The organism is Bacillus sp. FSL E2-0195 (assembly GCF_038003645.1).
GTDB classification, from domain to species: Bacteria; Bacillota; Bacilli; order Bacillales; family Bacillaceae_G; genus Bacillus_A; species Bacillus_A mycoides.
On sequence record NZ_JBBOPN010000002.1, the window covers coordinates 288,357 to 346,027 of the forward strand.

The following is a 57,671-nucleotide window of genomic DNA, read 5'->3' on the forward strand; positions in this document are numbered from 1 at the left end:
GGCCGAAAATGTTGGCATTTATTGGCTTAGCTATCGTGATTGTTACGACATTCTTATTTAGTCAGCTAACAGGTTCAACAGGGTATACGCATTTAGTCGTCTTATATGCAGCACGTATGCTTGGTATTTCAATGGTTATGATGCCGATTATGACGAACGGTTTAAATCAATTACCACCAAAATTCACACCACATGGTACAGCAATGAATAGTACGATTCAACAAGTATCTGGAGCAATTGGTGGTAGCCTACTTGTTACAATTATGTCTAATCGGACGGCGATACATGTAGAAGAAATGATGACGGATACTATGGGCAAGCTAACAAGTACACCTACAGGTGATGCTTTATTAAAAATACAGCAGCATATTTCCATGGAAGCGACTATTTCAGGGATCAATGATGCATTTCTAGTCTCAGCTGTTATTGCTGGTTTTGCATTTATTCTCTCATTTTTCCTTAAGCGGACAACAGTTCCAATTTCAGATCAATATGATGTGCTAAATGAAAAAATAAATTAGTCGATTCAAAGATGATTCTCTTTTTAACAAAAAGAATGTAAACCAGAAAGGATAGAGAAATTCTCTGGTTTACATTCTTCTATACCTATGTGAAAGTTTGTAAAACCTGTTTCTTTCGTTAATAAATTAAAGTTCTAAAGATAAGGGGGTATAAAATGGAAGGAATTCTTATTACCTTATAAGATTGCTTTGGATGAAATGCAAACAAAATTTGAGATAGCTGATATCAATTCTATGGATGCTGGTAAACAAATCATTTTAGCACGAACAAGGAATTAAGAAAATGGAAATGAAACTGAAAAAGCTTGGGAAAGAAGATGCGTAGTAGTTTGCAGAGCTTTCAAAGCGTTTGTTCTTATAATCATATATAAAATCCCTTATAGGCTTCGAAAAAATGAGCAGTTTTCATGAGGATTGTTAAGCTTATAGTTCAGCACTGGATTGCATAATAATTTTTCGAATATCTTACACTATAAGGTAAAAGGGGAATCGATATGTTGAAAATATTTAAGTATTTAAAAAAGAATGAATGGATACTTGTTCTATTAAGTATAGCATTCATTACAGTACAGGTTTGGCTTGATTTAAAGCTACCGGACTATATGGCTGAAATCACGACATTAATCCAAATGGAGGGTACGAACTTTTCTCAAATTATTGGACCTGGAGCATATATGCTACTCTGTGCAGTAGGAAGTATGGTTACTGCTGTTATTGTAGGATACTTTGCTGCTAAGGTCGCGGCGGGATTATCCAAACGTCTACGTGGATTAGTTTTTGATAAAACTTTATCTTTTTCACTTGAAGAAATTAATCGTTTTTCAATAGCAAGCTTGATTACTCGTTCAACTAATGATGTTACTCAAATCCAATTTATTGTGGCAATGGGATTACAGGTAATTGTAAAAGCACCAATTTTAGCTGTTTGGGCAATCATGAAAATTTCAGGGAAGAGCTGGCAATTGACAACAGCTACAGGTATAGCAGTTGTAGTTTTATGTATGATGTTAGCTGTGATTATTCTATTTGCGCTACCAAAGTTCAAAATCATCCAAACGCTTACTGATAATTTAAACCGTGTAACTCGTGAAAACTTAACTGGGATGCGAGTTGTACGTGCTTATAACGCTAAGAGTTATGAAGAAAATAAATTCGAAAAGGCTAATATTGAATTAACCAAAACAAATCTTTTTGCTAATCGTTTAATGGCAATTATTGGACCAGGGATGACGCTAATTATGTCTGGTTTAAGTGTTGCGATTTATTGGATTGGTGCTTATTTAATTAACGAAGCACAGATGATAGATCGAATTACAGTTTTCTCGGATATAGTTGTTTTCTCATCGTATGCCATGCAAGTTGTAATGGCTTTTATGATGGTAAGTATGATTTTCATTATGTTACCTCGTGCTACGGTATCGGCAAAACGTATTATGGAAGTACTTGAAACAGAAACGAAAATTAAAGATGGCACAGTTACAGAAGGAAAACCAGGTATTGTGGGAGAGATTGAGTTCCGCAATGTTGGCTTTAAATATCCAGATTCAGAGAACCATATTCTTCGTAACATTAACTTTACTGCAAAAAAAGGGGAAACGGTAGCTTTTATTGGATCCACGGGCAGTGGAAAAACAAGTTTGGTAAATTTAATTCCTCGTTTCAATGATGTTTCTGAAGGTGAAGTATTGGTTGATGGCATAAATGTAAAGAATTACAGACAAGAAACTCTACACGATAAAATTGGCTACGTTTCACAATCGTCTGTGTTATTCAGTGGTACTGTAACTTCGAACGTTTCCTATGGAGAATCTGGACATATGGATTCGTCACTAAATGCTGTCAAAGAAGCATTAGAAATTGCACAAGGGAAAGAATTCGTAGAAAAGCTTGAAGGACAATATGAGGGGCAGATATCACAAGGTGGTACAAACGTATCTGGGGGACAAAAACAGCGTATATCTATTGCTCGTGCAATTTATCGGAAACCAGAAATTTATATCTTCGATGACTCATTTTCAGCATTAGACTACAAAACAGACAGGGTTCTACGTTCTGCTTTAAGAAAAGAAACGAAGGATGCCACTACCTTAATTGTTGCACAGCGCATCGGAACAATTAAAGACGCAGACCGCATTATTGTGCTTGAAGAGGGAGAAGTAGTTGGGAATGGAACACATGAACAATTAATGCATAGCTGCGAGACGTATCAAGAGATTGCATATTCTCAGCTTTCGAAGGAGGAATTGACTGATGGCCAAAAATGATTATACCATTGGAGATCATGAAAAAAACTCAAAAAACGGGAGACAGATGGGCGGAGGGCTTAGTCCAATGGGTGGCAGGGCCCAAGGACAAAAAGTAAACAATTTTAAAAAAACGATTCAACAGCTGATTTCCTACTGTAAGTCTTATATACCCATTGTCATTTTTGCCTTAATATTAGCTTTTGTGGGTTCTGCATTTAACGTATATGGCCCAGATAAATTAAGTGAAATGACCGATGTTATCCAAGAAGGGATTATGGGTGAAATTGATTTAGATGCGATCAAGAGTATCGGAATCATTCTAGTGGTTCTCTACGGATTAGGCCTGGTATTTAATTATATACAAGGTTTTATAATGGCAACAGTAACACAAAAAATCACAAGAAAAATGCGTACAGAATTATCGCAAAAAATGAATCGAATCCCTTTAAGTTACTTTGATAAAACGAGTTATGGAAATATATTGAGCCGTGTAACAAATGATGTTGATACAATTGGTCAAACGTTAAATAACAGCCTAGGACAATTAGTAACGGCAATCGCAACTTTTGTTGGTGCATTGATAATGATGTTCTATACAAACTGGATTATGGCTATAACAGGAATTGTTGCAACCTTAATTGGATTTATTTTAATGACATTGATTATGAAGCGTTCTCAAAAATACTTCGTACAGCAACAGGCTGAGCTCGGGAAAATCAATGGCCATATTGAAGAAATGTATGCAGGTCACCATATCGTAAAAGCATATAACGGTGAAAAGGAAGCAAAAGAAGTATTCCATACAATCAATGATCGTCTGTTTGATAATGCTTGGAAATCACAGTTTATGTCTGGGATTATGATGCCTATCATGCAATTTATCGGGAACTTTGGCTATGTAGCAGTTTGTATTGTTGGTGCATTACTTGTGACAAATGGTGTAATTACAATTGGAACAATCGTTGCCTTTATGGTCTATATTCGTTTGTTCACACAGCCTTTATCACAATTAGCACAAGCTGCAACGAATCTGCAATCTACAGCGGCAGCAAGTGAACGTGTATTTGAATTTTTAGCAGAAGAAGAATTGTCAGATGAAAGTGAAAAAACAATGAGATTAGACAATGTCAAAGGGGATGTGGAATTTAATCATGTTAAATTTGGCTATGATAAAGATCGTCTAATCATTAAAGACTTCTCTGCTAAAGTAAATGCAGGACAAAAAGTAGCTATCGTAGGTCCAACGGGTGCTGGAAAAACGACATTAGTAAATTTATTAATGCGATTCTATGAACTGAACAGTGGAGAAATTACTATTGATGGGGTTCCTATAAATCAATTAACTCGTGAACATGTGCATGATCTATTCTGTATGGTACTTCAGGACACATGGTTATTCGAAGGGACGATTCGCGACAATATTGTCTATTCTAAGGCAAATGTTTCAGATGAAGAAATCATAGCAACATGTAAAGCAGTTGGGCTGCATAATACGATTAAAAACTTATCTAAAGGTTATGATACCGTATTAAATGATAAAGCGAATTTATCAGCTGGACAAAAACAATTAATTACGATTGCCCGTGCGATGATTGAAAATGCCCCATTATTAATTCTAGATGAGGCTACGAGCTCAGTTGATACACGTACGGAATTATTAATTCAAAAAGCAATGGATCGTTTAACAGTTGGGAAAACATCTTTTGTCATTGCACACCGTCTTTCGACGATAAAAAATGCTGACTTGATCTTAGTGATGAAAGAGGGAGACATTTTAGAAACTGGAAACCATGAGGAGTTACTAGCCAAAGGTGGATTCTATGCGGATCTGTATAATAGTCAATTTGAATCAGTCTCTTAAGTATTAATTACTAACTTCTTTCTCAGGATCCTTGTGGCTAAAAGCTGGTGAATGAAGTACGAAGGTATAGTAGGTAGGGCTAGAAATAGATATAGACTCTTTCCAGACCATAAAATTAATTTACTGGATGAGGTTGGTTGAACAAAGACAAGTTTTGAGATTATAGCTGATGTAATTTAAATACCTTATGTTTGGCATACTATTCGGTTGTGTCATAGGTCAAAAAATTTAGCAAATAAAAGTAAGCTCCATTAAATTAAAAATGGAGCTTACTTTTATTTATACATTAAATCTTAAAAGTGTCAGGTGCCACATTTTTCGGATGGATATCATCTTCATTCAGTACTCCATGCATCTAGAAGTCCAAAAATTGATTCAATTCCTAATAAATTTTGGTTAAATTATTATGACAACGTGTCATATTTTCCCTTTGACGTATGACACGTTGTCATGTAATATGGATTTATACCCAGTTGTGACACGTTGTCATATGTTGGTTGGATTGGAGGGGAATAGTATTCTTAAACAAGGATTTGTTGATTTATCAGTATTTTGATTACAGATATTTTTCTCATTTTATTAGAAGAATATCTCAAGCGGAAAAAAAGAGTTTTTCTAAATTATAAAAAAATCAACTTTATTAGGAGGAGCATAAATGAAATTATTAGAAGTAAAAAATATTAATAAATCATATACCATATATAAAAAAGAAAAGTCAACGATCCTCCATGATATAAATTTAACCTTTAATAAGGGGGAGTTCGTGTCTATACTTGGTGAATCAGGATGTGGAAAATCAACATTAATGAATATCATTGGCGGTATGGACTCTGACTTTAATGGAGAGGTCCTTGTAGAAGGAAAGAACCTAAAGACTATGAAGGAATATGAACTTGATGATTATAGAAAAAATAAAATTGGATTTGTTTTTCAAAGCTTCAATTTAATTCCTCACTTAAGTGTGTTAGAGAACGTAACGATTGCGATGCAAATGGCAAGTAAAAGCGAAAAAGAACGAAATGAAAGGGCGGAAGAACTTTTAGCTGAAGTTGGCTTAAAAGAACATATGATGAAAAAGCCAAATCAACTTTCTGGGGGGCAAAAACAACGTGTAGCAATCGCACGCGCATTAGCAAACGAACCAGACATTCTCTTGGCTGATGAGCCAACAGGCGCTTTGGATAAAGAAACAAGTCAACAAATACTAGAACTATTAGATAACATTGCAAAGAAAGGAAGGCTTGTAATTACTGTAACTCACTCTCAAAAGGTTGCCGATTCTGGTAGTAGGATTGTGAAAATCGATGACGGTAGAATTATTGAAGATATACATTTGAAGGAAAGTTATCCATCTAACAAAAAAACGAAACAAGTGAAATCCAAAAGTCTGAGCCTAACTTCTTCACTCAAACTTGCGTTAAAAAATATGAAGTTGAATGCAAAAAGAAATATACTAGTTGCTTTAGGTGGTTCCATCGGTATATTAAGTGTTATTTTGATGTTGTCTTTAGGTAGCGGTGTTACAAAGTATATGAATGATGAAATCAACTCCAGCATGAACCCTTTAATGGTTGAAATTACAAAAGGGAAAGAAGATAAGGCCGACAATTCCATGTCCATGCTAGCGGCAAAAGATCCTTTAAAGGAAGAAGATATTGAAAAAATTAAAAATATTGAACACGTTAAGAGTATAGAAAAAGTAACATCTTTTGACATGAAAAGTAGTGCATTATATGGAGATAAGCGTTCAGATATTATGAAATTTTCAACAATGACCGATTCTGTAAAGAAAGAAAATTTAGAAAAAGGAAATCTTCCTAGCAAAAATGAAGTTCTTTTAACACCGGCACTAGCTAAATCATTAAGCAATGGAGAAGACTACAATTCATTAATTGGCAAAGAAATAAGTGTCTATGTGAACGAAATAGGACAGGGCAATAAACCTGTTACTATCGAGAATAAATTAAAAGTATCCGGTGTATATAAAGCTGAAAATATGGGGCCGCAAGGGATAACTATGGCATATGTACAATATGAAACATTAGAGAAAACATATGCAGAGCAGGGGTTGACTTTAAGCCCTACTCAAATCAATGCTTTTGCTGAAAAACAACAACAGGTAGAAGGAATTAAAACCGAATTAGACAAATATGGATTTGAAAGTTCCCAAATGGCTGAAATGCTTAAACAAGTTACATCTTATTTAGATATGGCAACTGCACTTCTAGCAGGAATTTCGGGAATCTCTCTAATTGTTTCAGGTATTATGATTTTAGTCGTTTTATATATCAGTGTAGTTGAAAGAACAAAAGAAATCGGAATATTGCGTGCTGTAGGAGCGAGAAAGAAAGATATAAAACGAATTTTCTTCTCAGAATCCGCTTTGCTTGGTTTATTTAGTGGTTTAATAGCTGTAACAGGTGCCAGTGTAATTAGTTTAATTGGGAATAGCCTGTTATCAAATAGCTTTGGTGCAGAGCTGATCAATCTAACAGCTCAAAATATGTTTTTAGGTATAGCGGTAAGTATAATTGTAAGTGTAATAGCTGGAATTATGCCAGCATCCAAAGCTGCAAAGTTGGATCCAATGGAATCACTGAGGTTTGAATAGAATAGTGATTTGTATCTAAGGTTAACACAAATCTAATTTGTGTTAACCTTAGGATAATGAAGAGTATTCATTAACAGGACTTAAATGAAATTTTTCGCTTTATAGAATATTAATAATGAAAAAGACCCATATTTATAAACGGGGATGACATATTGTCATTCGTATGATCGGAGGAAAAAATGCCCAAACAAACATTTTTTAATTTAGCAGGTGAAAAGAAAGAAGCATTAATTCAGGCAGCAATGAAAGAATTTTCAAGAGTTTCTTTATTTGAAGCATCAATTTCCAACATCATCAAAGATGCTGGAATACCTAGGGGAAGTTTTTATCAATACTTTGAGAATAAAGAAGATGTTTTCTTCTTTTTATTAGATGAATATTCCAAAAAGAACAATGAAAAATTTATTTCGATATTAAAAGAAAAGGATGGTGATTTATTTGACGCTCATATTGAATTATACCAATATATGCTAACAAAATTTCAGAACCTAGAAAATCGAAAATTTTTTAGAAATGCCTTTTTGAATATGAATTATAAAGTTGAAAATACATTGATCCGAAATGTGAACGAGGAAAACAATAAAAGTCGATTATCAGAAATCATGGTGTTAATAAATAAAGAAAAATTGAACATTGTAGAAGAACGAGAAATATTTCATATCATGAAGATTGTCATGGCGGTGACATTTCAAAATCTTATTCAAAATTTCGCAAAGGAAATACCTTTCGATGAATCAGTGAAAAACTATGCTTTAGAACTTTCTTTGCTTAAAAAAGGGCTTTATAAAGGTTCGAATAAATGAAAGTTTTAGAAGTCAAAGAAATGAGGAAGCTCCAAATGGAAGATATGAAAAAATGGGGTCAGTTCTTATTACCTTATAAGTTTGCCTTGGACGAAATGAAAACAAAAATCAATATTATAGCTGAGGAAGCAAAATATTTAAATAATCACAATCAAATTGAACATATTAAGATACGACTCAAGTCTTTAGAAAGTATTCAATCAAAACTTGATCGAAAGAAAATTAGTCCTTCCCTGTTAAATACGAAAGAACATTTGTATGATATTGCTGGGATGAGAATTATTTGTTCTTTTGTAAGCGATATCTATGATATCTATTCACAATTATCTAACCGAAATGATATCAAAATTGTACAAGTGAAAGATTATATTACAAACCCAAAATCAAATGGATATCAAAGTTTACATGTAGTTGTTCAAATTCCTGTGACACTATCCAAAAATGTAGAGAAGGTTTATGTTGAAATTCAGCTTCGCACCTTAGCGATGGATTTTTGGGCTAGCCTAGAACATAAAATTTATTATAAGTATGATAAAAAAATCCCTTTCTATCTTGAAAAAGAACTTAAAGAGGCAGCAGAAACGGTAAAATCTTTGGATGAAAAAATGAAGGATATCCATAAAAAAGTAAATGATTTAAATTGTTAAACAATAATATGAGAGCAAGGAAAAAGAAAATTTATTAAGGGGGATGCATACGTTTGGCTGACACTGCACAAATAAAAGTAAAACATCACAGATTACCCATGCTTCAAATTATTAAGCGAACTATAGCTATAATCATTGGAGCGCTATTAATGGCCACAGGACTTGAGATTTTCTTAATTCCTAATCAAGTTATTGATGGAGGCATTACCGGAATTTCGATTATGCTTTCTCACCTCACAGGATTAAATTTAGGTGTGTTCCTATTTTTATTAAACCTTCCTTTTGTTTTTATGGGGCATAAACAAATTGGAAAAACATTTGCGTTTTCTACTATTTTTGGGATATTAACTTTATCAATTTTGACTACACTTTTTCACCCAATTCCAGCATTTACAGATGATATTCTTCTTGCTACTATTTTTGGTGGTATGGCACTTGGTGTTGGGGTTGGTCTAGTCATTAGATATGGAGGGGCATTAGATGGTACAGAAATTCTCGCAATTCTCGTTAATAAGAAAATCCCTTTTTCTGTAGGAGAAATTGTTATGTTTTTTAATGTTTTTATTTTAGGAGCCGCAGGATTTGTATTCAGTTGGGATCGAGCAATGTATTCCATTTTAGCTTATGTCATTGCATCGAAGGCAATTGATACCGTAGTTAATGGTTTTGAACAATCGAAATCTGTATGGATTATCAGTGAACAGCAAGAAGAACTTGGCGAAGCAATTAATTCACAATTAGGTCGTGGAGTCACATATCTTCACGGCGAAGGTGCTTATACGGGGGATAATAAAAAGGTTATTTTTTGCATTATTAACCGACTTGAAGAGGCTAAATTAAAATCTTTAATTGAAGAACTAGACCCAGCTGCTTTCTTAGCTGTAGCAGATATTACAGAAGTACGTGGAGGCCGATTTAAAAAACGAGATATACACTAGTGGTAAAAATATTACAGAATATGGAGGTTGCTATCTAAATTGGTTTAGGTGTTCCTCAATTGTTTGTAGCTAATATATAAAGATATGTTTCAGCGGTAAAATAAAAAATATCCCTTACCATACATCTCTAGATGACTCATTTATAATATATTTAATAATTTTCTCCCTGAAAATAATAATTACGCTTTAATATTTAATTAAGATAATTATAAATTAAGATATACAAATGAGGAGTGTTTATTATGTCAAAAGTACTTTTTATTAATTTCCCCGGAGAAGGTCATGTGAATCCGACAATTGGAATTGTAAGTGAGTTGATACAACGAGGCGAAAAAGTTGTTTATTATTGTATTGAAGATTATAGAGATAAAATTGAAAAGACAGGTGCCGAATTTCGAACATATGAAAACTTTCGGCCAAAAACAGATATCAATAAGGATGTTAAACAAAAAGTTAATCAGTTAGATATGTTATCTAACATGATCTCTGTCATGGATAGACTAGTAAAAGATATTTTATCCGAAATCGAAGGTGAACAATTTGATTATGTAATTTATGACCATCATTTTGCGGCGGGATATATTATAGCATCCGCTTTACAATTACCAAAGATTTCTTCATGTACAACATTTGCTTTTAATGATTCGATTTCGTTATTCGGAATCGATAATTCTAAATATTTAGGTGAAAAATCTCCTTTAAATAAAAACTGTATAGACATTATTAACAAATGGAAAGAACAATACGGAGTCACGTACGATAGCTTCCGTGACGTAATAAACCATCCGGGAGATATTACAATTGTATATACTTCGAAGGAGTATCAACCGTATGCAAATGAATTTGATGATTCTTTTATATTTGTTGGGCCTTCTATCACACCGCGTCATGATGTGGAAGATTTTCCTATAGAAGATTTAAAAGGTAAAAAAGTGATTTTCATTTCCATGGGAACTATTCTCAATCAACAAACAACTTTATATGAAAAATGCTTTGAAGCCTTTAAAGACACACCTGCAACAATTGTATTGGCAATTGGTAAAAAAACAGATATAGAACAATTTAAAAATGTTCCTCCTAATTTTATTCTATATAAATATGTTCCACAATTAGAAGTATTACAGCATACAGGTGTATTCATTACACATGGAGGAATGAATAGTTCGAGTGAAGCATTATATTACGGGGTACCATTAGTTGTAATACCTATTTCAGCGGATCAACCCTTAGTTGCTAAAAGAGTAACTGAATTAGGAGCGGGTGTTCATTTAGACAAAACGAGCTTAACTCCAGAAATATTACGAGAAGAGACAGAAGCAGTACTATATAGAAAAGAATTCAAAGAAAATAGTTGTAAAATTAGGGATTCTTTCCAAGCGGCAGGTGGATATAAAAAAGCAGTGGATGAAATTCTGCACGTGCTTTCAAAATCAAACTATAATAATGAATAATGAAACAAATCTAATGAATTGTATAAACTATAAGAGGTCCAGCCACATCGCCATCAACTTAAGAATTTTATAAAACCCCATCGCTATCAAGCTAAGATTTTGAAGTACCCCCAAAATGAAAATTTTCTTTCTCTACATTAGTTACTTTGAGAAGTCAGCTCTTTTTTCGTTTTGGGGTGATTAGTTACAACTGTTTAGAAGTTTTTATACCAAAGTATAATGTGTTAATATTTCGACATTTTAAAGAGTTTAATACGTTTTTTATAATAAACGTATTAAACTCTTTCTTTTTCTCATACGTTCATTTGAATATTCTTCTTATCAAGTGAATTAAAGTATATCCATTTTCTTATATAAATGAGTATATTTATGTTAAATTGTGTAAAATGTGTCAATAGACAATATAAATATATAAGTAATATCTATTACTTATATATTTATATTGTAAGTATCTAGAAATTCAACAGAGGGATATTATGAAAAGGGGGTAGAAACAAAAAATTTAGTAATGATAACTGCCACATTATCTATGTTTGCTACTGGAATAACGCCTAAATTTGAAGTCTTTGCGGAAGAACAAGCACAGCAAAAGAAAGTATCTACAATGTTACAGTATGAAAATTCTGTTAATGTGGAAAATCGAGTATTTGCAGTTTTAGGAAAAGGAGATGTCTACCAACTTCAAAATATTGAAAGAAGGGAATGAAATTTTAGTGTATACGAGTCAACAGGGTTATATGCTAAGCCAAATGAACAAATAACAATTCAGGTACAAGGAACGACGTTTACTGATAAAAACTTAACAGCTAACAAGGAATATAAATATGCAGTGAAGGCTGTAGATGCAGCTGGAAATACATCAAATCAAAGTATGGTTACTCTTTTTTATACGAAATATGACATACCGTAATGGATTATATAATAACAATTTCAGACATAAAGATAATTGAGAAGCATACACTTATATAGAACGGTTGCAAATATAATTACCGATATTCTTTGCGAGAGAGCACTTAAGGAGAGTGCTCTTTTTCATTTTCACACTTTAAAAGAGACAAGCATATAGTATAAAACAAGTTATATTTCATCTAATCCCTTTTTTACCAAAGTACTCGTGGAAACGGGTGCTGTTATTATGTCACCTTTTGATAAGGACAAGTATAGGTACAACCCTGCGTTGTTCCTTATTCACTCATATCTAACTCCTTATCACATTAAGAGCATCCTTGTGTAGGGTGCTTTTTATCATGTAATAAAACACTTTTTACACCAAAAAAGAAAGGTTTGATACATATGATGGATACAATTAAAGGATTTGTATCGAAGAAAACAGGAAAAATGTTTGGTGCGAAATTAACATATGACTCCGAACAGAAGAGGATTACTTTTGTATATGAGAAAAAGAAATAATATCATAAAATCTTAAATTCTGTATATAAAATTAATAAGAATTATGATATGATGAAAGTAACAAAATACTTCTAAATCTACCTGCAAAAGGACACACCTACGCATACATATGCCATAGGTGTGTCCTTTTTTCGTTGTCTATAAATCCCTAAAAAAATAGAGAGGGGGAAGATATATTGCGTACGAGTGAAATACCATCTACAGATGTATCTTTTGAGAGTGTGGAGAGTCATAAGCGTAATAAGGGGAATGAAATATCAGCATGTCCCAAGTGTAAAAAGCAATCATTCAGGGCTACGTTTAACGAATATCCAAAGTGGGTTCGATTTTGCTTATGTTGTGATTATAAAGAAGTTAATCCAGCATATAGTCCATTTGTATATTGATACTAATAGGAAAGGATACTACGGTATGAAACCATGGATTAAGATTGTTTGTATAACATCATTAGTCTTTCAAATTACAGCATGTAGCAGTTCAACACAAACAAATGATTCGAGACCTGCACAAACGGCCCAGAAAGCAATCCAGCAAAATGTAGAAGGAAAGAGTAATGTTGATATTCCGGAAGTATACAGGGAGAAATTAAAAGGCTTAGAAACGGGTAAAGGAAAAGTAATACATGTAAAAGACGGAGATACAGTAGATGTGAAAGTAAACGGGAAGAAGCAGACGGTAAGGTTACTATTATTAGACACCCCTGAATCTGTTTCTCGAAAGATTCCGCCACAAAAGATGGGTAAAGAAGCATCTTCTTTTCTAAAGAAACAAATAGAAGGAAAAGATGTAACCCTGGTATATGATCATGGACAAAAAGAAGACAAGTATGGCAGAAAATTAGCGTATTTATTTTGCGAGGGAATACATGTAAATGAATTAATGGTCAAATCAGGATACGGAATTGTAGCTTATATTACTAAACCGAACACTACGCTGCTTCCACAAATGTTAGATGCAGAAAAGAAAGCAAAATCATCTAAAAGTGGAGTGTGGAGTATCAAAGGTTTTGTGGATGAAAAGAAACATCATTATAACCGAAATGATGCCGCTTAACGCATATCACTCAAGCATAGTAAGAATACTAATGCTTTGAGATTAAAATAAGGAGGTTTTTAAGTGTGAAAGAGAATAAAAGAAACATGATCTTATCGTTTGTTATTTCGATTGTCTTTATATTTTCGAGCATGATGCCTTTCAGTAGTAACGAATACATCTATGTTATTTCAAAAATTGGAGCTGCAGCTGGTGTAATAAACATTGTGATGATGAGTGTTTTTTTATATTTTCAAAGCAAAAAAATGAGATATTCATTGAATTAAACTGTAAGAGAGAAAGTTTTCCTTACTCACACTAAAAAGAGAGTGGTAAGGAAAACCGCGAAGGAGATGGAAGAGATGAGTCAGGTAGCGGGATTCTTGAAATTCGTTTTAGCGAAAGAAAAACGATACGTATATTTGGCTGTATCAGAAAAGAGAAACAAACGTGTAAACACGCACATTTTTTATAAATTTGGTCAAATGGAAAAAGCATTGGAAAGTATGTACGAAATGCGGGATGATTTCGAGAATAAGTTCCCGATAGAACTAAAAGAAAAAGGATATGACTGGGAAGATATCAACGATTGGATACTTTCCATTGAGACAGGATTCTCAAAGCATGGAAATAAGCTAATCACATACGGACGCTAAGTAGAGCAGAACATTAAATGAGGTGAATGAAGAATGACATTAATTCGAAAGTATCACATTGCAATTGCTTGGACGATAGCTACTAGTGCAATGCTTATAAGCTTGGTTTTTAGTGAATGGATGAAACTTCCCCCATGTGATTTGTGCTGGTATCAAAGGATGGCCATGTATCCCTTAGTGTTGATATTAGGTGTTGGTATGTATAGAAAAGACCCATTGGTAAGTACATATGCATTCCCATTTGCACTTTGTGGTTTATTGCTAGCTGTTTATCAAATAACGATTCAAACCTTCCCTGCGAGTGAGATGAAAATATGTTCTGTAGGAGTTTCTTGTACGGAAGATCGCTTAAATTTATTTGGTTTCATCTCAATACCTATGCTATCTTTTGTTGGATTTTTAGCCATTATAATACTTCTATATATTAAACCTGACAGAGAGACAAAAGACCAAATAAAACACTGATTATTATCTAAATACACTTGTACAAATATAAAATGCTCATAAATTGATATTAAAAATAAAAAAGGAATTTAGAAAAGGAGAAATTAAAAATGACAACAATGCAAGTAAGTAATGAAATGTACAAAATCCCAGAGGCGGATGTAGAATTATTAAAGATTATGGCTCATCCAGTTAGATTACAAATTGTGAAGGAACTAGAACGTCACAAAATCTGTAATGTAACACAGTTAACAGAGTTATTAGATGTGCCTCAATCTACCGTATCTCAGCATTTATCTAAAATGCGAGGGAAGATTTTGCGTTCAGAAAGAAGGGGATTAGAGATGTACTATCATATTGTAAATTCCAAAGCATGCCAGATTGTTAGTGTACTAGGTTTATAGGGTGAGAGAATAAATAATAATAGTATATAAAAGATAAAACAATCTAAAAAAGGGAAGAAATTTTTCTTCCCTTTTTATAATGCATTAACCATTCTAAATTCATTAAATCTAAATTTTAACCACCATGATTTCCGTGTGCGTATTGAACAACATCAATAGCTTTTTGCGTTTCCATAGGGGATTGGGCACCAAACATTAAAGTTAAAGCAGTAATTACACCAACTAAACCAAAAAATGTTTTTTTCATTTTAATGCCTCCTTCTCAAAAGCTTTTTTTCCTGCCTGAGAACTTGAATAAAAATATTGACTTGCTTTAACATGATTATCTTCTTTATAGAGTGCAATAGCAAGATTTTCTTCATATTCTTTGATGTATTCAAAAAGTTCTTGCTCTTTAAAATATGATACGCCTTCTAGCACTGTTCTTTCAAGCGCTTCGGCAGGAAAATCTGCATTCATTGCGTCTAAGATTTTAAAATGGTGAAGATATTCTATATTATCAACCTCTTCACAAATAGAATATCCTTTTGCTATGAGATCTTTTGCAACGGAATGATCCCCATTCTTCATATGCTCTCTTGCCTCAATAAAAAGTGCCTTATAATTGTTAGGCATTTTTTGATTTACTTCTGAGAGATATCTAATAGCTAATGGTGAAAGGTTTTGAGTAGCATACATTAACCCTAAATTTTGACGCACCATTAAAATGAATTGCTCTTCATCTGTTTTTTGGAACATATCCATTGCTTTCGTGAAATATTCTTCGGCTAGTTCCCATTCTCTCAAATGAGTACAAGCTAAGCCTATAAGATTATCACAAAACGCTACATTAATCTCATACCCAGCATGTTGAGCAAAGATTTCTCGTGCCTCTGTTACCTTTTTGTAAGACAGGAGCCCTTGATATATATCATAATGAAAAGCTCCAACTTTATAATAAAATTCAGCTTTTTCTAATTCATCAGGAACGCAGTCTAAAAGTGTTTCCGCTTTTTCATAACTCTCTTTTGCGATTTGATATTCGCCAATAGTAGAGGCATGAATCCCTTTGAAAAAGTGATAATAATAAGCTAAGAAATTATCTGTAGGCATATCAAAAGCCTCAACTTTGTCAAAACTTCTTTTTGAAACGCTTAAATTATCAATGACAAATTGATATCTAAAATCTAGTAGTGAGTAGTAGAGCAATAAATTCTGATCTTCTTCGATGCTATGAATCTTAGAATCAATTAATTCTTTCAATCGATGAGCATTTCCTATACGTCTTGAGCGGATTTCAATATACCACTCATTTAAAAGTTTTGTAATTTCATTATTCCCCTTTGTAGAAACAATCATTATATATTCCCCCATCCTATAGAAGTATCTTAATACTATTTATTACCATCATAGCAAACTAGCAACATTATTTGAGTGATTTCAATTTATTTTTCAACAAAATTCAGAAAAAATAGTTATTTTATATTTTTTCTTATATTAATATTTTGACCTATACCAATTCACGTTTGCTTGAAAAGAGAGTGTTTAAAAAATTATTAGAGATTTCAAAACAAAGTCCTAAAATATGAACTCCCCCTAATTGTTAGACACAATCTGATAATTAGGGGGAGTTTTGTATGACTAGAATAAAATAAAGACAGTTATACGAACATCTTTAGCTCTAAAGTTATTATTTAACTATCTAACAAGCAACATTGAAGATAATAATGGAAAGTGTTACTTTTATAGAAATGTTAAGGCCAAAATGGAAATTCATAAAGAAAAAATTGACGCTGCAGCGAGAGCAAAAGAAATTTCATAAGTTATTTTCCGCAATATTGGTGACATTAAATTTATGCGCTTTTTTTCTAATTAATATGAGCAAATGCTGCAAGAAAACGCTTCTGGTAAGTTAAGAATCTTCAAACGCGATAGAGAACTTGGCGGTACCTTAATTATTGTTAGAATTATAAAAATAACTATTTATATATAAATGGTTTAAAATATACAAGTCTTATATACGGGATATAAAAAGTAAAGGTTGAATTTATTAGGTGTTATTAAGATCTTGTGCTCGTAATAGTAATAGTAGTAGTAGTAGTAGCAGTAGAAAATATTTCTCAATAGTAAAATGAAGAGAAATATATGAAGGAATAGAATAGATTGGTTTATAATAGATATTGATTAACATAATTAATTATTAATTTAACTATATTAAATGAAAGAGAGAGAGTGTAATGGCGAATGTACTCGTAATAAATTTTCCCGGAGAAGGTCATATTAATCCGACATTAGCAATTGTTAGTGAGTTAATTCAGCGTGGAGAAACAGTTGTTGCATATTGTATTGAGGATTATAGAAAGAAGATTGAAGCAACAGGTGCGGAATTTCGAGCATTTGAGAATTTTCTTTCACAAATCAATATTATGGAACGAGTGAATGAAGGCGGTAGTCCTTTAACGATGCTATCTCATATGATAGAAGCATCAGAACGTATTGTTACTCAAATTGTAGATGAAACAGAAGGAGAAAAGTACAATTATTTGATATATGATAATCATTTTCCAGTAGGACGTATTATAGCGAATATCTTACAATTACCAAGCGTTTCTTCCTGTACGACTTTTGCTTTTAATCAATACATTACATTTAATGATGAACAAGAATCGAGACAAATAGATGAAAATGATCCACTATACCAATCGTGTTTAGCTGGAATGGAACAATGGAAAGAGCGATATGGAATGGACTGTAATAGTCTATATGATATTATGAATCATCCTGGAGATATTACAATTGTATATACTTCTAAAGAGTATCAGCCGTATTCGGATGTATTTGATGAATCGTATAAATTTATCGGTCCATCAATTGCCACTCGTAAAGAGATAGGAAGTTTTCCTATTGAAGATTTAAAGAACAAAAAAGTTGTTTTCATTTCTATGGGAACAGTTTTTAATGAGCAGCCAGAGTTTTATGAGAAATGTTTTGAAGCTTTTAAAGGTATCGATGCGACTGTTATATTAGTTGTTGGGAAAAAAATAAATATAAACCAATTTAAGGATATTCCCTATAACTTTAAAGTGTATAATTATGTCCCGCAATTAGAAGTATTGAAACATACTGATGTATTTGTTACACATGGCGGTATGAATAGCTCAAGTGAAGCATTATATTATGGTGTTCCGTTAGTTGTAGTTCCAGTGACAGGAGATCAACCATTAGTTGCAAAACGAATAGCCGAGGTAGGGGCTGGAATAAGACTGGATCGTAAAGAATTAACGCCGGAGTTGTTACGTGAAGCTGTAAAGAAAGTAATGGATGATGCAACATTTAAGGAGAAGAGTCGTAAAGTCGGAGAGACGCTTCGAGATGCTGGAGGATACAAAAAAGCTATTGAAGAAATTGAGAAATTTGTTTCTAATTACCAAATTTCGAAATAATATAAATTTCAATCTAAGATGACAACTAGAAATCTACTCTAACTAAAATATATAGAAATGGAGAGATTTTTTATGTCAAAAGCGATAGTTATAAATTTTCCAGCTGAAGGAACTAAGTATGTGTACTTCTTTATAGCAGTTATTTCGCTCATTGGACTTGTGTTGTCATTATTTGTAAAACGCGTGCGTATAGAAAAAATTGATTAGTAAAAGGGAATAAATAAGAATTTTAAACTGCTAATTAACTAACGCACCCTTTAGTTTAGTAAGAGACAGCGATTGCTGTCTCTTTTTTATGTTCTATGTATCAAAGTTTACTTCCATAACTTTATTATAAAATTTTCATATAATTTACTAGTTCTGTACTTACTGTTTTGCGTAATTTTTTGTTTTCATCTTCCAACTCTTCAATTCTTTCTTTAAATTTCTTAATTTTCCGTCTAAAAGAAGCGATCATAGCGTTTTGGTGAACAATTAATTACTTAAGTTGATGGCGATGGGGTATCGCCACATCGCTATCAAGCTAACAAAACAAGAGTCACTTTTGTTATAAGATATTTTTGACTTATGTTTCATTTATTATATCTTTAAAATATAGTTTCATATCCTTAGCTTCGAATTCATTTATTTCAAGGGGGGAGCGCAATCATCACATTTAGTATTTATACTTTGCATTGAATGCTTTTATTTTGCATCAACAACATCCATAAATTTAAGAGTAATCCTGTTATAAAAAGCATCTGTACATAGTATAGAACAATTCAATGGATCAATATCAGTCACGGTCATGTAGTTAGTAAGCAGATAGCCATCTTCGTAATATGTAATCAACACCTCTTCTTCAGATAGTAATGAGCATAATAACATGTTCTCGATAAGTTCTATTTCTTCAGAAGTTAAGATTGGACGTGCTACTTTATTCTTTTCCTTAATAATCTCACGTATACCGTCAAATTGTTCTGTCATTGCAGCGAACGGCGTCCATTTCACCATTCCTCGTCCCTTTGGCATATTAGTGTTGTTCATGATTTGTGTCCTCCTAACAATGTGTTTCTGTATCTTGCTGTAGCACTATTTGTATAAGAAATTCCTCTTAATATGCTGTTCTTACCAAACTTAGTGCGTATTTCATCCATTACCTTCGTTAATTTCATTTCTTTTTCTCGTTGTATTACATTGTCAAAAAGAGATATTTGTTCTTCACCTTCATTGATTAAATTGGTTAAAGAAACATTGATAGATCTAATTGGTTCCCCGGTATAAAACTTATGTAAAAAATATGTACAAATATGATAGATATCCATTGTTAAATTAGTTGGTCGGTTCATAGTGTGAGTTTTTCTGAAACCACCAGCGTAATTTTTACTGTAACCAATGGAAAAATGGATTGTTTGAGCTAGTTTGTTTTGTCTTCTCATCCGATAACAAACTTCTTCGATATGTTCCAGAAGGATAATTGGAAATTCTTCTATTGTGTAATCACGCATGAGTATTTGGCTCTTACCCATTGAAGTTGTTGTTGGTATGTATTTTTCTGCAATACGGCTAAAATCAATGCCGTTGCTATGTAAGTGTAATTCTTCGCCAATAACCCCAAAGCTTTGTTTTAAGTATTTGAGCGGGTATTGCGCTAAGTCTCCAATTGAATGTATTCCTTTTCGATTTAACTTTACTTCTGTTTTACTCGAAATCCCCCAAAACTTACTAAGTGGTCGTATCGGCCATAATTTTATGGGTACATCTTCGTACTTCCAATATGCGATGCAGTCTTTTGTCTTCTTCGCTTCCACATCTAAAGCAATCTTACTCATTAAAGGATTAGGCCCAATCCCAATTGTGCATTCAATTCTTGTTTTCTCATATATTTCACGTTTGAATTTCAACGCAAATTCATATGGCTCATTCGCAAACAGATGGATACTATTTGTAATATCCATAAAGAATTCATCGATGCTGTATTGGTGGAAATCCTCAATCGGAACGTATTGTAAAGCTAATTTTGTTATGTAATTTGAGCATTTTATATAAGTTCCCATGATTGGGTTTACTACAAGAATGTCTTTACGCCGTGGTATTTCGTACAACCTTGCCATTTTCTTAACACCTAATGCCTTTAATGGTGGTGTTGCAGCCAAAACAATGGAGCCACTCCTGTTCACATCTCCTACTACAGCTAATTTAGTATGCAGTGGATCTAAGCCCATCTTGATACAGGACACGCTTGCATAAAAGCTGCGAAGATCTACATATAAAACAATTCGATTTGGCAAAATTGAGTAGTCATACACCGTTATGCCTCCTTAAATAAGAACGTCTGTTCTTATTATATACGAATATGCGTTCTATTATAAAGGTTTTTTTTAAAAAAATAAAACTGACTCTAGTTAGCCAGTTTTTACATATCCCAAAAATCGGTGGATTTAACGTTGGGCTTTATTTGCCTAATAACTTTTAAAATTTTTTTCATTACAGTTGGACTAGGTATGTATTCTTTATCATTGCACGCCTTTGAAACTGTAGGGCGACTTAATTTCGCGTTCCTTTCTAAATCATTTTGGGTGAAGCCATTCCGATCTAAAAAATTACCTAATTTCGTTCGGTTTTTACCTCCGAATTTCCAAAACACTTAAATCCCTCCTGAACCCATTTTCAACATTGTGGACATAAATGTAAAAAACTATTCGCATAGACGGAAAAAGTTTTTTACATAATGTACAAGCTGTCCACAATATGATGTATCAAAGCAGCTACCACGGTATTTATTAAGGTAGAAGAATAAGAGGTTACCAAAGTAAGTTGCGAATGATTACCACATTATTTATCAAGATTTCTACCAAGGTAAAACTACCACGGTATTAAGTAGATGAAGCTATGTAATATCTATATTCTAAATTCTGTTTATAAAGGGGGCATTTAAATGCGTGCTAGGAAAGAAACAATTCCTTTTCGCGAGTTTATGGATCGGTCATACAAAGATAAAGAAAAGAAAATACGTAAATACAATTCATTAAGTCCTTTCGCATTCCTTCATATGTCGGATCAGGTATTACATACTTACATTGCATTAGGAGTTATGGGAACGATTTTAATCGGAGCAGTCATGTTAGAAAAATACTTGGTGCGACATGACTATATATCGGCAGCTAAATTTGTAAGTGAAGGTATTTATCACGGAACGCGAATTGGTGGAGTTTGCTTGATTGGATATGTATTTGTTCGTATCGTAATCATGTTTTAAGGAGGGAAGGGAGTAATGGGGATTATAAAGGAGTGGCTTCGTACGCAAAGGTTAAGGAATCAGCTTATGGAGGTGTTCAGAAAAGCAGGTTTATATACGGAACATCAAACACGCGGGGGAAAAGTGCCTATTTATCCAAAGGTACATAATGTTTCTTCTTCAGCAGAAAGCGTGAGGTATGTTTTTACCATACCAAGCGGATTAGATCCACAGAAGATTGAAAAGAAGTGGTTTTGTTTTCAGCAAATATTAGGACGGAATATTACGATTGAAGGTGATGTGAAAAGATTTGTCCTACATGTATTCCGTTCAAATGCTGGGCTAAAATCGTACAATTATTGTTATAAAGAGTGGCAGCCACTATTAAAAGGTTACCGTTTACCTGTTGTGGTTGGCAGGGACCAATTCGGAAAAATGATTGCGTACGATATGATTGACTCCAATTCACCGCACTTATTAATTGCAGGGGAAACGGGAAGCGGGAAAAGTAGTATGGTACGTGTTGTACTATCCACACTCATTCAATATATGTCTCCTGATACGTTGCATTTGTATCTTGGAGATTTAAAAAACTCTGAATTTCATTTCTTGCGAAGAGTGAAGCATGTAAAAGAAGTTTGTATGGAAGAAATTGAAATGAAAATAATGCTTCAAAAGGTGTGGAAGGAAATTAGAGAACGAAGAAAACTTATGGAAGAATATGAGGTTGATCATATTGATGCCTACAACAAATTAAATCCAGATCATCAAAAACCATATATTCTACTTGCTATCGATGAAGTGGCTATGCTTAAAGATGAAAAAGAGTGTATGACTACAATTGAAAAGATTTCAGCAGTCGGTCGATCACTTGGAGTTTTTCTTATGCTTAGTATGCAGCGGCCAGATGCGAAAGTGTTAGATGGTAAGTTAAAACTAAATATGACCGTTAGAATCGGCTTTAAATGTGATAGTGCAATTAATAGTAATATCATGGGTACTCCTGGTTCAGAGCACTTAGAGCAATCTGGCCAAATGATTTTAAAACGAAATGGATTAAAGAAAGTGCAAGCTCCTTATTTGGAATTAAGTAAGGCGAAACAAATTGTTAAACCATATTGCACGTCTAAAGAGGAGAAAATACTTCAGAATTCATCGCAAGAAGAAATTCCGTTATTTGGGGTGTTAGATGATGAAGAGTAGAGATAAAGGAATTTTGAATGATTTGAAGCGATTTAGATGCATGTCCCGTGATGATATTATTGACTTGCATTTTCAAGGCTTAAAGAATGCGGTAACTTGCTGTAATACGGTTATGAAACGATTAAGAAGAGATGGCTATGTTGATGCGAATGTTTGGCAGCACCCATACATTTATTTTCCGCAACCGAGTTCTATCAGAAAGACAAGTCAAAAAACCCCTCATTTCCTTGGTATTGTGGACGTATACAAACAACTCGTTCATTATGAAAATCCTAAACTATTCAAAGTTGAACCAAAGTATGGGAAAGAATATATGGAGCCGGATGCTTTTACTATATGGCGTAGATCACCATTCTTTATTGAAGTTCAAAAATCAGTGTACAGTAAAAAAATAATGCAAGATAAGATAAACAGATACGAGTTATACTTCCATAGCCAAGAATGGCACAATGAATCCTGGCAACCGAAAGGTTCTAAATTCTTTCCTTCAATCCTTATAATTACTGACAAACATTACGACGTTCAATCTCCCCATTTTCGTATATTTCAGGCGAATTCTATAGAAAGTTTTATGAATAATTTAGCGGTGAAATCATAAAGAAAGCCTGCATAGTGCAGAGCTTTTTTCTTTTTGATAATGTATTAAGCCGTGTGTGATGCGGATTGTTAGAAGGCGGTAAATGAGGGGAGTTAATTTGAAACAAGTCATGAAATAGTAAAGAACATGAAGAAGAAAGTAATCCTTCAAATGATTTTCAATGGTTAAGCAAATATTTCATTGTATAGTGTCTAAGGGGATAATATCTCATTTGTAAGTATTTACGTAGTTAATTTTGTTATCTTACGAAAATGTAATGTGGACGTCATGTTTTTGAATTTCTCTTCAAACGAAAACAGAATAAGATTACAGTATAATAGAAAATCAAAGAGGTGAACAACATGAAAAGACATATTGCACTTTTTAGTATTTTAGTTATATTTGCAAGCTTATTAGTTGGTTGTGATATCAACCGTATGGGTAAAGATGAATATTACGTTCAAATTACAATGGATGGAAAAGAGGGAGTTTCAAAATCTATGGATGGTGAAGTGATGGGAAAGGAGTATGAATATATATTATCGGGTTTTGATAAGGAAGGTAAAGAAAAGGAGTTAGAATTTACTGCGCAAAAGAATCTTCGTAAAAAAGCATTCCTACGTGTATATCACTCAGATAAAAAAGGTGTAACAGCTTGGGAAGAAGTGCAGAAAGACGAGCTTCCTACGATAGTGGAAGGAAAATTAGGTGTGAAATAATCAGTTATTTGTGATGGTAGATTCTCCTACGTGGAGGGTTCGCCGTTTTTTCTTATATTTTATCTCTTAGTTTTCCATATAAAGTATATTAAAAAGATAGGGTAAATCTTTTTCTAAAATGATACCTCCAAAATTAATAACTTGTACGATAATCTCTGAATTATCACTAAATCCATTCATATCAACAAGTTGTCCCACATATCCGATTGTACCAATACCTTTTTAATGTAAGCATAAAAAATGCCCTTTATCTTATCTTTATCTTATCTTTACCTTATCTTTAAATTTTTATATTAAACTTTAAACCTTAAAGTATTAATGTTTAAGTCTAAAAAGGAGCGGGAGATAGATGTCCATTACATATTTTGTAAATAACCAATCACCTTTGAAAAATAGAATTTCTTATACGAGGAGGAATATATGAAGAATACGAGTAAAATAAGAATTATTATATTATTCTTTATTAGTATTTTAGGTTTAGGAACAATGCTTGGAATACTATATTTTAATCATAAAACCAATATTCATAAAAATAAAGTGCTTGCTACCGAAAAACGTTTATTGCAATATGAGCCTACCTTGAAAAAAGAATTAGAAAAATATGATTTAGGAGGGAAAACTGCAGTTTTGTTAGGAATTATGTACCAAGAGAGTAGAGGTGAGGGCAACGACCCTATGCAGTCTTCTGAGTCACTTGGATTAAGGCCAAATGAACTTCAAGAGATAAGCCTGAGTATTAAACAAGGGGTAAAACACTTTGCTCAAATGTACAAATATGGAACGGAAAAAGATGTTAGCATGGATACAATTATTCAAAGCTATAATATGGGACCAGGGTATATTGATTTTATTGCCAGCCAAGAAGATAAACAACACTCGGAAGATTCGGCTAAAAAGTTTTCTAAGATGAAAGTTGATCAAAATCCAGAGATGTACACTTGTGGTGGAAATCAAAATAATTTTAGGTATCCATATTGTTATGGTGATTTCACATATGCATCAAAGGTGAATGAAAAAACAAAACTTATTCAAGAACGTCTTCGAAATGTACATGACTCTTCTAAATAAGCTGTAGAATTAAATATTATGATACCGTCAGTTATCAACATTGAACTACCCCCATTTTTACTTCGTTTAGAAGAGGGGGATTCCTAAGTAAAGAGTTCTATCGAACTCTAATTTATTAGGCTAGCTCCACAGTCCTTGCGGTTAGAAGCCTTATCGCTTCATTCTTTAGATTGATACTTGCGTTAATATCCCTATCATGATGTGTATGACAAGAAGGGCAACCCCATTTGCGTAGGTTTAGATTTTTAACGTCTTTGTTTTGATATCCACAACAAGAACATAATTGGCTTGAAGCAAATGTTTTCGATACGACAATGATTTGTTTGCCGTACCATTTCGCTTTATATTCCAACATGGTTCGAAACTGTGACCATGATACCTCACTAATCGCTTTTGCTAACTTATGATTCTTTAACATATTCGATACTTGCAAATCTTCTATACCGATAACATCGTGGTTTTTGATGATTTCAGTTGAGATTTTGTCCAAGTAATCTTTTCTGGCATTTGCCATGTATTCATGAATTCTAGCTACCTTTACTCGTTGTTTATTCCAGCGAGAAGATCCATTCATTCTTCTAGAAAGAACACGCTGTGCTTTTACCAACTTCTCTTCTAACGATCGAAAAAACTTTGGATTTTTATAGATTGTTCCATCTGACAAAATGGCGAAATCTTTTAGTCCCACATCCATTCCAATGTAAGAATTTGTTTTCGGAAGTTCTTGCACTTCTGTTTCAACTAACAATGACACAAAGTATTTGCCAGAAGGGTTTCGTCTAACTGTAGCATTTAAAATACGTCCCTTTACTTCACGACTTTTGGCAAATCGAACAAGACCGAGTTTTGGCAATTTCATTTTGTTTCCTACAACGGCAATGTTTTCATTTGTTTGTTTTGTGGTGTAAGATTGTACGTTGTTTTTCTTAGATTTGAAATGCGGGGCACTGTTTTGTTTTTTGAAAAAGCGTGTATAAGCATCCGCAAGGTTGCGAACAGACGACTGAATCGCAATACTATCCACTTCTTTTAGCCAAACAAACTCTTTCTTCATGGCAGGAAGTTACCATATGTCAAACCTTTTCCTGTTTCTTTGTATGCATTATCCCATAGAGATAGGAAATGATTGAATACAAAACGAGAACAGCCAATTGTTTTATTGATTAGGTTCGCTTGTGCTTTATTTGGATAGATACGAAATTTATATGCTTTATTGATTATCATTCGTTTCACCCCCCATTTCGATATGTGTCTATTATACAACAAACGTATATTCGATAGGTAGTGAAGTAACAGTTTATGTATGTCGAACAATTAAGATGGCTTCCTGCCATCCCTTGTCCGAAGCAAATTCATCTCCCACCTACTCACTTCGCATTCCTGGAGGAAGGAGTCTTCTTGGCTAAAATGATAAATACACATAAACTCCTTATATCTCCAGATAAACTATGGAATAGCTCCATACAAACTCCAGATAGCGTATATACAATAACAACTATCAAGGAGGTTAGGAAAAATGAATTTTATAAAACGCGCAATTCTCAGTATGAAAAAAAGAATAGGAACATCATTAATTTTGATGGCGGTCTTTCTGATTGTTACAAACTTAGTGCTGGCAGGATTCACAATCCAAAATGCATCAAAAAAAGCTGCTGATTCAGCAAGAAAAAAACTGGGTGCTGATGTTACTTTAGGTCTTGATTTTGATAAATTAGGAAAACAAGCAAGGGAAACTGGAGAAGCGCCTAATCCGCCGCAGCTCAATACAAAAGAAACAGATCAATTAGCGAAGTCCAAGCATGTAAAAGACTATAATTATATAACCCATAATTTCGGAATTGCAGATGGATTTAAATTAGTAGGAGTTTCAGAAGGCGAAGGAGAAGGAAAAGGAAATGCTAGAGTGGCAACGGCGGGAGGATCAGGTTCAGGTACAGAAATAGATATGAATTCTTCTCTTATGATAGAAGGAGTTCGCAAGACTTTATTACAAGAAAGCTTTGAAAATGGAAAAAATAAAATCGTTGATGGAAAACCAATTACAGAACAGATGCAAGATCAGAATGTAGCTTTAATGGAAAAACGATTAGCGGAACAAAACAATTTGAAAGTAGGAGATAAAGTTAAAGTTCAATCAGGGGATAAAAAGGAAACTCTTGAAATTGAAATTATCGGTATTTACGAAACGAATGAGCAACCAATGGGTCAAAATCCCCCTCCTATGATGAATCCAGCTAATAAACTATATATGCCTTACTCTACTTTAAAAAAATTAGAAGTAGATGAAGGTATGAGTAGTATTCAAGTTGTGTACTTATTGAACGACCCACAATACATTGATGCATTTAAAAAAGAAGCAAAAAAATCTGATATTGATTTTAATTATTTTAAGTTAGATGCACATGATTCATTGTACAAACAAATGATTGGTCCTATCGAAAATATCGCTTCTACTTCTCAAATGATTATCTATATGGTATCTATTGCAGGTGCGATTATCTTAGGATTAATCATTATGTTATCGATTAAAGCACGTCGTAAGGAAATGGGGATTTTATTGTCCATTGGAGAGAAAAAATGGAAACTGATGGCGCAGTTCGTAGTAGAAGTAGTATGTATTGCTATTTTAGCATTTGGATTATCCATAACAACAGGAGCTAAAGTTTCTCAATTCGTAGGGAATAACTTACTTTCGAGTGAAATTGCTACAGCAAGCGAAGAAACAGACACCCCACAAAATGGTACTGTAATGATGTCTGGACCTGGTGGTACGCTACAAGACCAAAAAGAAGATCCAATTGATAAAATTGATGTAAGTGTAACAGGAGAAGATGTAGGGAAAATGGGGGGAATTGGACTAGCTATTGCTATATTAGCAACGCTTCTTCCAGCATTATCTATTCTACGCTTAAATCCAAAACAAATCCTTTTAAAAGATGAATAAGGAGGCTCGACATGGAGACGATTTTACAATTTAAAAACTTAGATTATTACTATGAAAGTAACGGAAAAAAAGTAACGATACTAGATAATGTTAATTTTTCTTTTCAAAAAGGGCATTTCTACACGATTTTAGGGCCATCTGGATCTGGTAAAACCACAACTCTTAGCTTAGGTTGTGGTCTAGATATACCTAAAAATGGTTATGTACTGTTTAATGGCAAGGATATTCGAAAAATTGGCTTGGATCGATACCGTAATCAAAATGTATCCGTAATTTTCCAATCCTATAATTTGATTACCTATATGACTGCTCTTCAAAATGTACTAACGGCAATGGAAATTACAGGTGTGAAGGTACAGAATAAAAAAGCAAGAGCATTAGAATTATTAGAGAAGGTAGGACTCACAGAAGTAGAAGCGAAACGAAACGTCTTGCAACTAAGTGGCGGGCAACAACAGCGTGTAGCAATTGCTAGGGCACTATCTTGCAATGTTGATTTACTTATTGCGGATGAACCAACAGGAAACCTTGATGGAGAAACAGCAAAAGAGATTATTGAGTTGTTTCAAGAGCTTGCTCATCAAGAGAATAAATGTGTAATTGTTGTTACGCATTCACAAGAAGTTGCAAAAAAATCGGATCGAGCAGTGTATTTAAGTAAAAAGAAGTTAGTAGTAAACGAAATTAATAATAGCTAAGAAAAAAGCTACTTTCGTTCTTAATTCACATAATTTTCAAAATTAAAATCTATGGATGTTAATATTTGTTATATAATATATTTGTCAAAGCATTACCCCTGTAGTTTCTATGATGAATCTGTAAGATAGTTTGTTTGTCCCGTATATTCACCTGAAACTAAAAAGAACTTGTAGAGATTCCTACAAGTTCTTTTTGTTTTAAGGGTTAAATGTGGATTTGAAATAAAGTTACGATTTTTTGAAGAGGGAAAGTAAATGGGTTCTGTTGCAAAAGTTTAGCTTAGTTTTAAACACTGTGCAACAGAACATAGATAAGTATACTTTATGATTTTAATTAAACTACGATCAGTTGTCCCGTATGCTGTTCCAATTCGGAATACTTCTGCTTTTTCAACACCAGCATACGTAGTATCTTCGGTTACCTCAATAATTTCACTCAATGGAATACAAACCTTTGCTAATTGCAATATAATTAGTAATTTTTCTTCTATGTTTTTACATCAATACCTAGCACTTTACCAAAACCTTACCATATTTAAATTACAAATTGATTATCTAGTTATATAAATTGATTAATTAAAAAACAAACTTTTTGCGCTCTTAAATTCAATTTTCAGGTTCTTTAAGCAACAAAGCATCCTTCGAAAAAAGGAAGAAAGATAGTACTGGGGCAATGGTAAACTGTAAGGGAAGAATCGTATAAGTGGGGGGAGTTCAAATGAATAGGAATTGGAGCGATTTTATCGATTTCTAAAAAAAGACTCCTTTCTTAAAAATGTGAAGGTGTAAAACGTCAATTTTAAGTGGGGGATGCATGTCGGTTGGTGTAAGCCAAAATGTTTTTTACCATATACTTGTACAGATTGATCTTTGAAAACTGAAGATATGAGGTTGGTTGCAGAAAATTCGTTGCAATCGTAAAATTTTTAACGTCCTATCGTCCCGCGCTTGCCGAAATTGCGAAAATCAAGCTAAAGTAGGAAGCGTGGTGAGGCAACGTAAAAGACACTTCAGTTCCCACCATAGGAACTACGGACGGATCCTGCTAAGATAACTGGTGGATACACCGATGTTCACAGAAATCTCCCACTTCAAAAAGGCCGCAAAGTCGTTAAGTGGGAGTAGTTCAAAATCTTACAGTTATATTTGAGTATTCAGCCCATTTTTCAATTTTGCTGGTGATATATTGCTTAACTTAATGGCGATGGAGTTAGTTCTAAGAACCTAAGAAAGCTTTAGAATACTATTATAGTTGATCAAGCACATGAACTAGGCACCTAATTATTTCAGAAGATTTCTCGATTTGTTCTGCATCAAAATCTGAAAGGTTCGCATTAAGAATATGTTTTAGTTTTTCCTCCCTTTCTAAATGACAATTTAAACCACTAGGCGTAAGCCGGACTTTGACAACTCTCCGGTCGTTATTTGAACGAACACGCTCAACGTAGCCTGCTTGTTGTAATCCATTGATTAATTGAGTAATACCAGCGGCGGTAGTTTCTGCTCGATCAGCTAATTCTTTGACTGATAATTCGCCTTCTTCAGCTAATACTTTAAGAGTTCGAGCATGGACCATTGAAACTGCTCCTAATGTACGAGTAGCTCGCCCTCTTAAACGTCCATCGGCTGCAGTCAGACTATATATAGCCTGACTAAGTTCGTCTATTGCATTTATCTTATTTATAGAATTTGTCATAATATCACCATTTTCTTATTAACTAAGTACTTAATTATATGGAGTTAACAATAACATATGGAAAAGAGTAGAGTCAAATTAAGTATAGATTTGCTGTTCTTTTCCAAGCAATAGTATATCTACTTATTTTGAATCTTAAATAAAACGACTTAGTTTATAGACTTGACAAAAGTAGATAGTATACTTCATCATATTAATTAAGTACTTAATTATTAAGTACTTAATTATATTGTAAAGGATGATTATTATGACTCAACGTTCACAATCTCAAGGATGGGCTTTAGATATAGCTCTTGCACTTGGTGGTTTTGATGCTTTGCACCCTGAAGCAAAGGCAACTATGGAACAGTTAGGACACGACCACACTGATTTTGATAAAGTATTTTCTCAAGTAAAGAGTGGAGCAATGATACCAAAAGCATGGGCCACGGTTGCTGCTCAAGCTCAAGAACGAGCAAAACATTATGAACAAAAAGGATTTACAGTTACTGCCCGTGATTTGTATCAGCGAGCTGCTGTTATGTGGGGACGTGCACAATATTCATATTTTAATGATGATCCACGAAAGTTAGCGTTTCGAGAGCGTTGTAACGAATGTGTGGCAGCTATTTCGTCACTTGGAGGGGGAACGGTACAACGTATAGTATTAGAATTTGAAGGCAAACAGATATATGCACTACTTCATTTACCTTCAGGTGAAATTCGTAATGCACCAGCAGTAATATTAGGCCCAGGTATGGATATGATTAAGGAAGACTATATACAGATTGCGCAACGCTATTATACGTCTCGTGGTATCGTAGCTCTATCAATTGAAGGACCAGGTCAAGGTGAATCTGTATCAGGAGGTCTAAAAGTTGATTTGACTAATTACGAACGCGCCGTTAGTTGTTATATCGATTTTCTATCCAAACGACCTGAGGTTGATTCAAATCGGATTGGATTTTTTGGTATCAGTATGAGTGGGTATTGGGGGATGCGCGCTGCTGCGAGTGATAATCGTATAAACGCTATAGCAACCTTTGAAGGTGTATATGGCGAATTTGATACCATCTTCAACCGAGCACAGCCGAGTTTCAAAGCAAACTTTATGTACATGTCTGGCTACACTGATGAGGTTGCCTTTGAAAACGAGCTGAGTAGCCAGATGAACCTATGGAAATTGGCTCCAAAGATTACTTGTCCAGTCTTCATGGGTATAGGAGAATTTGATGAACTAACCCGTTTGGAAGAAGCATTAAGTCTTTATGAGCTTGTAGAAGCACCAAAGGAGCTGCGCGTCTACGAGAATGAATTCCATCCGCTTGGTGGAGTAGCTGCAGAAATTTTTCGTTTTGGTGCAGAATGGGTAGAACTTGCACTTGAAGGGAACTTTAAAAATGATTATGATGAACGTTATTACATGCATCGTGATGGCGGTGTCACCGAGGGGACTGCATTTCCAACTTATTGGCTTGGTGCTCAGCCGGCTGAAATTAAAGCACGTAAAAAATGTAACACATTAAACGCTTGTAAGAGTTAACAAATGTACACCGATTCAAAAAAGGATCTGCAGTAAGTAGCAGATCCTTTTTTGTTGTGTATCTATTATTTAATTGCTGTTTTAATTATTTTCCGGCTTTAAAAGCTGTTTTGAAAAATTAATCAAACAAATATAGATAATTATTAAGAGAAATCATTATTTATCACAATAACGATTCAATTAATTTCATAAGTCGTTGTTTTGTCTGGCTCAAATAATTGTTGTTTTTAGAAGAAATTAATAATCCTATAGGCATCTGGGGATCAAATCCTTTAACCTTAAATGATATATTACCTTTGTTTAAAATAGTTCCCTTAGGAATAATACCTATTGCATTTCCAAAAACCATTTGTGGAATAAGATGTAATGCACTACAATTGTAAACTCTTTTAAAAGATAAATTATTTTCTGATAAAAAGGCATTCACAGATTGATAATAATAACAACTATTCTCTCCAATTAAAATAGGATAATTAATGATATCGAATACTTCAATTGACTCTTTGTGTAATATTGGATGGTGAGGGTTATTGACAATAAATTCAATTTGTTCATTGTAAAGTGGAGTGAAGTTCATATTGGAACTATTTTTGTTGTTTCCGCAAACAGCAAAATCAATTTTATTTTGTTCTAATAGTTGTGATAAAAGTGCTGTATTCCCTACAACAAAATCACAATGTATATATGGTTTCTCATTGTCTAAATAGTTTAATATAGATGGCATTAACTTTTTTGCAACAGATTCTGTTAGCCCTATTCTTATTCTCCCTTTTTCCTCATTACTTATGCGCTGTGCTTGAGATATTGAATAATCCCAATGCATTAATAAGTTATCTACCTCCTTTGCAAATAAAGTACCTTCCTCTGTTAATCGCGCATCCCACCCTCGATCAAATAGAAGGAAGCCAAGTTCATTCTCCAGCTTTTTTATATGTGTTGTTACAGTTGATTGAGCATAGTTTAATTTTTTTGCTGCCAGTGAAAAAGTACCTTCTTCGACAATCATCTTAAATGTATTTAACTCTTTTATTTCCATCTTCACACCCCATCTTCATCGGTTTTATTGATAATTATACGATGTATTTTCAATTATACAAATCGAGGTAATGGAAGTAAAATAAGGTCATAAGAAAGGGAGTGAAAATATGCCGTTTGTTAATGTTTATTATCCAGATGGTCAATTGAATAAAGAAGAGCTAAAAACGGTAAGTAATAGTATTCATCATTCATTGATTGAACATTTTAAAATCCCAGAAAATGATTACTTTCAAATGTTTTTACCTTACCCCCCTAATCAATTTTTTTACGATCCACATTATCTCTTAGAAGGAGAGGAAAAGAGAACAGAAAAAATAATGCATGTTTCTATTACATGTGGGCTAGGAAGAACAATAAATCAGAAAAAGAGTTTGTATCAATCCATATCAAAAACTATTTCTAATCATTTAAACATCTCTACAACAGATATTTTTATTACATTAAACGAGACATCTGTTGAAAACTGGTCATTTGGTCAAGGTATAGCACAAATGGTTAATATAAGGGAGTGAAAAAATAGTGAATGATCGTATCGAGTCCAATATACGAAAGAAAATGAGAGATATGGCTCCCGATTTTGTTGATTATAGTGAAAACATATTATTCGAAAAAGTATGGAGAGATCCTATTTTAACATCCAGAGAAAGAAGTTTATGTACACTATCTGCTCTAATTAGTATCGGTAATACTGAGCAACTACCATTTCATCTACAATTAGCTGAAAAGAATGGAATTAACGAAACGGAAATTATTGCTTTGATAACACATATGGCCTTTTACGTTGGATGGCCTAAAGCGGCTGCAACGCTAAACATGATATTGAACAAAAATGAGAATACGGTATCTAAATAATCAATCTTCTATAAAAAACAAAAATGAAATCTGCTAGATAAGAAACTAGTTTGACTAATCCAAATGCAAATAGCAGCTAATTCTGATCCAGAAAACTTACGTTTTCGCTTTATAAATCCTATTTCTCTTGCAAGTTCTTCTAAGAATACAGGTGTAACATATCGTTGTAATTCTTCTGCAAATGGTAATAATTCATCTTGAATCGAGAGATTCATAAGAAAACATCATCCTTTCTAATTTAGCTTGTTTAGAAAGGATAACGTTTTTTGATATTGGAGGGTATTAAAATCTCCTGAGTTGATGGTTATGTATGGTGACCCCATAGCCAAAGAAGTAAGAAGATATTTAGAAGTGCATTAAATTTTGAGGAAGTGCTTGTGAACCGTATCATAAATAAATGAGGTTTTGTATGTTCGATTTTTAAATAATACCCAAGAAGGAGTGGGTTGCAGTTATAGTAATACTCTATTTTTTGTATTTCTATAATAGATAATTTTTTTAAAAAACAGAATTATCTTGACAGTTATTGAATGGATTGATAAGGTTATAAAAAAATATTTCTTATCCAGAGAGGTGGAGGGACTGGCCTTATGAAACCTCAGCAACAGGTCTGCTTAAGTAGACACTGTGCTAATTCCAGCGGGTGATAATCCTGATAGATGAGAGCTTCCGTTTTTATTTGTCAGTAGCGCCCTCTTTTTTAGAGTGCGCTTTTATTTTTTTCTGGATAGTAACTAAAGGAGAGTAGAAATGGAGAACAAAAATGGGCGAGAATTTCAAAGGAAAATGCAAGCACGTCATTTAGTCATGCTATCACTTGGTGGGGTGATTGGAACTGGCTTATTCTTAAGCTCGGGTTACACTATTCAACAAGCTGGCCCGTTTGGAACAATTCTATCCTATCTGATTGGTGCGCTAGTGGTTTATCTAGTTATGCTATGTTTAGGAGAGCTTTCCGTACATATGCCTGAAACGGGCGCATTTCATAGTTATGCAGTTAAATACATTGGACCGGGTACAGGGTATACAGTAGCCTGGTTGTATTGGTTAACTTGGACTGTTGCTTTAGGTTCTGAATTTACAGCCGCAGGATTACTTATGAAGCGATGGTTTCCATCGGTTAATGTTTGGGTATGGAGTGCTCTTTTTGCCATTTTGATCTTTGTATTAAATGTCCTGACTGTTAAATTTTTCGCCGAATCCGAATTTTGGTTTTCATCGATAAAGGTTATAGCTATTGTGTTTTTTATTGTTTTAGGAGTAGCGGCAATGCTAGGGTTTCTTCCGATGACTCATTCAAAAGCAGCACCATTCTTTTCTAATTTTACAAGTGGAGGTTTATTTCCTCATGGTGCTACGGCCATTATGATGACCATGCTTGCGGTTAATTTTGCTTTTTCGGGAACAGAATTAATAGGCATTGCAGCTGGAGAAACAGCGAACCCGGAAAAAATGATACCGAAGGCCATTCGAATTACTCTGTGGAGATTAATCATCTTTTTTGTAGGAACGATTGTTGTTTTATCTGCGTTATTGCCTATTTCCGATGCAGGGGTATTAGAGAGCCCTTTTGTTGCAGTTCTAGAACGAATTGGGGTGCCATATTCAGCTGACATAATGAATTTCGTTATCTTAACAGCCATTTTATCTGCGGCAAACTCAGGCCTTTATGCCTCTTCTAGAATGCTTTGGTCGCTTGCTAATAAGAAAACGATATCCCCGATTTTTGGGAAAATGACGAAGCAAGGTGTTCCAATCAACGCCGTCATTTTCAGCATGGTGGGTGGAGCGTTGGCTTTGCTCTCAAGTATTGTGGCACCAGATACTGTCTATATCGTACTTGTTTCCATTTCCGGTCTAGCAGTAGTTATAGTTTGGATGAGTATTAGTGCTTCCCAGTTCCTATTTCGCAGACAATTTTTGAAAGAAGGAAATTCTGAAAAGGACTTGATTTATCGCACACCACTATATCCATTAGTACCAATTGCTTCTTTTATCCTTTGTCTGGCATCGTGTATTGGAATTGCATTCGATCCAACACAGAGAATTGCCTTATATTGCGGCATACCGTTTATTTTATTTTGCTATGGAAGTTATTATCTAACAAAAAATCTAAAAAAGAGGGGCGTAGATTATGTCGAACAAAATCAACCCAATTGATGCTATTTTATCCCAACATTCCATTATGCTTCTTGACGGAGCATTAGCTACTGAATTGGAGGCGCATGGATGTAATTTGGACGATCCCCTTTGGTCGGCACGTGTGTTACTAGAAAATCCGGAACTAATCTATCAGGTTCATTCGGACTATTTTCGTGCTGGAGCGGACTGTGCCATAACAGCAAGCTATCAAGCTACTATTAGTGGTTTTTCCGCGCGTGGAATACAAGAACAGGAAGCTTTGGAATTAATTAAGAAAACGGTGTTACTCGCAAGAAGGGCAAGAGATGATTTTTGGAAGGAAAATACGCGAACGAATAGGCCTAAACCATTGGTTGTTGCATCAGTTGGACCGTACGGGGCTTACCTTGCAGATGGTTCAGAGTATGTAGGCAACTATGGTGTGACAGATAAAACATTAGCAGACTTTCACCGTTCGAGAATGTCTGCGTTAATCGAAGCAGGTGCAGATCTATTGGCATTTGAAACGATCCCTTCCCTGCAAGAAGCAAGAGTATTAGATACATTATTGCGTGAATTTCCAGCAACATATGCGTGGCTTTCCTTTTCGCTAAAAAATGAGAAAGAGGTTAGTGAAGGTTTGAAACTCGTGGAGTGTGCACGAGTTTTTGAGAAAAGTGAACAAATTGTAGCGATAGGCATCAATTGTGCGCCAGTAACCGTTGTGACTGGTGCAATCCAAGAGTTGAGGGCAAACACCAAAAAACCGATTATTGTTTATCCAAACTCTGGTGAAACTTATAATCCAGAAACAAAAACATGGCATGGTCATGAACAATGTAACGCGTTGGATATTCAATCTGAAGAGTGGTACCAAGCAGGTGCACGTTTAATAGGTGGATGCTGTAGAACGACACCTTATCACATTGAGGAGATATCGAACAAGTGGCGTTCTTCCGAGTTTTTCTATTCGAACGAAGCAAAACAGTAATGTAATGGATGATAATCTAACTTTGTGTGTATTTTCGTGATTTTGCTTGTTCAGAAATCTACAGTTACGTCTAGTGGCACAAAATGTCTTTTCAGAGACACAAATGTGGATGGTAGCCTCGGGAATCCAGTGGACTTTTGGGTACCTTAGGTATGGAAAGGAATCAGGGAAAATAAAAACCGCTAGTTTAATAGATATGGTAGACAACACGCTGAATCTTTTAATGAAGATGTAGTTGATCCAATTGAAGGTGAAGGGGACCATTTATTCGTAATTAAAGTTAACGAAGAGGTTAATTTAGTTATTCAAAAAATAGTTCAGTAACTATATGAAAATTTGTTGTAGTAGTAAATGTGGTCATATTGTTGTAAAAAAGGATAGATGTAAACAGGTATACTCTCCTGTTCATCTATCCTTTCCTTTTTACCTTATAAAATGTGTGACATTATATTCAATCGCATAAATATAGAATTTCATTACTATTTCCTTGACTTTTAATAAAACGATAGGGTTTATTTGGTATGCGTATTATTAAGAGTATGCTTCTATTTTAGGAATGCTTTACCCCACAAAATGAAAGTACACTTTGTTTCCATTCTTAAGTTGATGGGTATCACCACATTAACTTAAAAACTTTATAACGCCCCTAAAACAAAAAATTGTACATTTTCATCTGGACATGTCAATTTTCTCGTTAGGGGGTATTTGCTTTTCTTATCTTGATAGCGATGTGGTGCTATCCCATCGCCATCAAGATAAGCTCATACAACGTCAATTATAGTAGTGGCTGTTTCCTTTTTCTAAAGGCTACATGTAGGAAATTTAAAGATTTGCATACGAAATAAACCCTAACGGGTTTCCTTTTTTTGAATTAAGCCGCTTGATTATCAGACATGGCACAATTGTAAACGACACCTAATATATCAAAGACCGTTTTTTTCTCATATCGATGAGATTTCCGCCCGTTTTGCTGTAGGAGATTGAACAGGCGAAGTAACACCTTTGATAGCTCTTGGGTGTTTTTTTGTATAGTTTGGAATAGAAGAAGAAAATAATCTTTAATCATATATATGGCTTTATACTCACTAAGCTCTCGTTTTTTCTTCATGAGGAGCAATTGGCGCATTTGAAACATGATAGAAGAACAGATTAGAATGGCAATCAATTGACCATATAAATGGCACTCCAATCGTTCTGGTTTTATCTTTTTACAATGATGAATTTGAAAGAATGACTTCCACGTTTTAAATAAAATTTCGATTTGCCAACGCAAAGAATACCAGTCATGTACCTGTCCCATCGGGACAATATCTGTAGGGGTGTTTGTCATATATACATTGATACCACTGAGTCGTTTACTACGAGGAGAATACTTCATTCCTTTCTTTTTTTCTCTTACAGCTTGATCTTGTAATCGTTTTTGTTGCTGTTGTTTTGTTAATCGATGAACAATTACACGAGCTGGCACTTTATCAATCATTCCTACATAAGCATCAGCTATTTCACATGTTTGTCCTGGTTGAAGGGAGCTCATTAACGTCTCCATATCTATCTGTATATACTCTGTACCTTTCTTAATTCTTCCGTCTTGAAAATAATCAGGGTTAGGATTTTTTTGATAAATACGTGTATTCGACTTGATACGAGAGATATAGTAGGCCTCTTTATCTTGTATATATTGAAGGTCTTTTAAATGAAAATAACCTAAATCTCGGATACATAAATCATTCGCTGTCACAGTTGGGGCACACAGAGAGCCGTAAGTGCGATCATGTTGTTTACCTGGACCTGTATGAATATGAAGGAACTGCCCACTTAACAAATCATACTCAAGTTGAATTGTTATCCCAGCTGTATGGCTGCAGCCTCCTGCACCTGGATAAACCGTTGAAAATACATCCGGGAGTTGAAATGCAGTTGAATCTAAAATACGAATACGTTTGAAAACAGAAGTGTATGGAGAAGAAACCGGCATAGATGCGGCCAATTTTTTGCTTAGTAGTTCGGCAAGTAGGTGTTGTAAAAGTTGGACGGCCTCCTTATTAAATCGTTGATTCAGTCCCTCAGGACTGATGAGCACTGCTGTTGATGCTTCTAAACAGCTAGATAACTCAGTTAAAGAAGTCATAGCTACATTTTGGTTCACCCATACACATAAAGCTACTAAATCTTTTGCTTGATACTTACTGGTTCGTTGTACAAAACCAACATCTCTAGCAAGATCTCGTAAGGTATTTGGAGATAAAAAACTTTGAATCTCTTGAGCAAATAGTTGTAATTCGTCAGACACAGAAACAGACATAAAAACGCCATCCTTTCCTATGATTCTACAGAAAGAATAGCGTATTTTTTCATTTTAAGGAAATTTAATTTTGCTACCAAGCTAAGATTTTAAAGTATCCCCTAAACGTGAATTTTTTGTTTTTTTGAACTTTTATTTATTTTTCGTATATGACGTAATACTTCTTAAGAAGATTCCTAACCCTGCAAAAAAGAATCCTAAGCATAATAAGCTGGCTGGCGTTCCCCAAGTGATTTGATCTAGCATTTTTATCCCCTCCCATTTATTATTATATAGTATTTATTAGAATTCATCCATATTTTCCCTTAAATAGGTGCCACAACATGCCCATCAAGCTAATATTTTGAGAAACCTTCCATAACAAAAATTTTACCTTTTCACAGTTATTTATAAGAGTTTGGCTCAATTTTTCTTTTTTGGGGGTATTTGCTGTTCTTAGCTTGATGGCGATGTGGTGCTATCCCTATATATAAAAATTGAAGAGATTACTTCTTTGGTGGAAGAACGTATAACTTAATAAATATGTAGTTCTTTTCCTTTATTTAATCTAAAGAGCGGATAGTGAATTTATTTTCTCAACAGGACAAAAGGTATTTATATATGAGTACTATTTATAAGGATAATAGAAATAAATAATAAAGGAGAATATAAAATGATAGCATTAAAAAGTGATCGAGATGTAATAGGAATTCCAGAAGAGGATGTAGATTTATTAAAGGTAATGGCACATCCAGTACGATTACAAATTGTAAATGAGTTAATGCATCATAAAATGCGTAATGTTACACTGTTAGCAGAAATATTAAGACTTCCGCAATCCACTGTTTCACAGTATTTATCAAAATTGAGAGGAACCGTACTCCGTGCGGAAAGAAGAGGATTAGAGATGCATTATTATATTGATAATTCTAAAGCTCGTCAGATTGTAGGGATTTTAGATTTGTAGGTTAATAATATGCAAAAAAGTTCCCTATTATAAAGCAGGGAACTTTTTGTATGTTTATTAGAGGGTTCTGGTGCAAAGATTGTATTTATTTGAAGAGGTATATAGATTCCTAATGGAATCTACTCTTATGCAGCCATTCCGAATAGTTGATGAATAAACTTCACTTCATTTTGGACAGACTTGCCCCGTAAAATAAGTTGGCCTTTTTTAATGATATGCATCGCTTCTATTCCTGAAAGAATAGATTTAGCTTTTCCATACCAATCAGATCCTTTTTTAGAATAATAGTATCAGTATGTCCAAGTCTGAAAGACTTTTTTTAGATATTTTGAAGCTTTTGCACCAGAACCAGATTTACAACTCTTGATAAACTACTGATTATCTCCATGTACACTCCAGATTTAGGGCTTATAGTGAAAATATTAAGTTGGGAATATCCAGGTGACATAAAAGGAGAAAGGAGTGTTCATAATGGGACACTATGATACAAAACAAACAGGAAAGAACATAAGTAGAGACGGTAAAAAAACTGGTTATTTTTTTATTGGAATAATTGGTGCAATGATCGGGTCAATTACTATTGGCTTGACCACTCCATATATAGATGAGATCAAAGGAGGTATAGGTCAATCCGCTAAAAATAACGAGGTGAATCAGGTTACTCCTGTCTCGCACAAACCAGAAGGTGTGAATAGTCTTCAAAATATGATTGAAGATGCAAAAGAAGTTGTAGTAGGTGTCATTAACTATCAAAAAAATGCAGATCCATTTGCAGTACAAGAACAATCAGAAGAAGCCGGTTCAGGATCAGGTGTCATATATAAAAAAACAGGCAATAAGGTTTTCATTGTCACAAATAATCATGTGATAGACGGTGCAAATAAAATAGAAGTAAAATTGAATAATGGTAAAAAGCTTACTGCTAAAGTAGTAGGGACAGACCCATTATTAGATCTAGCTATATTAGAAATTGACGGAACAGATGTGAAAAAAGTAGCAACTCTAGGAGATTCGGAAAAAATTCGTACAGGAGAATCTGTAATTGCTATTGGGAATCCATTAGGGTTAGAAGGAAGTGTAACAAAGGGGATTATTAGTAGTAAGGATCGAGTAATACCTGTTAGCACACTTGGAAATCAACAAGTGGATTGGCAGGCACAGGTGATTCAAACAGATGCAGCTATTAATCCTGGGAATAGCGGAGGGGCTTTATTTAATGAGCAAGGTGAGGTCATTGGAATTAATTCAAGTAAAATTGCACAACAAGCAGTTGAAGGAATCGGATTCGCAATTCCAATTAATATAGCTAAAACAGTTCTAGAATCATTGGAAAAAGATGGCGTGGTTAAACGTCCAATGATAGGTGTACAGTTATTTAATGTGGAGGAAATTACGAATTCTGCACGTGATCAATTAAAACTGCCAAAAGAGATAATAAATGGTGTCGTGTTGGGGAGCATATCGAATCAATCACCAGCAGAAAAAGGAGGATTACAGCAGCATGATGTTGTGATTGCATTGGATGAACAAAAAATAGAAAACGTTGTTCAATTCCGCAAGTATTTATATGAAAAGAAAAAATCGGGGGATACAATTAAAGTGACAGTTTATCGCAATGGTGAAAAAATAACAAAAATGGTGAAATTAACAGAGCAAAAGTAGTCTGATTTTGAACAGATCACTCCTGTAAATTGATTTAACTTTTTTTGATCATATACATACGAATTCAATTCTAGTTCAAACTATTTTAGGCTCATCTGGAACTGGTAAAGTCAAAACTCTTAGCTTGGTTTGTAGGTTGGATACATCTAATACTGGGTAAGTATTGTATAAGGGTATTTTAAAAAGCAATAATAAACAACCTCCCCAATTGGTAGGGGAGGTTGTTTATTGTTCAGATATTGGAATACTAACAACAAATTGTACACCTTGTTCTACATTATTAATACAGTACTCTATACCTAGTGCTTCAAAAATTTGTTTTACAATATATAATCCTAAGCCACTCCCACCAGTATTTCGATTTCTTGACTTTTCAATTCGATAAAATGGTTCGAAGACATGTTGTATATCATTTTCTTTAATTTGTACACCTGTATTGATAATTTGAATTAAGATACATTTTTGTTTTGAGTCCTGAGTTAGCTGTATATATACATTCTCGCTATTCGGAGAATACATAATTGCATTATGAATAATATTTTTACAGGCTTTTTCTAAAAGAGCCCGATCTGTATAGACAGAAAGGTTAGAATCAATCTGTTTTATGATTTGAATGTCTTTTTGAGAAGCAAAAAAACTGAGATCTTTTGTGATTATATCCATTAACTCGGAGAGATTTATTTCTTTTAATTGTAGTTTAAATGTATGTTGTTCTAATTTAGACATACTTAAAATCTCACGAACTAGATCTTCCATCTTTTCGATAATTTGGTGGTTTTTCTTTAAGTATTGGTCACGATCTTGATAAGGACCAATATTATATATCATCCCCTCTAAGTATCCTTTCATAATAGTGAGAGGGGTTTTTAATTCATGTGATACAGTTGCAAAAAATTCTCTGCGTTTGGTTTCTATTTCTCTTTCTTTTTCAATATCACTTTTTAATTGCTGATTTGCTTTTTGTAAATCAAACATAGTTTGTTGTAAATTAATGGACATATCATTCAAGCTATTAGATAGTTCTCCTAATTCATCCATAGAACGAATCTCAATTTTTTCGGAAAAGTCTAAGTCCGCCATTTTTTGTGCCCCTCGATTAATATAAATGAGAGGCTTTGTAATGAACCTTGAAAATAAATAAGCACTTCCTATCCCAATAACAACTACAATAATACTGATATAGGGAAGGAAACGTACCAAAACTTTGGAAGCTTCATCAATAGGTTGAAATGTTGCGTATACTATGACGGTTTGGTTACCATCCTGAAATGGAATATCATATGATTTGTTCAGGCTATTTGAACTCCCTATTCGTGCTGCTTGAGTAACACTTCCTTGAATAAATGTATAAGGAGTAGAATAAACGTTTACTCTTTCGTAATCTGGAAATCTGAGTATTGCATTATTTTTTTGCATATACTCCTCAAAAAGCGGTTGTGCATTTTGAAAAGTAAGATTATTAGATTTATCAATTATTTCTTCCATTCCGTTTTCAAGTTGCTCTGTTTTATATTGTTCATAAAATGTAGGAAGAAAAAAGTATAAAGTTAAATAAATTAGGACTGCAAAGGCTAACAAAATGAGGGATGTAGTCATAAAGAGTTTATAAGTAATTCGCTTCATCTTCATGATTTTTACGATCCTATTCATCGATTTTATAACCTATACCCTTTATGGTTTTAATATAAGGGATATCTAATTTCTTTCGTATGTTTTTAATATGCGTATCGATTATTCGTGATTCCCCAATATAATCGTAGCCCCAAACTTTTTCTACGATGCTTTCTCTTAGGAGTACTTTTCTCTCATTTTGTAGTAGTAGTTGCAGAATTTCGAATTCTTTCGTTGTTAAGGAGATTTCAACTTCATTTACATATACTTTATAGGCGTCGGCATCGACACGCAATTCTTTAAAGACGAAATGATTATCTAAGCTTTTATCATTGCTTCTTCTTAGTACTGCTTCGACTCGTCTAATCAAAACATGAAAAGAGAATGGTTTTGTAATATAATCATCGATTCCAAGATCAAATCCTTTCATTTGATCTTGTTCTTCTTCTAACGCAGTCAGCATAATAACTGGCACATTTGATTGACTTCGAATCATTTTCGCAACTTCAAATCCGTTAAGGTTTGGCATCATCACATCCAAAAGAATCAAATCAAAGGATTGCTTATTAAATTGTATCATTCCTTCTAATCCATCTGATGCAACTTCAACTATATACTGTTGTGTCAATAAAAATTGTTTAATTAATTCCTGAATTTCTTGATCGTCTTCTATTACAAGAATATGATGGTTGATCATTATATCACCTCTAGTAGCCATTATAACTTTACTATCTGGAGTTTGTATGGAGAATTACTAGAAAACAATATAAAGACTTCACAGGAAAACTATATATATTTCAAATCAGCTCCAGATTTAAAAGATATTATGTATACATAACACTTAAGAAAGAAGGAGGTAAGCAAAATGTCACTTGAAACAGACATAATTCTTTCTTTATTAGATATAAAATTGTGGATAATCCATCATTCGGAACATAGTCGTTTGAACTACCCCCACTTTCACTTCGTTTAGAAGTGAGGGATTCCTAAGTAAAGAGTTCTAACGAACTCTAATTGATTAGGCTAGCTCCACAGTCCTTGTGGTTAGAAGCCTTATCGCTTCATTCTTTAGATTAATACTTGCGTTAATATCCCTATCATGGTGTGTACGACAAGAAGGGCAGTCCCATTTACGTAGGTTTAGATTTTTAACGTCTTTGTTTTGATATCCACAACAAGAACATAATTGGCTGGAAGCAAATGTTTTCGATACGACAATGACTTGTTTGCCATACCATCTTGCTTTGTATTCTAACATGGATCGAAATTGCGACCATGATACTTCACTAATGGCTTTTGCTAACTTATGATTCTTTAACATATTCGATACTTGCAAATCCTCTATACCGATAACATCGTGGTTTTTGATGATTTCAGTTGAGACTTTGTCCAAGTAATCTTTTCTAGCATTCGTCATGTATTCATGAATTCTAGCTACTTTTACTCGCTGTTTATTCCAGCGAGAAGATCCTTTCATTCTTCTAGAAAGAACACGCTGCGCTTTCGCCAACTTCTCTTCTAATGACCGAAAAAACTTCGGATTTTTATAGGTTGTTCCATCTGACAAAATGGCGAAATCTTTTAGTCCCACATCCATTCCGATGTAAGATTGTGTTTTTGGAAGTTCTTGCACTTCTGTTTCAACTAACAATGACACAAAGTATCTGCCAGAAGGGTTCCGTCTAACTGTAGCATTTACAATACGTCCCTTTACTTCGCGACTCTTGGCAAATCGAACAAGACCTAGTTTCGGCAACTTTATCTTTTTTCCTACAATGGAAATGTTTTCATTTGTTTGTTTTGTGGTGTAAGATTGTACGTTGTTTTTCTTAGATTTGAAACGCGGGGCACTAGTTTGTTTTTTGAAAAAGCGTGTATAAGCATCCGCAAGGTTGCGAACAGACGACTGAATCGCAATACTATCCACTTCTTTGAGCCAAACAAACTCTTTCTTCATGGCAGGAAGTTTGGCAGAGCATGTACCATATGTCAAACCTTTCCCTGTCTCTTTGTATGCGTTATCCCATAGAGATAGGAAATGATTGAATACAAAACGAGAACAGCCAATCGTTTTATTAATTAGGGTTGCTTGTGTTTTATTTGGATAGATACGAAATTTATATGCTTTATTAATCATCATTCATTTCACCTCCATTTCGGCATGTGTCTATTATATAACAAACATACATTCGATAGATAGTGAAGTAACAGTTTATGTATGTCGAACAATTAAGATGGCTTCCTGCCATCTCTTGTCCGAAGCCAATTCATCTCCCACCTACTCACTTCGCGTTCCTTGAGGAAGGAGTCTTCTTGGCTAAAATGATAAAAATAAAAATAAAAAAACAAAAAGTAAAATCATCACCGTATCTATATAAGTACGCAAGTGTAAATAAAAGAAACCTATATAAACCGAGTTAACAAAAATCCAGAAATTAGTTCCTTATCTCTATCAGATGTGAGTTAAACGTTAAAATACTTTTCAAAAGGAATGAAGCCAGAGTAAGAACAGATATCTTTTTTGTAAGAGGGATTAACTTAATTCAAATGGGTAAAGAAACTTTTGAAAGGCCAGAGAGGAATAGCTGAGAAATATCATCCAACGTTAAATATGATGATAAAAAACATATATTGGAAGACCCTATATATACAGGATATAGGGTCTTTTCATTATAAGAATACCTTTAAATTTGTGTATATAGTTTAGATTGAAGAAAATGAAATTTATGAAATCGGAAAATAGTCCATTTTCCCTAAAATTTGTTCATATTGTATATATTCCTGAGTGGCATTGATTTCTGGACTATTTTTTAAAGTTGTTAAAGCACTTTCAATTAAAAATTTTCTTGAATCTGCTTTATTATACATAATCTCTTCTTGAATAAAGTACAACAGGTTTAAACATGTTGTCATTTTCTGCTTTTCGAAACCATTTTTTTTCTCAATTACTTTTTTTAAGTTTAGCGTAGCAATTGAAAATTCATTGTTAAAAAAATCATTATAATCTGATTGAGGTAAAAATTCATTTATATATGCGGGTGTAAATAATTGAATGCTTTTTTCACTAATATCTTCCAAAATGATAATTATCCGATCCATACAATAAGTAACAATTTGCTTTATGGTAATTGTTTGATTCCATGCATTACTGGTATGAAGAATATTCTGCATCATACCTATGAAAATAACCGCACAATCCACTAAATAATTTGATTTATCCTCGGGGAAAATATTTGTAAAGCGTTTATACACCCAACTTAAAAATAAGTATTTAGACTGCTTAATAAATTGTATGAGATCTGGATCGTTTGATACAAGCACATCTTCAATTAATTGCATTAACTTGTTTTTTTTATTAAGTTCCATCATGAGGCTGACTTGTTCTATATAGATAGCAATATCTTTACAATCTTCTCCAATAAGTAATTTGTCTCTTTCCACTTGCATCTCTTCTTGGATAAGTTTAAATACAGCTTTGAATAGTTCGCCTTTGGAAGAAAAATAATTATAAAAAGAACCTTTGGAAATATTGCTATGATTTAAAATATCTTGAATAGATGTCGCGTGATATCCCTGTTCTATAAATAGCTCATGTGCTTTATCTAAAACGTCTCTTTTCTTCTTATTCATATTCTAAGCTCCTTTAGAGGTAATGCTCTTATATTAATAAATATATTGTAACAAAGAAAAAACAACTAGTACAATTTTGGACAACCGGTACATTTTTGTTGATAATTAATTGCTAATGAGATATCATTAACCTTGTTGGACTTGAGGTATAAAAATAAACCGATAGTACAGAAGGGGGCATATACATGAAAGAAAAACAAACAAAAGCTTCTTTTAGCTTATTAGCGATTTTAATGATAGGAGCATTTGTAGCGTTATTAAGTAATACATTGCTCAATATAGCTTTACCATCTATCATGAAGGATTTTGATGTGAGTGCTTCAACCGTACAATGGTTATCGACAGGATATATGCTAGTAAATGGAATTTTAATTCCCACTACTGCATTTTTAATAAAAAAATATACGGCTAGACGATTATTTTTAACCTCTATGGGGTTGTTTACAATTGGTACATTAATAGGTGGATTTGCACCAAGTTTTTCAGTCTTACTTTCGGCTCGTATGATTCAAGCTTCAGGAGCGGCTTTAATTATGCCACTACTAATGAATGTTTTATATACAACATTTCCACCTGAAAAACGTGGCTCAGCAATGGGGATTTTTGGTTTAGTAATGATTTTTGCACCTGCTATTGGACCAACATTATCGGGATGGGTTATCCAACATTATGATTGGCCGGTACTTTTCTTAATGATGGCTCCTATAATGGCTTTAGTCTGGATTTTGGGATACTTTAAATTACATGATCACAAAGAAAAAAGCAATGACAATATTGATGGATTATCTGTTGTCTTATCAGCCTTGGCTTTTGGTGGTATTTTATATGGATTCAGCTCTGCTGGTAACAGTGGATGGAGTGCACCTAATGTTTATTTAACCATTATTATTGGACTAGCATCGTTGGTAGGGTTAATTGTTCGTCAATTTAATCTTGAGGAGCCTATGCTCGACTTTAGAGTATATAAATACCCAATGTTTGCTTTATCGTCAATTATTTCAGTGGCTTTAAACATGGCGATGTTCTCTGCCATGCTGTTATTACCGATTTATTTACAAAATATCCGTGGTATTTCCGCAATGGATTCTGGTTTACTAATGTTACCTGGCGCATTAATCATGGGGATTATGATGCCTATTACAGGAAAATTATTCGATAAATATGGTCCGAAATTGTTGGCGTTTATTGGCTTAGCTATTGTAATCGTTACAACATTTTTATTTAGTCAACTAACGGGATCCACTGAGTATACACATTTAGTTGTGTTATATGCAACTCGTATGCTTGGTATCTCAATGGTTATGATGCCGATTATGACGAATGGTTTAAATCAATTACCACCAGAATTCACACCACACGGAACAGCAATGAATAGTACGATTCAACAGGTTTCAGGAGCAATCGGTGGTAGCCTACTCGTTACAATTATGTCTAATCGAACAGCAATACATGTAGAAGAAATGATGTCTAATGCTATAAATAAGCTAACAAATGCACCTACTGGTGAAGCCTTAGCAAAAATACAGCAGCACATCTCCATGGAAGCAACTATTTCAGGAATCAATGATGCATTTTTAGTATCAGCTGTTATTGCTGGTGTAGCATTTATTCTATCGTTCTTTCTTAAAAGAACAACAGTTCCAATTTCAAATCAAGTAGATGATCGACTTGAGAACATAAATTAGTTGTTTAAAAAATGAAGAATTTTTAGAGTTAAGGCATCTTCTTTCTGTCTATCTGATGAACGTTTTTAATGTGATTGATTCAATTGAACAATACATGTGAAAAGTTGAAATAAGAGGGGGATTAACATGGAAGATGTAAGAAAATGGGGTCAATTTTTACTACCATATAAGTTTGCTTTAGATGAAATGACAACCAAAATTAATATAATAGCTGAAGAAGCAAAGTATTTAAAAAACCATAATCAAATTGAGCATATTAAGACGAGACTTAAATCATTTGAAAGTATTCAACTAAAACTTGATAGAAAAGGAATTTCTCCTACAATGTCAAACTCAAGAGAAAAGTTGTATGATATTGCAGGTATGAGAATCATTTGTTCTTTTGTAAATGACATTTATGATATATATTCTCAGCTATCCAAACGAAATGATATTAAAATTGTACAGGTGAAAGACTATATTGAAAATCCAAAATCAAATGGGTATCAGAGTTTACATGTAATTGTACAAATACCTGTAACACTATCCCAAAAAGTAGAGACTGTTTATGTTGAAATACAGCTTCGAACCTTAGCGATGGATTTTTGGGCTAGCCTAGAACATAAAATTTATTATAAGTATGACAAAAAAATCCCTTTCTATCTGGAGCAAGAGCTTATTGACGCGGCCAAAACTGCAAAATCTTTGGATGAAAAGATGAGGGACATTCATGTAAGAGTGGAAGGTTTGAAAGGTTAAAGAGGCATGTTAAGAATAAATAGGATCGCATGGAACAACTTGTTATATAAAAAGGACGCATATGCTTGATTGCAGCTGAGGAAATAAAGATTCAACACCAATGATTATCAATAATTGAAATACTAATGATTAAAATAAAAAAGAACCTTCAGTAGGTTCTTTTTTATTGTTGGTAAATATGTGATCAACAATAGATAGTAATTTAGATGCTTTTTATTAATTGGCTCAGTTTTCTTAGGGAAAAAATCATTTTCTCATGACTTATTACTAGATATAACCAGACATTTCATTTATTAATTTGGGTGGGTGATTTAGTTTTTTGGGTTTACCACGCTAAAATGTAAATTTTGCTTAGGGACAAAATGTTAAAGTTCTACATTCTGAATTAACAGAAAATTTAGGTGGTAAAAATCCCTTTGAATATTTTATCAGGTAGTTCATATTTCTTTGACCATAATTTCATGTTGTTACCGAACGTTTATATGTGTCTAATGGAAAGAAATATTTTAAGTTTGTTACCATCTATTGTTTGATTAAGATGGTAACACGAAAATAAAACGTTTACAACAAAAAGATAAAGAAAAAATATGAAAATTCGACTTTTTTCGACAAAATGATTGAGAGAGAAAAAATCTAAATTAAGTAAATCTTATATGTAGAGAGATTCTTTATCTCATAAATAACAGTTATAACATATGTAAATGTTCTATAAGTAATTAAAACGTCGAAGATAAAATTATATTGTGACAATTATAAACAAAACATACTTAATAATTCATACTTAGACTAACAAATCAATTCATAATAAGTTAAATACGCTATATTTAATAGAGTATAATATGGAATATTTAACTATAATATTCCATATTATATATAATTATAAATCATTTAACATATTAGTTGCGGGAAATTTTGACATAAGATATTTTAAATATTAAGCACAGAAACATTTTAAAGAAAAAGAGCTATTTTAAAATGTACCCTAAAAACGTTTTTCCTAAAAAGTAGTAAGAATTTTTAAATTGTTTCTGTGCCTAATTAGATGAAAATAATACAATAAATTGTTTAAAAAAGATAAAAGCAAGTTACTTTTACGGAGAAATATACATTCCATACCATTAGAATTATGTCAGATCGTAGCATACAAATTACATTCTTCTATCTCACAAACTGCACAACTACCATTAAAGGTAGCTTGTCTTAGTTTTAACATCACATTCATCATTTTTTTGTCCAATAAGATTAATATGGTTAGAAAAACGTGCCGCCATCTACTATGAAAATATTAGCAATTAGAAAGAATTATTTATAAAGTAATATAGAAATAAAATTATCCGGTTGTTTATAAGTGAATTTTTAATATTTTTGGCGTTTTTCAAAGGGCTTTCACTTATATTTCATATCATGAGGACAATTGTTGTGTTGTTTAAAGGGAAGGGTATAGGTGTTAACAGTTCATTTGTATATAAAAAATAAACAACCTGTTGAGTGTATAATAAAAGATTTTTTAAAATAATTTATGAATACACACAAGTGATGTTGAGTTATTTATTCAAAGTAGAACCTTTAAAAAATCTATAAATTGTTATATAAAGAAATAAGAATAGAGGTATTCATTATGAAATTTATAAAAGGGATATTCGTTTCTACGATTGCACTTACGGCCTTTACAGGATTAGAGCTAATTAAATTTCATGAAAATCCCAATGTAGTGTATGCAGATTCGAAAGGTCCTGTAAAAAATATAACTCAATCTGAGGCAGATATTAAAGAAGAAGATCAAATTATTGTAAAGTTTAAAAGTGAAGTGAATTTCCCGTATAAGGATGGACTTGAGAAACAAATAAAAAACGAAGATAGCGATCTGGAATTAGTAAAAATCTTTTCTGAATTTCCACAGCTAACATTAAAACGTTTATTTACATCTGTGGACCCAAAAGAGATTGAAAATATTGATAAAGATACGAGGGAAACTGAAAAAAAATCATCTTCTAATTTACTAGATTATTATATTGTAGAAGTACCTAATAAAGTAACAGCTGAAACATTGATGGACAAGTTTAAGAAATCTTATCTTGTTGAAGAAGTATATATGCAAGAAAAACCAACTCTTTTACCAGAAGTACAATTACCTACTGTATCGCTTAACCCTTACGACGATCCAAGATTTTTAAACCAGGGATATCTTAAGGAAGCACCATATGGGATTAATGCATCTTATGCATGGAGCATTAAAGGTGGAGATGGAAAAGGAACTACTTTTGTAGATATGGAGTATGGGTGGTTATTAGACCATGAAGATTTAGTAAATCAAAAAGTTGAGCTTATATCTGGTAGAAATATAGATCAACACGTTGGTCATGGAACGTCTGTTCTTGGGATTGTTTCTGCTGAAGATAATGAGATTGGTAATATAGGAATTGCACCAAAGGCTAAGGTCAAAGTAGTATCCCAAATAAGAGGTGATGGGTCTTATAATACGGCTGATGCGATAATAAATGCTGTACATAATTTACAAGCTGGGGATATTTTATTATTAGAGGCACAAGCTTCATATGATGGATATGGAGATAAATATTTACCTGTTGAAGTACAGCCAGATATCTTTGATGCAATACGAGCTGGAACGGATAAAGGAATTATTGTGATAGAAGCCGGGGCAAATGGTTCTAATGACCTTGATCAATTTAGAGATCGGAATGGAAAACAGGTATTAAATCGCAATAGTCCGGACTTTAAAGATTCAGGAGCTATAATGATTGGAGCCGCATCGTCAACTGTTCCTCATAAACGTTTATGGTTTTCAAATTATGGTAGTAGAATTGATGTTTATGGTTGGGGAGAAAACGTAGATACAACTCGTGCTGAGCCTAATAGGATTACTAAAAATCTCTATACAACAGGCTTTAGTGGTACATCTAGTGCTTCTCCAATTATTGCTGGAGCAGCGACTTCAATACAAGGTGTGGCTAAAGAACATTTAGGTCGTCCATATAAACCAGCTGAATTAAGAAATATACTAAGTAATCAAAATACAGGTACCAAATCCCAAAATCCGTTAACAGATAAAATCGGTGTTTTGCCAGATTTAAAGTCAATCCTGTCAAATTTGGGATATAGTCCAGATATATCAAATAATGTTTTAGAGGGAAACCAATTTGTATGGTCAATGAAAGGAATAGGAGATTTTGAGTTTGCAAAATTGGATTTTAATAAGACAAAAGAAGAAATGCAAATTCAATTAAAAGCAGGTGTACCACATCATTACTTTGATAGTACATATGCGAGTGTGAAAGTCCAAAATTCATCTGGAAAAGTGGTATATAATAAAGATATTTATGGAAACAGGCAACAAAATGCTGAAACACAAAAAATTTCGATGAAAGTCGGAGACTATATTGAGTTTACACATTTAGAGGGTGGAAACCGGGCGACTCTTATAAATGTGGATAAAAATATACAGGAGAGCTTTGGTAAGAAGATAGTGTATCAAGTTACAGTTAATGGTCTTAAGAAAGTTGATCAAATTATTAACCCTAGCCCAGATACGGAAGCTCCTACACGGCCTGAAGGATTACAAGCAGCCAACATTACTACAAATAGCGTAGAGTTAAAATGGAATTCATCAACAGATAACGTAGGTGTGAAAGAATATCAAATATTACGTGACGGAAGATTCATTCAAACGGTACAGGGAACCACATTTACTGATAGTAAACTGACTGCTAACATGGAATACAAATATACTGTGAAGGCTATAGATGCAGCTGGAAATCAGTCTATTCAAAGTAGTGTTCTTAGTATAAAAACAAAAGAGCAAAATACCTCTTATGAAAAATGGGATCCGAGGAAAGCATATACAAAAGGGGATAGAGTAGAGTATCAAGGGAAAATCTATGAAGCTGTTCAAAGTTACCAAGGAAATGGAGATTCGAATTGGATATTCTCGTTGTCCTTATGGAAAACAATTTCAATAAGTTGATGATATCGTCTATTTGAGAGAATAATTATTTCATAACTAGCTAAATAATTTTTATCTCATAAGAAGAAGGCACCTTTTAGGTGCCTTTTTCTGGTTCTGGTGCGAAAACTTCAAGTAATCTCTAAATCTTGGACATACTGATACGATTACTCTAAAAAGGTGCGTGATCATTATGGAAAAGCGAAATTTATTCAAGTGGAAGCATTATCATCATGATATTATTTTGCAAACAGTAAGATGGTACCTACGGTACAACTTGAGATTTCGCGATTTGGTGGAAATGATGGAGGAACGGGGCTTATCCGTTGCTCATACAACGATTATGCGTTGGGTTCATCAGTATGGTCCTGAATTAGACAAAAGAATCCGTCGTCATCTCAAGCAAACCAATGACTCTTGGAGAGTTGATGAAACATATATCAAATTAAAAAGTCAATGGATGTTACCTGTATCGTGCTGTCGATTCGAAAGGAAATACCATCGATTTTTACCTAAGCAAAGCAAGAAACCACAAGACTGCAAAGCGATTCTTCAAGAAAGCTTTGCAGTCTTTTCATATTTCTGAGCCTCGTGTCGTGACAGTTGATAAGAATCCAGCTTATCCTATAACAGTTGAAGAATTGAGAAAAGAAAAAAAGATGCCATTAGGCATCCAACTAAGGCATGTAAAATATCTCAATAATATAGTGGAACAAGATCATCGATTTATTAAAAAGCGAGTTCGTTCGATGATAGGATTGAAATCCTTTCGCACAGCTACAGCCATTATTTCTTGAATAGAAGCTATGCATATGGTAAAAAAAGGGCAACTTATTTTACTGGACAAGTCTGTCCAAAATCAAGTGGAGTTCATCCATCAACTATTTGGAATTGTTGCTTAAGACTAGATTCCACTAGGAAACTTTTCGCCTCTTTATATCTTTCCTAAGTATTTGCACCAGAACCGCTAACGTTAACGCAGCTTGAAGGAATCTTAATTGCAAGCTTGCACGTATTGGAGGGGAAAAGCAATGCCAAAGCAGTTAACAATCTTTGATGTTGAACCAGTTGTGTCATTTGATTTTAAGAAGGCTCATGATCATCGATTAAATTCTAAACTACGTTTTGCCGACGTTGTTGTACAAATACCACGTCAAGCCAAAGCGATTGATGAATTAAAACCAACGACAGCGCCTGATGAGCGTTATGAGTTATTTGAAGATTACATAATTGGAATTTGGCGTTATAAGCGAGTGGAGGGTAAACAATTTGATTGGGAAGAAGCAGAGGAAATGTGTAAGCGAGCACGGGATGAAAAAAAGCCTATTCCAATACGGCTTCATTTATCACTTGAACAATCATTTGTTCCAGAAAATGTTGTGCGATATTTGTAGACAAACAAAAAAGCCGAGATTGCTCTCGACATAATTATTCGACAAATTAATTATAACATATGGGAGTGATCTTGGTGGGAATTAGAAAAGAAAATCTTGTAGAAATGACAGCTGAAATAGATTTGAAAATAAACGGAATATATGTTGTTAAAAATGGTCAGGTCCAACTAATACAACCACCTCAAAGTGGAAAAGTAATCCGTATGGAAGAACGAAAAACACAGTTACTTTAATCAAATTTGAATTTTATTAAGAAATTGGACTGAAAGCATCGATAATTAGATGGGATAAAGAGCATCATCACTGAAATGAAAAAGCCCTGCACACAGGGCATCTAAAAAGATACCTTAGCTATAACAACGATTAGGGGGAGGTATTAGCTAAGGTATCTGGATGGATGATTGCATACTAAGTATGCAATCAAGAGCATTGTTGAATGTATTGGGTTATTCAACAAGTTCAGAATAACACGAAATTTCCGCTAATTCACCCGGTAAATTTGTCCAAAAAAGGTGTTTCTATAAAAGTTTTTCACCTAAGAAATGGATTCATAGATTTTAATCAAAGCGTTATTTTAAAATTAAAGAGCGCCCAAGGGAGCGCTCTTCGATCAAGACAATATTGAAAAATACTCGGTAATATATGTAATCTTTTTAGCTTTGTGAGATTAATCAAAAGTTTTTCGACTTGTTTTTGGAGGGTATTACATTTTGTTCTATTTTTGTGTAAAGATTAAGTAATTGTTTGATGAATGTAATTTTCGGTGTTAACCAATATGAAAATAGTGCTGAAATAATTCCTATTAAAGCTCCTGTTATGACATCAAAAGGATAATGAACTCCTACCCAAATACGAGAAATAGCTACGCAGAATGCAAGTACAAGCCATAACCATCTAGCCTTTTTACGAACAAGCCAGAATGAAAAACAAATTGAAAAAAATAGAATCGTATGGTCGCTAGGAAATGAATTATCTACTGCATGATCGACAAGTTTATTAACATTAGGTAATACTGCAAATGGTTGATAATTCAAATGCAAATTCCCTGCTAATTTTCCAATTATTTCAGCAGTTACGAAAGCAACTATTGCTTGAATAATCATCATTTTGTTTTTTTAGATTGAGTAAACCAATAAGCAATAATAATTAAACCTAAAAAATACACCATATATTCCGCTAAAAATACCATAGTGGAGTTTAGGGATGAATATTGCTTCCCTAAATTATTGATAGCTCGAAAAGCATCAATATTTAATTGAGAAAAAAACATTTTTAAATCGCTCCTTATTGTTTGTGTATAAGGAAAATTATGTTAAATAGTTTGTGGTAAAAAAATTGATTTTAGTGACAGTAGTCTTACAAAACTGTAAGGATTAGCTCATTAAAGACTTTTAATAAAATAGTTATTTGAAACTATTCACGAAAAAAGAGCACTAAAGAAAGTGCTCTTAGAAAATACATTTTATATTCTGTTTTGAGCTACGATTTTAATATTCTCTGGTGGAATGATATCTCGAATTTTTTCTTTTAAATCTACTTGGACCATTTCTTCAAGATGTTCAAGTGAAACTTCAAAGTTTATGCATTCCGCAGTTGCGATGCTTAATAAAGAATAATTTTCATTCTTTTTAACAACAAGATATTGCGATTGATCTGTTATTACTATACACCCTTGTTGAATGCCTAATTTACGATTGTCTTCAAAAGTCATAAATGTTTCTCCTTTTATATGTATTGCCGATAAATAGTTTACTACATAAATACATTGGTTCATATTGAGAAACCTTACATTATTATTACAATTTCATAAGGTTTCTGAATATTTCGTGGTCTAGTAATATGGAGAGTGTAAAAAGGTTCAATTGTATATTTAACAAAATCCTTATTTAAAAACAAGAGTCCCTAGAGTTAGGGCTCTAGGGATTCTTGTTTTGGTATATCTCACACGGTTTTATAAAAAGGATCGAACGTATTGAAGATAACATGTGAATGTTTCATAAATGTATCAAAAAAGTGAACAAAATTGCTATTGCAGAAGTAGCAGAAATGAAGTTTCTAATAGTTAAGTACGTAAAAGGTGTTATTTCCAGTGGATAAAATGCGCGTGGGGCACCTAATCATTATTTTATCGGAGGAAAAGAATATGTTATGAACTTGGTTGAATGAAAAAATGAAAATTTTACTTTAAGCGAAGTTAATGAAATATATTTTGGGGGTTATATCAATGATTGTTATCTCGATGGACACTTTAACTTTATAAAAGTCCTAGAAGAAAAACACAACTATGAGGAATAGTAAGCTATAAAAGTGAACAAAATCGTTATTTAAATAAAAGAAACCCCGATTGTCTGCGGGGCCTCTAAGGGTAATCGTCAAGTAATGACGTACTCGACTAATTAACCATATCATGAATTTTTTGGTAAAAACACTGGTAAATGTGTCCAAATGGATAGGGCATCATTTTGAACAAAAACGCTGCTTTAACCGAAAGGGGAATGGGGAAATGTTAGAACAAGTGGAGATCGAAGGGCAGTTATCCATGTTCGATATGGATGAAACGAAAAACAAATTGTACGAAGTCTTGGAAGCTAATAACTATCACTACGAGATTAAGAGTTATTACCTACACCATGATTACATCGGATTGGTT

Annotated in this window: 49 protein-coding genes, 8 pseudogenes and 1 riboswitch (2 of these 58 cut by a window edge); of the genes and pseudogenes, 39 read left to right on the forward strand and 18 right to left on the reverse strand. The window is 33.5% G+C overall.

The features are described 5' to 3' along the window. The 15 genes and pseudogenes from MHH59_RS28835 to MHH59_RS28910 all read left to right on the forward strand — a co-directional run. Positions 1-521: the 3' end of a DHA2 family efflux MFS transporter permease subunit gene (locus tag MHH59_RS28835; RefSeq protein WP_340853456.1), read on the forward strand. Its footprint begins 979 nt before the window's first position; the window shows 521 of its 1,500 coding nt (coding positions 980-1,500); its start codon lies beyond the left edge, outside the window; its stop codon occupies positions 519-521. Positions 522-1,015: 494 nt separating this feature from the next. Then, entirely contained in the window at positions 1,016-2,785 is a 1,770-nt protein-coding gene (locus tag MHH59_RS28840; RefSeq protein WP_340853458.1) for an ABC transporter ATP-binding protein, read from the forward strand. Further along, on the forward strand, positions 2,772-4,628 hold the full coding sequence (locus tag MHH59_RS28845) for an ABC transporter ATP-binding protein (RefSeq protein WP_340853460.1): 1,857 nt from the start codon (positions 2,772-2,774) through the stop codon (positions 4,626-4,628). Before MHH59_RS28840 ends, MHH59_RS28845 begins: the two co-directional genes overlap by 14 nt. A gap of 655 nt (positions 4,629-5,283) precedes the next feature. Further along, the gene (locus tag MHH59_RS28850) at positions 5,284-7,239 is read left to right on the forward strand and encodes an ABC transporter ATP-binding protein/permease (RefSeq protein ID WP_340853461.1); all 1,956 of its coding nucleotides are present in this window, start codon (positions 5,284-5,286) and stop codon (positions 7,237-7,239) included. A gap of 179 nt (positions 7,240-7,418) precedes the next feature. Then, positions 7,419-8,042 carry a TetR/AcrR family transcriptional regulator gene (locus MHH59_RS28855; protein ID WP_113937294.1) on the forward strand — a complete coding sequence of 208 codons (624 nt, stop codon included), beginning with the start codon at positions 7,419-7,421 and terminating at the stop codon, positions 8,040-8,042. Positions 8,043-8,077: 35 nt separating this feature from the next. Continuing rightward, complete coding sequence (locus MHH59_RS28860; RefSeq protein WP_113937321.1) at positions 8,078-8,689, forward strand: GTP pyrophosphokinase; 612 nt, start codon at positions 8,078-8,080, stop codon at positions 8,687-8,689. 98 nt (positions 8,690-8,787) lie between these two features. After that, on the forward strand, positions 8,788-9,627 hold the full coding sequence (locus tag MHH59_RS28865; protein WP_201055298.1) for a YitT family protein: 840 nt from the start codon (positions 8,788-8,790) through the stop codon (positions 9,625-9,627). A 242-nt stretch (positions 9,628-9,869) separates the two neighbouring features. Further along, entirely contained in the window at positions 9,870-11,078 is a 1,209-nt protein-coding gene (locus tag MHH59_RS28870) for a macrolide family glycosyltransferase (protein WP_340853465.1), read from the forward strand. 529 nt (positions 11,079-11,607) lie between these two features. Beyond that, positions 11,608-11,973, forward strand: a pseudogene (locus MHH59_RS28875) (M60 family peptidase N-terminal accessory domain-containing protein); the annotation flags it as partial. Positions 11,974-12,371: 398 nt separating this feature from the next. Further along, the gene (locus MHH59_RS28880; RefSeq protein ID WP_002203966.1) at positions 12,372-12,488 is read left to right on the forward strand and encodes a DNA topoisomerase I; all 117 of its coding nucleotides are present in this window, start codon (positions 12,372-12,374) and stop codon (positions 12,486-12,488) included. A gap of 411 nt (positions 12,489-12,899) precedes the next feature. Continuing rightward, complete coding sequence (locus MHH59_RS28890; protein WP_113937290.1) at positions 12,900-13,541, forward strand: thermonuclease family protein; 642 nt, start codon at positions 12,900-12,902, stop codon at positions 13,539-13,541. 65 nt (positions 13,542-13,606) lie between these two features. Then, positions 13,607-13,807 carry a hypothetical protein gene (locus MHH59_RS28895; protein WP_201053760.1) on the forward strand — a complete coding sequence of 67 codons (201 nt, stop codon included), beginning with the start codon at positions 13,607-13,609 and terminating at the stop codon, positions 13,805-13,807. 75 nt (positions 13,808-13,882) lie between these two features. Then, positions 13,883-14,176, forward strand: a complete 294-nt coding sequence (locus MHH59_RS28900) for a hypothetical protein (protein WP_002139809.1) — start codon at positions 13,883-13,885, stop codon at positions 14,174-14,176. A 33-nt stretch (positions 14,177-14,209) separates the two neighbouring features. After that, a complete protein-coding gene (locus tag MHH59_RS28905) occupies positions 14,210-14,641 on the forward strand; it encodes a disulfide bond formation protein B (protein ID WP_340853466.1) in 432 nt (143 codons plus the stop codon). An 89-nt stretch (positions 14,642-14,730) separates the two neighbouring features. After that, on the forward strand, positions 14,731-15,024 hold the full coding sequence (locus MHH59_RS28910; protein ID WP_113937286.1) for an ArsR/SmtB family transcription factor: 294 nt from the start codon (positions 14,731-14,733) through the stop codon (positions 15,022-15,024). 115 nt (positions 15,025-15,139) lie between these two features. Here the strand turns inward: MHH59_RS28910 and MHH59_RS28915 are convergent, their stop codons facing one another. Further along, on the reverse strand, positions 15,140-15,271 hold the full coding sequence (locus MHH59_RS28915) for a Phr family secreted Rap phosphatase inhibitor (RefSeq protein WP_113937285.1): 132 nt from the start codon (positions 15,269-15,271) through the stop codon (positions 15,140-15,142). Further along, on the reverse strand, positions 15,268-16,362 hold the full coding sequence (locus MHH59_RS28920) for a Rap family tetratricopeptide repeat protein (protein ID WP_181777928.1): 1,095 nt from the start codon (positions 16,360-16,362) through the stop codon (positions 15,268-15,270). The genes MHH59_RS28915 and MHH59_RS28920 overlap by 4 nt, the downstream gene beginning before the upstream one ends. A 286-nt stretch (positions 16,363-16,648) precedes the next feature. On the opposite strand from MHH59_RS28920, the pseudogene MHH59_RS28925 reads away from it, so the two are divergent. From MHH59_RS28925 to MHH59_RS28935, 3 genes and pseudogenes are all read left to right on the forward strand, one after another. Continuing rightward, positions 16,649-16,942: pseudogene (locus MHH59_RS28925) on the forward strand (tyrosine recombinase XerS); the annotation flags it as partial. 298 nt (positions 16,943-17,240) lie between these two features. After that, positions 17,241-18,446, forward strand: a complete 1,206-nt coding sequence (locus MHH59_RS28930; protein WP_340853469.1) for a macrolide family glycosyltransferase — start codon at positions 17,241-17,243, stop codon at positions 18,444-18,446. A 72-nt stretch (positions 18,447-18,518) separates the two neighbouring features. After that, on the forward strand, positions 18,519-18,653 hold the full coding sequence (locus MHH59_RS28935) for a cytochrome c biogenesis protein ResB (RefSeq protein WP_215586163.1): 135 nt from the start codon (positions 18,519-18,521) through the stop codon (positions 18,651-18,653). Positions 18,654-19,130: 477 nt separating this feature from the next. On the opposite strand, the gene MHH59_RS28940 is transcribed toward MHH59_RS28935, so the two are convergent. The 3 genes from MHH59_RS28940 to MHH59_RS28950 form a co-directional block, all read right to left on the reverse strand. Then, positions 19,131-19,472 (reverse strand): YolD-like family protein, encoded by a 342-nt coding sequence (locus MHH59_RS28940; protein WP_016096734.1) that lies wholly within the window; start codon positions 19,470-19,472, stop codon positions 19,131-19,133. Further along, entirely contained in the window at positions 19,469-20,734 is a 1,266-nt protein-coding gene (locus tag MHH59_RS28945) for a Y-family DNA polymerase (RefSeq protein WP_340853473.1), read from the reverse strand. The genes MHH59_RS28940 and MHH59_RS28945 overlap by 4 nt, the downstream gene beginning before the upstream one ends. A gap of 107 nt (positions 20,735-20,841) precedes the next feature. Further along, complete coding sequence (locus tag MHH59_RS28950) at positions 20,842-21,072, reverse strand: helix-turn-helix domain-containing protein (protein WP_340853475.1); 231 nt, start codon at positions 21,070-21,072, stop codon at positions 20,842-20,844. A 291-nt stretch (positions 21,073-21,363) separates the two neighbouring features. On the opposite strand from MHH59_RS28950, the gene MHH59_RS28955 reads away from it, so the two are divergent. The 5 genes from MHH59_RS28955 (at position 21,364) to MHH59_RS28975 (ending at position 25,230) form a co-directional block, all read left to right on the forward strand. Next, positions 21,364-21,684, forward strand: coding sequence for a hypothetical protein (locus MHH59_RS28955; RefSeq protein ID WP_002069793.1), 321 nt, complete (start codon positions 21,364-21,366; stop codon positions 21,682-21,684). Between the two features lie 15 nt (positions 21,685-21,699). Further along, on the forward strand, positions 21,700-22,866 hold the full coding sequence (locus MHH59_RS28960) for an FtsK/SpoIIIE domain-containing protein (RefSeq protein WP_340853479.1): 1,167 nt from the start codon (positions 21,700-21,702) through the stop codon (positions 22,864-22,866). Between the two features lie 22 nt (positions 22,867-22,888). Then, positions 22,889-23,464, forward strand: a complete 576-nt coding sequence (locus tag MHH59_RS28965; RefSeq protein WP_016096731.1) for a replication-relaxation family protein — start codon at positions 22,889-22,891, stop codon at positions 23,462-23,464. A 341-nt stretch (positions 23,465-23,805) separates the two neighbouring features. Continuing rightward, positions 23,806-24,162 (forward strand): YxeA family protein, encoded by a 357-nt coding sequence (locus MHH59_RS28970; protein ID WP_016096730.1) that lies wholly within the window; start codon positions 23,806-23,808, stop codon positions 24,160-24,162. Positions 24,163-24,582: 420 nt separating this feature from the next. Then, on the forward strand, positions 24,583-25,230 hold the full coding sequence (locus MHH59_RS28975) for a lysozyme family protein (RefSeq protein ID WP_201055205.1): 648 nt from the start codon (positions 24,583-24,585) through the stop codon (positions 25,228-25,230). Positions 25,231-25,345: 115 nt separating this feature from the next. Here MHH59_RS28975 and tnpB (MHH59_RS28980) read toward each other — a convergent pair. After that, a pseudogene (gene tnpB / locus MHH59_RS28980) lies at positions 25,346-26,454 on the reverse strand (IS200/IS605 family element RNA-guided endonuclease TnpB). 292 nt (positions 26,455-26,746) lie between these two features. On the opposite strand from tnpB (MHH59_RS28980), the gene MHH59_RS28985 reads away from it, so the two are divergent. Next, entirely contained in the window at positions 26,747-28,174 is a 1,428-nt protein-coding gene (locus MHH59_RS28985; protein WP_002090396.1) for an ABC transporter permease, read from the forward strand. Positions 28,175-28,185: 11 nt separating this feature from the next. After that, positions 28,186-28,872: an ABC transporter ATP-binding protein gene (locus MHH59_RS28990; protein ID WP_002090397.1), complete on the forward strand. Its 687-nt coding sequence runs from the start codon at positions 28,186-28,188 to the stop codon at positions 28,870-28,872. Between the two features lie 275 nt (positions 28,873-29,147). Here the strand turns inward: MHH59_RS28990 and MHH59_RS28995 are convergent. Then, a pseudogene (locus MHH59_RS28995) lies at positions 29,148-29,386 on the reverse strand (SunI/YnzG family protein). 732 nt (positions 29,387-30,118) lie between these two features. Next, positions 30,119-30,568, reverse strand: a complete 450-nt coding sequence (locus MHH59_RS29000; protein ID WP_201055213.1) for a MarR family winged helix-turn-helix transcriptional regulator — start codon at positions 30,566-30,568, stop codon at positions 30,119-30,121. A 247-nt stretch (positions 30,569-30,815) separates the two neighbouring features. Here MHH59_RS29000 and MHH59_RS29005 point away from each other — a divergent pair, with 247 nt between their 5' ends. After that, positions 30,816-32,090, forward strand: coding sequence for an alpha/beta hydrolase (locus MHH59_RS29005; RefSeq protein ID WP_151304105.1), 1,275 nt, complete (start codon positions 30,816-30,818; stop codon positions 32,088-32,090). A gap of 163 nt (positions 32,091-32,253) precedes the next feature. On the opposite strand, the gene MHH59_RS29010 is transcribed toward MHH59_RS29005, so the two are convergent. Beyond that, positions 32,254-33,126 (reverse strand): LysR family transcriptional regulator, encoded by an 873-nt coding sequence (locus MHH59_RS29010; RefSeq protein WP_201055214.1) that lies wholly within the window; start codon positions 33,124-33,126, stop codon positions 32,254-32,256. A gap of 109 nt (positions 33,127-33,235) precedes the next feature. On the opposite strand from MHH59_RS29010, the gene MHH59_RS29015 reads away from it, so the two are divergent. Together MHH59_RS29015 and MHH59_RS29020 are read left to right on the forward strand one after the other, a co-directional pair. Beyond that, positions 33,236-33,640: a tautomerase family protein gene (locus MHH59_RS29015; protein WP_201055215.1), complete on the forward strand. Its 405-nt coding sequence runs from the start codon at positions 33,236-33,238 to the stop codon at positions 33,638-33,640. Positions 33,641-33,647: 7 nt separating this feature from the next. Beyond that, the gene (locus tag MHH59_RS29020) at positions 33,648-33,980 is read left to right on the forward strand and encodes a carboxymuconolactone decarboxylase family protein (RefSeq protein ID WP_012259796.1); all 333 of its coding nucleotides are present in this window, start codon (positions 33,648-33,650) and stop codon (positions 33,978-33,980) included. Between the two features lie 50 nt (positions 33,981-34,030). Here MHH59_RS29020 and MHH59_RS29025 read toward each other — a convergent pair. Next, positions 34,031-34,195 (reverse strand): annotated as a pseudogene (locus MHH59_RS29025) (IS4 family transposase); the annotation flags it as partial. Positions 34,196-34,538: 343 nt separating this feature from the next. Beyond that, positions 34,539-34,646: riboswitch (SAM riboswitch) on the forward strand. 84 nt (positions 34,647-34,730) lie between these two features. Between MHH59_RS29025 and mmuP the strand changes: the two are divergent. Both mmuP and mmuM read left to right on the forward strand, forming a co-directional pair. Then, entirely contained in the window at positions 34,731-36,140 is a 1,410-nt protein-coding gene (mmuP, locus tag MHH59_RS29030; protein ID WP_078205350.1) for an S-methylmethionine permease, read from the forward strand. Next, positions 36,115-37,092: a homocysteine S-methyltransferase gene (gene mmuM / locus MHH59_RS29035; RefSeq protein WP_201055218.1), complete on the forward strand. Its 978-nt coding sequence runs from the start codon at positions 36,115-36,117 to the stop codon at positions 37,090-37,092. The genes mmuP and mmuM overlap by 26 nt, the downstream gene beginning before the upstream one ends. 871 nt (positions 37,093-37,963) lie before the next feature. Here mmuM and MHH59_RS29040 read toward each other — a convergent pair. Continuing rightward, entirely contained in the window at positions 37,964-39,394 is a 1,431-nt protein-coding gene (locus tag MHH59_RS29040; protein WP_340853484.1) for an IS4 family transposase, read from the reverse strand. A gap of 652 nt (positions 39,395-40,046) precedes the next feature. Here MHH59_RS29040 and MHH59_RS29045 point away from each other — a divergent pair. Continuing rightward, positions 40,047-40,340, forward strand: a complete 294-nt coding sequence (locus MHH59_RS29045) for an ArsR/SmtB family transcription factor (RefSeq protein ID WP_078205348.1) — start codon at positions 40,047-40,049, stop codon at positions 40,338-40,340. Between the two features lie 125 nt (positions 40,341-40,465). Here the strand turns inward: MHH59_RS29045 and MHH59_RS29050 are convergent. Continuing rightward, positions 40,466-40,591: pseudogene (locus MHH59_RS29050) on the reverse strand (IS6 family transposase); the annotation flags it as partial. Positions 40,592-40,802: 211 nt separating this feature from the next. Here MHH59_RS29050 and MHH59_RS29055 point away from each other — a divergent pair. Then, positions 40,803-42,002 (forward strand): S1C family serine protease, encoded by a 1,200-nt coding sequence (locus MHH59_RS29055; RefSeq protein ID WP_340853487.1) that lies wholly within the window; start codon positions 40,803-40,805, stop codon positions 42,000-42,002. 225 nt (positions 42,003-42,227) lie between these two features. Here MHH59_RS29055 and MHH59_RS29060 read toward each other — a convergent pair whose 3' ends face one another. From MHH59_RS29060 to MHH59_RS29075, 4 genes are all read right to left on the reverse strand, one after another. Next, a complete protein-coding gene (locus MHH59_RS29060) occupies positions 42,228-43,652 on the reverse strand; it encodes a sensor histidine kinase (RefSeq protein WP_340853489.1) in 1,425 nt (474 codons plus the stop codon). After that, positions 43,645-44,310, reverse strand: a complete 666-nt coding sequence (locus tag MHH59_RS29065; protein WP_340853491.1) for a response regulator transcription factor — start codon at positions 44,308-44,310, stop codon at positions 43,645-43,647. Before MHH59_RS29065 ends, MHH59_RS29060 begins: the two co-directional genes overlap by 8 nt. 321 nt (positions 44,311-44,631) lie before the next feature. Next, positions 44,632-45,753, reverse strand: coding sequence for an IS200/IS605 family element RNA-guided endonuclease TnpB (gene tnpB, locus MHH59_RS29070; RefSeq protein WP_340853493.1), 1,122 nt, complete (start codon positions 45,751-45,753; stop codon positions 44,632-44,634). A 584-nt stretch (positions 45,754-46,337) separates the two neighbouring features. Continuing rightward, complete coding sequence (locus MHH59_RS29075) at positions 46,338-47,243, reverse strand: TetR/AcrR family transcriptional regulator (RefSeq protein WP_002204066.1); 906 nt, start codon at positions 47,241-47,243, stop codon at positions 46,338-46,340. Positions 47,244-47,428: 185 nt separating this feature from the next. Here MHH59_RS29075 and MHH59_RS29080 point away from each other — a divergent pair, with 185 nt between their 5' ends. The 6 genes and pseudogenes from MHH59_RS29080 to MHH59_RS29105 all read left to right on the forward strand — a co-directional run bounded on the left by MHH59_RS29080 (position 47,429) and on the right by MHH59_RS29105 (position 55,254). Further along, a complete protein-coding gene (locus tag MHH59_RS29080; protein WP_098633309.1) occupies positions 47,429-48,928 on the forward strand; it encodes a DHA2 family efflux MFS transporter permease subunit in 1,500 nt (499 codons plus the stop codon). Positions 48,929-49,054: 126 nt separating this feature from the next. Further along, positions 49,055-49,666: a GTP pyrophosphokinase gene (locus MHH59_RS29085; RefSeq protein ID WP_033728681.1), complete on the forward strand. Its 612-nt coding sequence runs from the start codon at positions 49,055-49,057 to the stop codon at positions 49,664-49,666. A gap of 1,618 nt (positions 49,667-51,284) precedes the next feature. After that, the gene (locus tag MHH59_RS29090; protein WP_144513837.1) at positions 51,285-53,648 is read left to right on the forward strand and encodes a putative mucin/carbohydrate-binding domain-containing protein; all 2,364 of its coding nucleotides are present in this window, start codon (positions 51,285-51,287) and stop codon (positions 53,646-53,648) included. A 172-nt stretch (positions 53,649-53,820) separates the two neighbouring features. Continuing rightward, positions 53,821-54,529, forward strand: a pseudogene (locus MHH59_RS29095) (IS6 family transposase). A gap of 129 nt (positions 54,530-54,658) precedes the next feature. After that, on the forward strand, positions 54,659-55,021 hold the full coding sequence (locus tag MHH59_RS29100) for a cell division protein SepF (protein WP_340853499.1): 363 nt from the start codon (positions 54,659-54,661) through the stop codon (positions 55,019-55,021). Between the two features lie 74 nt (positions 55,022-55,095). Then, complete coding sequence (locus MHH59_RS29105) at positions 55,096-55,254, forward strand: DUF3954 domain-containing protein (RefSeq protein WP_002204060.1); 159 nt, start codon at positions 55,096-55,098, stop codon at positions 55,252-55,254. Between the two features lie 438 nt (positions 55,255-55,692). On the opposite strand, the pseudogene MHH59_RS29110 reads toward MHH59_RS29105, so the two are convergent. Both MHH59_RS29110 and MHH59_RS29115 read right to left on the reverse strand, forming a co-directional pair. Next, a pseudogene (locus tag MHH59_RS29110) lies at positions 55,693-56,291 on the reverse strand (undecaprenyl-diphosphatase). Positions 56,292-56,483: 192 nt separating this feature from the next. Continuing rightward, positions 56,484-56,732 carry a hypothetical protein gene (locus MHH59_RS29115; RefSeq protein ID WP_033728672.1) on the reverse strand — a complete coding sequence of 83 codons (249 nt, stop codon included), beginning with the start codon at positions 56,730-56,732 and terminating at the stop codon, positions 56,484-56,486. 792 nt (positions 56,733-57,524) lie between these two features. Between MHH59_RS29115 and MHH59_RS29120 the strand changes: the two genes are divergently transcribed. Continuing rightward, positions 57,525-57,671: the 5' portion of a hypothetical protein gene (locus MHH59_RS29120; protein ID WP_033728670.1), read on the forward strand. The gene runs 135 nt beyond the window's last position; only the first 147 of its 282 coding nucleotides appear in the window; it begins with the start codon at positions 57,525-57,527; its stop codon lies beyond the right edge, outside the window.

Excerpts from the sequence above, each read along its gene's own strand:
- MHH59_RS28915 (WP_113937285.1), bottom strand. The coding sequence starts at position 15,271 with ATGAAAAAAACATTTTTTGGTTTAGTTGGTGTAATTACTGCTTTAACT.
- MHH59_RS28855 (WP_113937294.1), top strand. The coding sequence starts at position 7,419 with ATGCCCAAACAAACATTTTTTAATTTAGCAGGTGAAAAGAAAGAAGCA.
- MHH59_RS29075 (WP_002204066.1), bottom strand. The coding sequence starts at position 47,243 with ATGAATAAGAAGAAAAGAGACGTTTTAGATAAAGCACATGAGCTATTT.
- MHH59_RS28890 (WP_113937290.1), top strand. The coding sequence starts at position 12,900 with ATGAAACCATGGATTAAGATTGTTTGTATAACATCATTAGTCTTTCAA.
- MHH59_RS28930 (WP_340853469.1), top strand. The coding sequence starts at position 17,241 with ATGGCGAATGTACTCGTAATAAATTTTCCCGGAGAAGGTCATATTAAT.
- MHH59_RS28985 (WP_002090396.1), top strand. The coding sequence starts at position 26,747 with ATGAATTTTATAAAACGCGCAATTCTCAGTATGAAAAAAAGAATAGGA.
- MHH59_RS28940 (WP_016096734.1), bottom strand. The coding sequence starts at position 19,472 with ATGAACAACACTAATATGCCAAAGGGACGAGGAATGGTGAAATGGACG.
- MHH59_RS28970 (WP_016096730.1), top strand. The coding sequence starts at position 23,806 with ATGAAAAGACATATTGCACTTTTTAGTATTTTAGTTATATTTGCAAGC.
- MHH59_RS29045 (WP_078205348.1), top strand. The coding sequence starts at position 40,047 with ATGATAGCATTAAAAAGTGATCGAGATGTAATAGGAATTCCAGAAGAG.
- MHH59_RS29000 (WP_201055213.1), bottom strand. The coding sequence starts at position 30,568 with ATGACAAATTCTATAAATAAGATAAATGCAATAGACGAACTTAGTCAG.
- MHH59_RS28955 (WP_002069793.1), top strand. The coding sequence starts at position 21,364 with ATGCGTGCTAGGAAAGAAACAATTCCTTTTCGCGAGTTTATGGATCGG.
- MHH59_RS29090 (WP_144513837.1), top strand. The coding sequence starts at position 51,285 with ATGAAATTTATAAAAGGGATATTCGTTTCTACGATTGCACTTACGGCC.
- MHH59_RS28880 (WP_002203966.1), top strand. The coding sequence starts at position 12,372 with ATGATGGATACAATTAAAGGATTTGTATCGAAGAAAACAGGAAAAATG.
- MHH59_RS28935 (WP_215586163.1), top strand. The coding sequence starts at position 18,519 with ATGTCAAAAGCGATAGTTATAAATTTTCCAGCTGAAGGAACTAAGTAT.
- MHH59_RS28975 (WP_201055205.1), top strand. The coding sequence starts at position 24,583 with ATGAAGAATACGAGTAAAATAAGAATTATTATATTATTCTTTATTAGT.
- mmuP (WP_078205350.1), top strand. The coding sequence starts at position 34,731 with ATGGAGAACAAAAATGGGCGAGAATTTCAAAGGAAAATGCAAGCACGT.
- MHH59_RS29060 (WP_340853489.1), bottom strand. The coding sequence starts at position 43,652 with ATGAATAGGATCGTAAAAATCATGAAGATGAAGCGAATTACTTATAAA.
- MHH59_RS28960 (WP_340853479.1), top strand. The coding sequence starts at position 21,700 with ATGGGGATTATAAAGGAGTGGCTTCGTACGCAAAGGTTAAGGAATCAG.
- MHH59_RS28870 (WP_340853465.1), top strand. The coding sequence starts at position 9,870 with ATGTCAAAAGTACTTTTTATTAATTTCCCCGGAGAAGGTCATGTGAAT.
- MHH59_RS28850 (WP_340853461.1), top strand. The coding sequence starts at position 5,284 with ATGAAATTATTAGAAGTAAAAAATATTAATAAATCATATACCATATAT.
- MHH59_RS29005 (WP_151304105.1), top strand. The coding sequence starts at position 30,816 with ATGACTCAACGTTCACAATCTCAAGGATGGGCTTTAGATATAGCTCTT.
- MHH59_RS28860 (WP_113937321.1), top strand. The coding sequence starts at position 8,078 with ATGGAAGATATGAAAAAATGGGGTCAGTTCTTATTACCTTATAAGTTT.
- mmuM (WP_201055218.1), top strand. The coding sequence starts at position 36,115 with ATGTCGAACAAAATCAACCCAATTGATGCTATTTTATCCCAACATTCC.
- MHH59_RS28840 (WP_340853458.1), top strand. The coding sequence starts at position 1,016 with ATGTTGAAAATATTTAAGTATTTAAAAAAGAATGAATGGATACTTGTT.
- MHH59_RS28905 (WP_340853466.1), top strand. The coding sequence starts at position 14,210 with ATGACATTAATTCGAAAGTATCACATTGCAATTGCTTGGACGATAGCT.
- MHH59_RS29015 (WP_201055215.1), top strand. The coding sequence starts at position 33,236 with ATGCCGTTTGTTAATGTTTATTATCCAGATGGTCAATTGAATAAAGAA.
- MHH59_RS29100 (WP_340853499.1), top strand. The coding sequence starts at position 54,659 with ATGCCAAAGCAGTTAACAATCTTTGATGTTGAACCAGTTGTGTCATTT.
- tnpB (WP_340853493.1), bottom strand. The coding sequence starts at position 45,753 with ATGATGATTAATAAAGCATATAAATTTCGTATCTATCCAAATAAAACA.
- MHH59_RS29040 (WP_340853484.1), bottom strand. The coding sequence starts at position 39,394 with ATGTCTGTTTCTGTGTCTGACGAATTACAACTATTTGCTCAAGAGATT.
- MHH59_RS29115 (WP_033728672.1), bottom strand. The coding sequence starts at position 56,732 with ATGACTTTTGAAGACAATCGTAAATTAGGCATTCAACAAGGGTGTATA.
- MHH59_RS28990 (WP_002090397.1), top strand. The coding sequence starts at position 28,186 with ATGGAGACGATTTTACAATTTAAAAACTTAGATTATTACTATGAAAGT.
- MHH59_RS28910 (WP_113937286.1), top strand. The coding sequence starts at position 14,731 with ATGACAACAATGCAAGTAAGTAATGAAATGTACAAAATCCCAGAGGCG.
- MHH59_RS28865 (WP_201055298.1), top strand. The coding sequence starts at position 8,788 with ATGCTTCAAATTATTAAGCGAACTATAGCTATAATCATTGGAGCGCTA.
- MHH59_RS28920 (WP_181777928.1), bottom strand. The coding sequence starts at position 16,362 with ATGATTGTTTCTACAAAGGGGAATAATGAAATTACAAAACTTTTAAAT.
- MHH59_RS28900 (WP_002139809.1), top strand. The coding sequence starts at position 13,883 with ATGAGTCAGGTAGCGGGATTCTTGAAATTCGTTTTAGCGAAAGAAAAA.
- MHH59_RS29080 (WP_098633309.1), top strand. The coding sequence starts at position 47,429 with ATGAAAGAAAAACAAACAAAAGCTTCTTTTAGCTTATTAGCGATTTTA.
- MHH59_RS28845 (WP_340853460.1), top strand. The coding sequence starts at position 2,772 with ATGGCCAAAAATGATTATACCATTGGAGATCATGAAAAAAACTCAAAA.
- MHH59_RS29010 (WP_201055214.1), bottom strand. The coding sequence starts at position 33,126 with ATGGAAATAAAAGAGTTAAATACATTTAAGATGATTGTCGAAGAAGGT.
- MHH59_RS29065 (WP_340853491.1), bottom strand. The coding sequence starts at position 44,310 with ATGATCAACCATCATATTCTTGTAATAGAAGACGATCAAGAAATTCAG.
- MHH59_RS29085 (WP_033728681.1), top strand. The coding sequence starts at position 49,055 with ATGGAAGATGTAAGAAAATGGGGTCAATTTTTACTACCATATAAGTTT.